General features: G+C 42.9%; 50 protein-coding genes, 1 tRNA gene and 1 pseudogene (1 of these 52 running past the window's edge). 21 read left to right on the top strand and 31 right to left on the bottom strand.

What is annotated here, in order from left to right; all coding sequences use genetic code 11:
* The 4 genes in view from BMX50_RS31755 to BMX50_RS31740 are tightly spaced (at most 12 nt apart) and all read right to left on the bottom strand, a layout consistent with a single transcriptional unit that may run on beyond the window.
* Positions 1-380, bottom strand: the beginning of a protein-coding gene (locus tag BMX50_RS31755) for an ATP-binding protein (protein WP_091221047.1). It extends 631 nt beyond the left edge of the window; the window shows 380 of its 1,011 coding nt (coding positions 1-380); its start codon is at positions 378-380; the stop codon falls past the left edge of the window.
* Entirely contained in the window at positions 373-786 is a 414-nt protein-coding gene (locus tag BMX50_RS31750) for an anti-sigma regulatory factor (RefSeq protein WP_091221043.1), read from the bottom strand. Before BMX50_RS31750 ends, BMX50_RS31755 begins: the two co-directional genes overlap by 8 nt.
* A complete protein-coding gene (locus BMX50_RS31745; protein ID WP_091221041.1) occupies positions 767-1,177 on the bottom strand; it encodes an STAS domain-containing protein in 411 nt (136 codons plus the stop codon). The genes BMX50_RS31750 and BMX50_RS31745 overlap by 20 nt, the downstream gene beginning before the upstream one ends.
* A gap of 12 nt (positions 1,178-1,189) precedes the next feature.
* Positions 1,190-2,053, bottom strand: coding sequence for an STAS domain-containing protein (locus tag BMX50_RS31740; RefSeq protein ID WP_091221037.1), 864 nt, complete (start codon positions 2,051-2,053; stop codon positions 1,190-1,192).
* A gap of 709 nt (positions 2,054-2,762) precedes the next feature.
* Here BMX50_RS31740 and BMX50_RS31735 point away from each other — a divergent pair.
* Positions 2,763-5,720 carry a lantibiotic dehydratase gene (locus tag BMX50_RS31735; protein ID WP_167668161.1) on the top strand — a complete coding sequence of 986 codons (2,958 nt, stop codon included), beginning with the start codon at positions 2,763-2,765 and terminating at the stop codon, positions 5,718-5,720.
* 42 nt (positions 5,721-5,762) lie between these two features.
* On the opposite strand, the pseudogene BMX50_RS35235 reads toward BMX50_RS31735, so the two are convergent.
* From BMX50_RS35235 to BMX50_RS31720, 3 genes and pseudogenes are all read right to left on the bottom strand, one after another.
* Positions 5,763-5,969 (bottom strand): annotated as a pseudogene (locus BMX50_RS35235) (LytTR family transcriptional regulator DNA-binding domain-containing protein); the annotation flags it as partial.
* Positions 5,970-6,046: 77 nt separating this feature from the next.
* Positions 6,047-6,304, bottom strand: a complete 258-nt coding sequence (locus BMX50_RS31725) for a hypothetical protein (RefSeq protein WP_143065315.1) — start codon at positions 6,302-6,304, stop codon at positions 6,047-6,049.
* Between the two features lie 201 nt (positions 6,305-6,505).
* Complete coding sequence (locus tag BMX50_RS31720) at positions 6,506-7,111, bottom strand: ParA family protein (protein WP_091221023.1); 606 nt, start codon at positions 7,109-7,111, stop codon at positions 6,506-6,508.
* A 330-nt stretch (positions 7,112-7,441) separates the two neighbouring features.
* Between BMX50_RS31720 and BMX50_RS31715 the strand changes: the two genes are divergently transcribed.
* A complete protein-coding gene (locus tag BMX50_RS31715; RefSeq protein ID WP_091221020.1) occupies positions 7,442-7,972 on the top strand; it encodes a hypothetical protein in 531 nt (176 codons plus the stop codon).
* 366 nt (positions 7,973-8,338) lie between these two features.
* Here the strand turns inward: BMX50_RS31715 and BMX50_RS31710 are convergent, their stop codons facing one another.
* Complete coding sequence (locus tag BMX50_RS31710; RefSeq protein ID WP_091221016.1) at positions 8,339-8,797, bottom strand: DUF1003 domain-containing protein; 459 nt, start codon at positions 8,795-8,797, stop codon at positions 8,339-8,341.
* A 352-nt stretch (positions 8,798-9,149) separates the two neighbouring features.
* Here BMX50_RS31710 and BMX50_RS31705 point away from each other — a divergent pair, with 352 nt between their 5' ends.
* Positions 9,150-10,793 (top strand): PAS domain-containing protein, encoded by a 1,644-nt coding sequence (locus BMX50_RS31705; RefSeq protein ID WP_091221011.1) that lies wholly within the window; start codon positions 9,150-9,152, stop codon positions 10,791-10,793.
* 315 nt (positions 10,794-11,108) lie between these two features.
* Here BMX50_RS31705 and BMX50_RS31700 read toward each other — a convergent pair whose 3' ends face one another.
* Complete coding sequence (locus tag BMX50_RS31700; RefSeq protein WP_091221007.1) at positions 11,109-11,288, bottom strand: histone H1; 180 nt, start codon at positions 11,286-11,288, stop codon at positions 11,109-11,111.
* 284 nt (positions 11,289-11,572) lie between these two features.
* Between BMX50_RS31700 and BMX50_RS31695 the strand changes: the two genes are divergently transcribed.
* The 4 genes from BMX50_RS31695 to BMX50_RS31680 all read left to right on the top strand — a co-directional run bounded on the left by BMX50_RS31695 (position 11,573) and on the right by BMX50_RS31680 (position 14,256).
* Entirely contained in the window at positions 11,573-11,887 is a 315-nt protein-coding gene (locus tag BMX50_RS31695) for a hypothetical protein (protein ID WP_091221002.1), read from the top strand.
* A gap of 254 nt (positions 11,888-12,141) precedes the next feature.
* Complete coding sequence (locus tag BMX50_RS31690; RefSeq protein WP_143065314.1) at positions 12,142-12,534, top strand: hypothetical protein; 393 nt, start codon at positions 12,142-12,144, stop codon at positions 12,532-12,534.
* Positions 12,535-12,541: 7 nt separating this feature from the next.
* Entirely contained in the window at positions 12,542-13,528 is a 987-nt protein-coding gene (locus tag BMX50_RS31685) for a cytochrome-c peroxidase (protein ID WP_091220995.1), read from the top strand.
* 149 nt (positions 13,529-13,677) lie between these two features.
* Positions 13,678-14,256: a cupin domain-containing protein gene (locus BMX50_RS31680; RefSeq protein WP_091220990.1), complete on the top strand. Its 579-nt coding sequence runs from the start codon at positions 13,678-13,680 to the stop codon at positions 14,254-14,256.
* Between the two features lie 30 nt (positions 14,257-14,286).
* Here the strand turns inward: BMX50_RS31680 and BMX50_RS31675 are convergent, their stop codons facing one another.
* A complete protein-coding gene (locus BMX50_RS31675; RefSeq protein ID WP_091220987.1) occupies positions 14,287-14,787 on the bottom strand; it encodes a hypothetical protein in 501 nt (166 codons plus the stop codon).
* Between the two features lie 92 nt (positions 14,788-14,879).
* On the opposite strand from BMX50_RS31675, the gene BMX50_RS31670 reads away from it, so the two are divergent.
* Together BMX50_RS31670 and BMX50_RS31665 are read left to right on the top strand one after the other, a co-directional pair.
* A complete protein-coding gene (locus BMX50_RS31670; RefSeq protein WP_091220984.1) occupies positions 14,880-15,359 on the top strand; it encodes a YybH family protein in 480 nt (159 codons plus the stop codon).
* A 486-nt stretch (positions 15,360-15,845) separates the two neighbouring features.
* The gene (locus BMX50_RS31665) at positions 15,846-16,112 is read left to right on the top strand and encodes a hypothetical protein (protein WP_091220981.1); all 267 of its coding nucleotides are present in this window, start codon (positions 15,846-15,848) and stop codon (positions 16,110-16,112) included.
* Positions 16,113-16,322: 210 nt separating this feature from the next.
* On the opposite strand, the gene BMX50_RS34375 is transcribed toward BMX50_RS31665, so the two are convergent.
* From BMX50_RS34375 to glgX, 4 genes are all read right to left on the bottom strand, one after another.
* A complete protein-coding gene (locus tag BMX50_RS34375; RefSeq protein WP_143065313.1) occupies positions 16,323-16,526 on the bottom strand; it encodes a hypothetical protein in 204 nt (67 codons plus the stop codon).
* A gap of 270 nt (positions 16,527-16,796) precedes the next feature.
* Positions 16,797-20,930, bottom strand: a complete 4,134-nt coding sequence (treY, locus tag BMX50_RS31660) for a malto-oligosyltrehalose synthase (protein WP_091220976.1) — start codon at positions 20,928-20,930, stop codon at positions 16,797-16,799.
* Positions 20,923-22,746 carry a malto-oligosyltrehalose trehalohydrolase gene (treZ, locus tag BMX50_RS31655; protein ID WP_091220974.1) on the bottom strand — a complete coding sequence of 608 codons (1,824 nt, stop codon included), beginning with the start codon at positions 22,744-22,746 and terminating at the stop codon, positions 20,923-20,925. The genes treY and treZ overlap by 8 nt, the downstream gene beginning before the upstream one ends.
* Entirely contained in the window at positions 22,736-24,880 is a 2,145-nt protein-coding gene (glgX, locus tag BMX50_RS31650; protein ID WP_091220971.1) for a glycogen debranching protein GlgX, read from the bottom strand. The genes treZ and glgX overlap by 11 nt, the downstream gene beginning before the upstream one ends.
* Before the next feature lie 896 nt (positions 24,881-25,776).
* Here glgX and BMX50_RS31645 point away from each other — a divergent pair.
* Positions 25,777-26,715, top strand: a complete 939-nt coding sequence (locus BMX50_RS31645; RefSeq protein WP_091220968.1) for a DUF6624 domain-containing protein — start codon at positions 25,777-25,779, stop codon at positions 26,713-26,715.
* Positions 26,716-26,721: 6 nt separating this feature from the next.
* Positions 26,722-27,141, top strand: a complete 420-nt coding sequence (locus BMX50_RS31640; protein ID WP_143065312.1) for a hypothetical protein — start codon at positions 26,722-26,724, stop codon at positions 27,139-27,141.
* Between the two features lie 626 nt (positions 27,142-27,767).
* On the opposite strand, the gene BMX50_RS31630 is transcribed toward BMX50_RS31640, so the two are convergent.
* From BMX50_RS31630 to BMX50_RS31615, 4 genes are all read right to left on the bottom strand, one after another.
* A complete protein-coding gene (locus BMX50_RS31630) occupies positions 27,768-28,031 on the bottom strand; it encodes a helix-turn-helix domain-containing protein (RefSeq protein ID WP_091220957.1) in 264 nt (87 codons plus the stop codon).
* Positions 28,032-28,188: 157 nt separating this feature from the next.
* Entirely contained in the window at positions 28,189-29,196 is a 1,008-nt protein-coding gene (locus tag BMX50_RS31625; RefSeq protein ID WP_091221309.1) for a PDDEXK nuclease domain-containing protein, read from the bottom strand.
* A 45-nt stretch (positions 29,197-29,241) separates the two neighbouring features.
* Positions 29,242-30,456 carry a site-specific integrase gene (locus tag BMX50_RS31620; RefSeq protein ID WP_091220953.1) on the bottom strand — a complete coding sequence of 405 codons (1,215 nt, stop codon included), beginning with the start codon at positions 30,454-30,456 and terminating at the stop codon, positions 29,242-29,244.
* A gap of 250 nt (positions 30,457-30,706) precedes the next feature.
* A tRNA-Ser gene (locus tag BMX50_RS31615) sits at positions 30,707-30,794 on the bottom strand.
* Positions 30,795-31,056: 262 nt separating this feature from the next.
* On the opposite strand from BMX50_RS31615, the gene BMX50_RS31610 reads away from it, so the two are divergent.
* From BMX50_RS31610 to cdaA, 3 genes are all read left to right on the top strand, one after another.
* Positions 31,057-32,028, top strand: coding sequence for a polyprenyl synthetase family protein (locus BMX50_RS31610; RefSeq protein WP_091220950.1), 972 nt, complete (start codon positions 31,057-31,059; stop codon positions 32,026-32,028).
* Between the two features lie 78 nt (positions 32,029-32,106).
* Positions 32,107-32,577 (top strand): group II truncated hemoglobin, encoded by a 471-nt coding sequence (locus BMX50_RS31605; RefSeq protein ID WP_091220946.1) that lies wholly within the window; start codon positions 32,107-32,109, stop codon positions 32,575-32,577.
* 104 nt (positions 32,578-32,681) lie between these two features.
* On the top strand, positions 32,682-33,473 hold the full coding sequence (gene cdaA / locus BMX50_RS31600) for a diadenylate cyclase CdaA (RefSeq protein ID WP_091220942.1): 792 nt from the start codon (positions 32,682-32,684) through the stop codon (positions 33,471-33,473).
* A 526-nt stretch (positions 33,474-33,999) separates the two neighbouring features.
* On the opposite strand, the gene BMX50_RS31590 is transcribed toward cdaA, so the two are convergent.
* Positions 34,000-34,386, bottom strand: a complete 387-nt coding sequence (locus BMX50_RS31590) for a hypothetical protein (RefSeq protein WP_091220934.1) — start codon at positions 34,384-34,386, stop codon at positions 34,000-34,002.
* Between the two features lie 151 nt (positions 34,387-34,537).
* Between BMX50_RS31590 and frr the strand changes: the two genes are divergently transcribed.
* The gene (gene frr, locus BMX50_RS31585; RefSeq protein WP_091220929.1) at positions 34,538-35,101 is read left to right on the top strand and encodes a ribosome recycling factor; all 564 of its coding nucleotides are present in this window, start codon (positions 34,538-34,540) and stop codon (positions 35,099-35,101) included.
* A 73-nt stretch (positions 35,102-35,174) separates the two neighbouring features.
* The gene (locus tag BMX50_RS31580) at positions 35,175-36,935 is read left to right on the top strand and encodes an ABC transporter ATP-binding protein (protein ID WP_091220924.1); all 1,761 of its coding nucleotides are present in this window, start codon (positions 35,175-35,177) and stop codon (positions 36,933-36,935) included.
* A gap of 152 nt (positions 36,936-37,087) precedes the next feature.
* Here the strand turns inward: BMX50_RS31580 and BMX50_RS31575 are convergent, their stop codons facing one another.
* From BMX50_RS31575 to BMX50_RS31545, 7 genes are all read right to left on the bottom strand, one after another.
* Entirely contained in the window at positions 37,088-37,693 is a 606-nt protein-coding gene (locus tag BMX50_RS31575) for a biliverdin-producing heme oxygenase (protein WP_091220919.1), read from the bottom strand.
* A gap of 12 nt (positions 37,694-37,705) precedes the next feature.
* On the bottom strand, positions 37,706-38,077 hold the full coding sequence (locus tag BMX50_RS31570; RefSeq protein ID WP_091220915.1) for a response regulator: 372 nt from the start codon (positions 38,075-38,077) through the stop codon (positions 37,706-37,708).
* Positions 38,067-38,486, bottom strand: coding sequence for a response regulator (locus BMX50_RS31565; RefSeq protein WP_091220910.1), 420 nt, complete (start codon positions 38,484-38,486; stop codon positions 38,067-38,069). Before BMX50_RS31565 ends, BMX50_RS31570 begins: the two co-directional genes overlap by 11 nt.
* 2 nt (positions 38,487-38,488) lie before the next feature.
* A complete protein-coding gene (locus tag BMX50_RS31560; protein WP_091220906.1) occupies positions 38,489-40,711 on the bottom strand; it encodes an ATP-binding protein in 2,223 nt (740 codons plus the stop codon).
* Positions 40,712-41,504: 793 nt separating this feature from the next.
* A complete protein-coding gene (locus tag BMX50_RS31555; protein WP_091220902.1) occupies positions 41,505-42,242 on the bottom strand; it encodes a LytR/AlgR family response regulator transcription factor in 738 nt (245 codons plus the stop codon).
* A 54-nt stretch (positions 42,243-42,296) separates the two neighbouring features.
* A complete protein-coding gene (locus tag BMX50_RS34675) occupies positions 42,297-43,631 on the bottom strand; it encodes a 3-keto-disaccharide hydrolase (protein ID WP_167668160.1) in 1,335 nt (444 codons plus the stop codon).
* A gap of 18 nt (positions 43,632-43,649) precedes the next feature.
* Positions 43,650-44,705 carry a sensor histidine kinase gene (locus tag BMX50_RS31545; RefSeq protein ID WP_091220899.1) on the bottom strand — a complete coding sequence of 352 codons (1,056 nt, stop codon included), beginning with the start codon at positions 44,703-44,705 and terminating at the stop codon, positions 43,650-43,652.
* A 241-nt stretch (positions 44,706-44,946) separates the two neighbouring features.
* Between BMX50_RS31545 and BMX50_RS31540 the strand changes: the two genes are divergently transcribed.
* The 3 genes from BMX50_RS31540 to BMX50_RS31530 are packed head-to-tail and all read left to right on the top strand — an operon-like array spanning position 44,947 to position 46,853.
* Positions 44,947-45,156: a hypothetical protein gene (locus BMX50_RS31540; RefSeq protein WP_091220896.1), complete on the top strand. Its 210-nt coding sequence runs from the start codon at positions 44,947-44,949 to the stop codon at positions 45,154-45,156.
* Positions 45,150-46,049, top strand: a complete 900-nt coding sequence (locus BMX50_RS31535; RefSeq protein WP_091220892.1) for an ABC transporter ATP-binding protein — start codon at positions 45,150-45,152, stop codon at positions 46,047-46,049. The genes BMX50_RS31540 and BMX50_RS31535 overlap by 7 nt, the downstream gene beginning before the upstream one ends.
* A gap of 3 nt (positions 46,050-46,052) precedes the next feature.
* Positions 46,053-46,853, top strand: coding sequence for an ABC transporter permease (locus tag BMX50_RS31530; RefSeq protein WP_091220889.1), 801 nt, complete (start codon positions 46,053-46,055; stop codon positions 46,851-46,853).
* A 24-nt stretch (positions 46,854-46,877) separates the two neighbouring features.
* On the opposite strand, the gene BMX50_RS31525 is transcribed toward BMX50_RS31530, so the two are convergent.
* The 3 genes from BMX50_RS31525 to BMX50_RS31515 all read right to left on the bottom strand — a co-directional run bounded on the left by BMX50_RS31525 (position 46,878) and on the right by BMX50_RS31515 (position 52,453).
* Entirely contained in the window at positions 46,878-47,441 is a 564-nt protein-coding gene (locus BMX50_RS31525; protein ID WP_143065311.1) for a hypothetical protein, read from the bottom strand.
* Positions 47,442-47,452: 11 nt separating this feature from the next.
* Positions 47,453-48,799, bottom strand: coding sequence for a M28 family peptidase (locus BMX50_RS31520; protein WP_091220882.1), 1,347 nt, complete (start codon positions 48,797-48,799; stop codon positions 47,453-47,455).
* A gap of 483 nt (positions 48,800-49,282) precedes the next feature.
* Positions 49,283-52,453 (bottom strand): ATP-dependent DNA helicase, encoded by a 3,171-nt coding sequence (locus BMX50_RS31515; protein ID WP_091221304.1) that lies wholly within the window; start codon positions 52,451-52,453, stop codon positions 49,283-49,285.
* Positions 52,454-52,536: 83 nt separating this feature from the next.
* Here BMX50_RS31515 and BMX50_RS31510 point away from each other — a divergent pair, with 83 nt between their 5' ends.
* The gene (locus BMX50_RS31510) at positions 52,537-53,103 is read left to right on the top strand and encodes a hypothetical protein (RefSeq protein WP_091220877.1); all 567 of its coding nucleotides are present in this window, start codon (positions 52,537-52,539) and stop codon (positions 53,101-53,103) included.
* 71 nt (positions 53,104-53,174) lie between these two features.
* Here BMX50_RS31510 and BMX50_RS31505 read toward each other — a convergent pair whose 3' ends face one another.
* Positions 53,175-54,887, bottom strand: a complete 1,713-nt coding sequence (locus tag BMX50_RS31505) for a glycoside hydrolase family 3 protein (RefSeq protein ID WP_091220873.1) — start codon at positions 54,885-54,887, stop codon at positions 53,175-53,177.
* 198 nt (positions 54,888-55,085) lie between these two features.
* Here BMX50_RS31505 and BMX50_RS31500 point away from each other — a divergent pair, with 198 nt between their 5' ends.
* On the top strand, positions 55,086-55,769 hold the full coding sequence (locus tag BMX50_RS31500) for a porin family protein (RefSeq protein WP_091220870.1): 684 nt from the start codon (positions 55,086-55,088) through the stop codon (positions 55,767-55,769).
* A 113-nt stretch (positions 55,770-55,882) separates the two neighbouring features.
* Here the strand turns inward: BMX50_RS31500 and BMX50_RS31495 are convergent, their stop codons facing one another.
* Positions 55,883-57,268 (bottom strand): methyltransferase RsmF C-terminal domain-like protein, encoded by a 1,386-nt coding sequence (locus BMX50_RS31495; protein ID WP_091220867.1) that lies wholly within the window; start codon positions 57,266-57,268, stop codon positions 55,883-55,885.
* Positions 57,269-57,671: the final 403 nt, after the last annotated feature.

Genomic DNA, 57,671 nt, shown 5'->3' with positions numbered 1-57,671 from the left:
ATGGTCCCCCAGCCTGGTTGCGAATAAAGCTCAAAAGTATCCGAAAGGCGTTTCATGCTACCTAAACCATGGCCTAAAGTATTTGTTGTTGAAACCCCGTCAACCATCATCCGGGCCGGGTTAACCATTCCGGGCCCATTATCAATGCTGATCAGTTCAATGTAAGGCGAGCCTGCGTTGGCAAAAGTACCCATCAATATTTCGCCATCGTCACTGTACTTATACAGGTTAGATGTCATTTCGGCTACAATGAGGTCAAGCTCATTGATGCGGCCCGCATTCATCCCGGCCTCAGTTGCCAGCCGGTGGATTTCTTTTTTGATCAGCGAGAAATAACTGCGGTCGTCCGCTGCAAAACTGATATGCGTAGCGTCAACCATTGGCCCATTTTATGATGGTAACAGTCGTGCCTTCGCCAACTTTACTCTTGATTTCAAACTCGTTCACCAGTCGTTTGGTACCGGGCAATCCCAATCCAAGGCTTTTACCTGTAGAAAAACCATCGCGCATGGCGGCTTCAATATCAGGGATTCCCGGTCCTTTATCAGAAAATACCAGCCTGACACCATTATTACGGCCGCTAGAAACAACCTCGATCTGGCAGACGCCGCCATTGGCATAGCGCATCATATTGCGTACCAGTTCGCTGGCTGCTGTAAGCAGACGGGTCTGATTAACCAAGCCCATTTTAATTCTTACGGCGACTTCTTTCACCCGGTTTTTTAAAAAAACAACATCCTGCTCTTTTAGTACCTGCACGGTGTCTTTACTGAGTGATAATATCATCGTCGGTCGATTCTTGATCTATGTCTTCTTCATCTATATCAATCATCGATTTTAGCAAGCTCATGCCACGCTCCATGTCCAAAGCAGTATGCACACCTTTTAATGGTAGGCCCAGTTCTATCAACGTAATGGCAACCGCGGGCTGCATGCCTACAACTACCGTTTCTGCATCCAGTATTTTCGACATGCTGGCGATATTTCCAATAATACGTCCCATAAATGAATCAACAATCGTTACTGCCGATATATCTATCAAAACTCCCCTGGCATTCGTCTTATTTACCATCTGGACAAGGTCGGCCTCCAGGTTAAGTGCAAGGCGGTCATAAAGATCAACCTGGATCGTAACCAGTAAAAAATTGCCCAGCCGCAGAATAGGAATTTTATCCATTATAAAGCGATATTAAGATTTAGCGATAATGTTTGATTTTCTAACTTCCAGTTTCATCAGCTTAAAAGAGTGTGATAAAGCGCTTGCTAAAGTTGCCTTGGTAATGATATTGGAAAGATCGATACCGAGATGCACGACGGTCTGGGCAATCTCGGGTCGGATACCGCTTATAATACATTCAGCTCCCATCAGCCGGGTGGCGCTAACCGTTTTAATCAAATGCTGGGCAACAAGAGAATCTACCGCGGGCACGCCTGAAATATCTAATATGGCTATGCTTGATCCGGTCTCCACTATTTCCTGTAGCAGGTTTTCCATTACTATTTGTGTGCGCGCGCTATCCAGGGTACCGATGATAGGCAGGGCAAGGATACCATCCCATACACGGATCACCGGTGTCGATATCTCGGCTATCTCGTCAGTTTGCCTTAAGATCACCTCCTCGCGGCCTTTTATAAAGGTCTCGAAGGTAACAACGCTGAGGTTATCCATCAGGCGGTTTATTTTGAGGCTTTCAGTAAATAATTGCTGCGGATCGTTGCCTATTTCTTCCTTGAGTACTTCGAGTAAGGCCTCCTTCAGTGAAAATACGAAGTTGCCCGTTTCGCGGGGGCTGAATCCCTGGCGCGCACGCGTTATGGCAATGCCACCTAAAATTTCAATGACCGGGCTCCATTCGTCAGAATTAAGGTTGGTAAAATTTTCGCTTGATAAATTGCTCACCAAGGCGTCAACTAACTCTTCAGACTGGCTTCTCAGTTCATCGTTACTGATCAGATCTTCCCGCAGGCCTTCATCGGCCAGTTGGTTCTTCATCCAGAGTTCAAGGATGTTTTTTTTCTTTTTTTGTAGCAATTGATGTGTTTTAAGTGACATGGATGAAGAATAGGGTAAATGATTAGTTGACCTTACAACCCAAACTTGGCAAAGTTGAATTAATGCGGAAAGTTAGATAACCCTTTTCAAATTAAGAAATTTATGTAAAAGAATCGATATGTTTTGTTCAGATAACTTGCGCATAATATTTGAGGACCTTCTGTAAGTAAACCAGAACAAGAAAGTGGCAAATGTCAGGTGAACGCGCAATAAATGGACTTGTTTGTGAATGGCCCAGCGTGTTTATGCCGCGAAAGTTACTTTACTGGTTTCAATTCGATGGTTAACTTTCCTGTGACAGATAACCGAAAAAATTCATAGGCAGATTGATTGTCCCCACAAGGTCTTTTGCGGACGATGACCGACTTTTTTCGCCGCGCGTCAGCCCTTCGCTGGCCTTTTTATCCGCATCTCGCGAAAAAGCAGATCAATCCCCGACAGCCATTCTCCACTCAATAAGATACAAATGCAGCAGTAACATGATGCCTTTGCCTCTGATTCGCCTGCAGGACATTGCTGACGCCATGGCCCTATATTCTCCGCATTTGGAAATGCGTATGCTCCATCCCTGCAACGATGTTCCCAGCAAATGAGAAGGTAAAGCAGGTATGAAAAATAGGTATTGATTGTCAAGGCGACATTTAATATTTTATGATTGATTTAGCTATTACTTATGAAATATCATTTTGCCAGTGCTTTGCTGCTGCGGATGCCCAGGAGGAGCGGGGCCGATTATACTACCGACCTGGCGGTTATCCTTACAGACCCTCTTTTCCGAACAGCGGTTTTACTGGCCTCGCCGGTTTTCTATAGCCGGATTCAGCAATCCCGTTTTCGTCCGGATCTTTTGTCGGATAAACAGCAGTTAACCTTGCTGAAATATTACAACCGCTTTTGTTTCCGGCCGACACCATTTGGCCTTTTTTCTTCGGTTACGCTTGCGCGATGGGATGATCAGCCTGTTTCCGGGGATACCGTGATCAGGTATCATCCCGTTATCCGTGCTGACCAGCACTATCAGGCAGCGCTTGTAGGAGCAGCCATAAAGGAACAAAGAGCTGCGGTGGGTACTCTCGATCCGAATCCCAGCATCTACAGGGTTCTGCATGAATTCCGGTTCCTGAGGAGTAGTCTTAATGAAAATTTCACCATCCGCAATTACAGTCTGCAAGCTATAGCCTTTTCAAAGCTGCTCAGCGACCTGTTAAGTTTCTGCCAGGGCGGTAAAAGCGGGAACGAACTTGTTACTTATATCGGTATGGAAGCCGGATGCCCGCCTGATGAAGCCGATGCTTACCTGGAGTTTCTCATCGACGCCCAGTTCTTGCTGGACAGGAACCGCAGCAATATCACGGGTGCTGATTTTCTCGAACGGCAACCCAATCAACGGATTCAGGCTGCTTCCCGAAAACTTTTGCGTGCGCACGTTATTGAAGAACAATACTTCAGTTCGTTGAAAGCAGCGTTAAGGGCCGATCTTCCGCAGGCCTCCCGGGAGCATGTGAAGGACGAATTGAGCGTCATTCTTCACCGTTTTTCGACCGGGGAAGTCCTGAACAGTTCAATTCAATCCCAACTTGCGTCCGCTATCGATGCGCTTACCGTTCTTGTGCCGGATGTAAAAAACACCGCGATGCAGGCATTCGCCAGGCGATTCAATAACGATTTTGAAGGGCAATGTATTCCCTTGCTTGCCGCGCTTGATCCGGAAGCAGGTATTGGCTATCATGTGCCTGAATCCGACCCGCATCTCCCTTTACTGGAAACTTTACACCTTCCGCTCAATACCCCTGTTGAAGATTCGGTGGTTTGGACGGCCGCACAAAGCCTTCTGCTGGAGCACTGGCACGGCGAGCGTTACCGGCAAACCGGTGTCATTCACCTGGAAGCGGATGACCTGTCAGGGTTGCAAAGCGGACAAAAGCCATCTGCGGCGCTCGGGATGTCGGTACTTTTCAGGCTGGCGGGTGAACAGGTTGTGATCGAAAGTGCGGGCGGAAATAACGCACCTGCGCTTTTGGGCCGTTTTACGATCGGCGCTCCGGAAATCGCGAATGCGGCAAAGGCGATGGCAAAGGAACAGGAAGCACAGAACCCCGGAGTGATCTTTGCCGAGATCCTCCATCTTTCTGACCCACATACGGATAACATCAACAGGCGGGAGCAGATCTGGCAGTTTGAACTACCGGTAACCGCGGTTTCGCTGCTGTCGTTAGAGCGGCAATTGGAATTATCCGACCTGTACGTGGCAGTTTATGCCCAGCAGGTTTTTCTATACTCCAAAAAGCATCAAAAGGTGGTGGTGCCGCGGCTGACCTCCGCCTATAACCATAGCATTAACAAGTTACCCTTATTTCGTTTTTTGGCTGATATTCCTTATCAATACGGAAAAAGTAGTTTACTGCTCGATCTGCGCCAGCTTTTCCCCGGACTCGGATTTTACCCGAGGGTCGAGTTCGGCGGAACGATCCTTTTTTCAGCGACCTGGGTCATCAGGGAAGCGCAGCTACATAAGCTGGGCACAAATTCTATGGAGAAAAACCTGCAACAATTGCACATTTTGCGGGAGGAACTGCGCATACCCGATGTCATTGCAATTGCAGAAGGAGATCAGCACCTGCATTTCGATTTGGGTAACCAGCCGGAAGCAATTTTTTTTCTCCATTGCAGCCAAAATAAAAGTGAGGTCGTTTTAAAGGAGGTTATTGGTGACGAGCCGGCCCGGCAATATAATGCGTACCTGCTGCCCGATGATGGTTTCAAACTTCCGCCATCAGCAATCTTTAAACACCATCCAGGAGAACGGCGAGGAACCCGCCGTAAATATATCCCGGGTTCCGAATGGCTTTATCTTAAGATATATGCCCCTAAAATCAGCGCTTCACGGCTTTTGTTGAAATTGCGGCCGATCCTCCGAAAAAAGTTCAGCCATGGAAGGATCCGGCGATGGTTTTTTGTTCGGTATGAAGACCATGCACCGCATATCCGGGTACGCATGCTGGTCGATCAAATGGATATCAACGAAATTTTAGGCGCATTTAAAGTTAAACTGGAAGACCGCGTCAGGCAGCATGTGGTCCGGGAATACCAGGTCGATGTTTACAGCAGGGAGCTTGAACGCTATCATTATGCAGGTATCGAGAAAACTGAGATATTTTTCTGGGCAAGCAGCGAACTGGTGCTGCAGGCGATCGATTCGATTACTGAACCTGGTGCTCTGTTTCTGTTTGCATTAAGATCTACCCTCGAAATACTGCTTAATTTCATCCGCGAGGAGGAAGACCTGTTGGTTTTTTGTTATCAAAGCTATACGCTCTTTTTAACCGAGTTTAAGGTGACGAAGCTCCATGTGGAACTGGACCGGAAATACCGTAAACTTCAACAAGAAATCGAAGCGGCACTTGACGAAAGCAATGTAAAGTACCTGAGCGCACAATGGAAATCGACCAGGTATTTTCTCCGCACCGTCCGCGACCTCGCACAAAACCCTGCCGGCGACGCAACGGAAAGAAATCAATTTCTGAGCAGTATCGTGCATATGCATGTCAACCGGATATTTACGGATGAGCCGAGGAAGCAGGAAATGATCACCTACTACCTCCTTTATAAATTTCTGCTGGCTAAGAAAGGAAAGGCAAAGCATACCGGCGAAAGACCCGCTTCTTAGCTGTTAGGAGGACCTGTTCACCGCATCGCCCCGCAGCAAAAGTCAGGATGCCCGCCCGGTTTTGATCAGTCTGGCATCCATCATTTCCAGGAAAGATTCCTTGTAATTATTCCCCATGACCAACACCCGGCCATTTTCCAGTCTGACCCGCGCTCTTTCCGTTATTCTGATGTAATTGATATTAACGATAAATGAGCGGTGTATCCTGGCGAAATATGACGGCAGATGAGGTATGATCTCTTTAATCGTGAGGTAGGTCTTGCTAACCGCAAAAAGACAGCGGTTTCATTCCAATGATCCTCGTTTTGAAGGCATTTCATTTTCCACTATCGGCTTCGTTTTTCTTCCAGGAATTTCTCCAGGGCCTGTATCGTGATTTCCTTTTGAGATAGATCGTGCTGCACGCCATAAGCCTTGATTTTCCTCTTCAGCTCCCTGGGAATCCAGTTGTTAAACCGCGCCTCTTCTGCTTTTGCCGGCTGTGTTATTGGCTTTACAGGCAGTACCTGTTGGATCGGTGTCTGTGGTTTTTCGTTTTTGATCTTATCGGCCAGGGAACCCAGCTTTTTTTTGTAGTCATCCATCGCTTTGTTTTTAGTAACCGCCCAGCGAGCTATCAACCTTTATGAACAATGGAACATTTGAACAATGCGATATTTTTTCATTCGAACAAAGGGAGGTTTGCATAAATGCATCCATGTACAAATGAATATTTCGGCAAAGCTTCAATGCCGCATTTGCAGCATTATTCATCGATAGCATTGTTCCTTTATTCAATTCTACATCTATTCACTCAGCAGATTGATGATTTCCTCCGCTAGAAAAGTCACCTCTTCAATTGCTTTTTGGTCGGCGCTTTTGAGAATCCCGGAAGTCATCGACGACCTTGCCAGGCTTACCCGGTCAAAGACTCGGGTTTTCAAGAGAGGAGTTCCCAATGAACTGAGTAAGCTGACGACCTCGATTGTTATTCCTGATCTTGGCTTGATCATGTTGAGGACAATGCCAGCCTTCAATTTTTGATTTTGGGCCTGGGCAAACTTCACTAAGGCCAGGGTAGATTTGACCGCCATGACGTCAAAAAAGCCAGCCTTGGTAGGGACCAGAATGAAATCTGAATAGCTGAACAATTCATTCAGCCGATTAGATAAGTAAGGCGGCGTATCAACAAAGATGAGGTCATAATCCAGGTCGGGAAGCTCTGCTAATTTTTCGGGTGCCAGGATCGCAAGTTCGGGGAAATCTTCTTTCAAATGGTAAATGCTCCCCTGAAGATCCGAATCTATAAGAGCGACCCTTAACTGGTCTTTAAAACACAGTGCCAGGTTTAGCGCCAGTGTACTTTTGCCTACGCCACCTTTCTGGTGTGCCAATGTGATGATCTTTGCCATAATCTTTCAGTTTTGCTGCAAATGGACAATTGTTCAAATGCAGTTATCAATATTTGTTCAGCAAAAGTCGTCAGACCGTGATCAGGAAAAGTCCGAGTTGCTCCGACTCGGAGGAAGCTTTTTTCCCAGGCATAAGACTATCAGATAGCATTAAACAACATTGCGGGCTATCGGTGAGTTGGCTTGAAAGCGAAAAAAAGTAAGGGAAATAAATCAACTGCATCGTAATCATAAACCAATACTTAGTAAAAAAAATTTCTACCGGCGTTCTGGTTTAATTATTGTATTTGACAGGTGCAAGCCAAATATCTAAATTTGTCAGTAAGCCTTATGAATGACCTGCCAACAATCAGCTTTAATAGATTTACAAGCAAGCATTATTTTTACTTGTCACCGGAAATTTGTGATACCCTTTCGATACCACACCACGAAGGCCGCGGCTTAACAATATGTCATGAGCAAATTCAAAAACTCAATGAGATACGATATTCAGTGTGTAAAATGAATAAATCCATTCAGGTGGTCAGGAAAGGAAGGACTCTAAAGCGCTGGGTACACGCGTCGATTGCCGTGACCCTGCTCTTATTAGCTGTCGCAATGGTTGTTGCCAATGCATTTGTTTTGCAATACTTTCTCTTTCTTGACGCGTATTATGATATGACTGTTATAACCTTCGGTATAACGTCCGGCATTTTTCTTTTCATGACATCATTTTCATCAGCGCAGGACGTCGATGTGCTAAGAAATGCGCTTACCATTATGGAGGTCAGAAACCACATAGAAACGGAATTTCTATGTTTTGAATCCGTGGGAGTTCGTCAACAAGGGGCTGATATATCTGAGTCAGAAAGGTTCGCCTGAATCGGAAGCGGTCCATGCACCACATTTCGAAACCAGCAAATGATCGTCAAAACATTAATTTTCAATGATGAATAAAGCATTTAAAGCCGCATTATCAGCAACAACCGGCACCTCCTTTTATGACAGCAGACAGTTATATCTTGTCAATGATTTTTAAGGAGGAGTTTCGCGAGCCAAGCACCTCGCTACTATGATTGCCAGGTCGTCATCCGGGCTTTCAGACCGAGCGAAGCAGGTTACAGGTAGGGGAGCCTTTACGCATGGGATTCGTGTTTACAGCGATATATGTTGAATTATCGGAATGCTCGATAGCCTGCAAAATTATTCTGGCTCTGATTAGCAGCTTGAACGGTTCGGTTGCACGCTTTAGTCGCTTTTTTTGATACGTTCGTGCAATTTGCGAATGTCAAGTTTTTTCTTCATCTGTTCCAGGTCTTCGTCGGCAGTGTTGATTCCCAGTTTCTGCTGTACCTGTTCAAGCATCTCCAATATTTTGGTAATTTCAGTTTCCGCTCTGACATTGACTTCAAATTCCACTTGTTCCCGGACTTTTTCCATTTGCCGCTGTCGTTTTTGACTGATCAGCACAGTTATTGACAATATGATGGCGAATACCGATAGGATGGTGTCCAATATATTAAACGGTGACGGATCAAAAGGATGCAGCCACGGGATGAATCCGGCATTCCAGATGATATAAAGAATGATCAATATCAGGATTATGCAAAGGAACCAGACGCTGCCAAGAAAGTCCGATACGAACGGTGTTTCTAAATTTCCACGTTCAACCTGGTTATTGGATTTTATTTTTGCTTTTCGCGGCATATGGTCTAAAGTCAACAATAGCAGGTTATAATGGTTTGCCCTTGAAGTACATTATGTAAATAGATTAGTACAGCAGTCGCTTTTATTCTAAATGTGCGATGCTAAGATAAATTTGAGCACTGCAAAATCAACAGCGGAATTCAAGAGCCTGATCGAGTAACCTATGAATTGAGCAAATGCGACTGAAACAAGGTGGTCAACGATTACGGAATCTTTGCCATATTCAGACAGTGAGAAGCTGCGGGCATTGAAAACTGCGCGATCTTTTTATTTTTAATAACCATTGTGTAACTTATAAAAAAGTTTTTACCTTTCTAGGAAACTCCCTTTTATAAAAATTAAGCCTAATTTTATGGACGCCGGCCAATACATTTTAAAAAAATGGCTTATCAAATATGAACAGTTTGTTAAAAGCAGACTGACGCCCCTTGCGGCCGAAGATGAATCGTCCATCGAGTATTGGAAAACGCAGCTTTTTTTTACCTTATTGCTCTATGGCCTGCCAATCAGCCTCATTGCGGCATTTCCAGGCATTTATCTTTCAATCACAAACCGTGATATAACCATGGGTGTTGTCGATATCACCACATTTCTTGGCTTCGCAATAATTACGTTTTCCGGCAGGTTAGCCCTGTTCGCCCGTAAACTATTGTTGATCGGATTATTTTACCCGCTGGCGATATACCTGATCATCGCCTTCGGCTATATTGGACCAGGCATATTTTACCTTTTCGGTTTAACTGTAATCACGACGCTGATCCTTCCTGTTTATTTCGCCTATTGGTCGGTTTTGTTGAGCTCGGCGATCTTAATATCTATTGCTGTTCTGCTTCCGCAAGGTGCCGGCCAATACGGCCCTCAGCAAGTCACTGGTTCAGGAAGCTGGGTTGCTTTTACTTCCAACCTCCTTTTCCTAAGCGGAATTGCGGTTATACTGATCCATCGCATTATTGACCGGCTCGGGGAAACCTTGCTTAACAAGCAGCAATTGACACAGCGCTATCAGATGTTATTTGAAAAGAGTCCATTGCCCATGTGGCTTTTTGATACTGAAACACTTCAATTTAAAGATGTCAACGAAGCCGCGACAAGGCATTACGGATATTCTCATAGAGAATTTCTCAATAAAAAGATAACTGATATTCGACCTGCTGCTGATAATTTCGCGTTGGCAGAAACGGTACAGGCGAATCGCAAATCTGGCATACCTTATGAGCAATACGCCCGTCATTATAAAAAAAACGGGGAATTGATAGATGTGCGAATAGAAAGCAGTTTATTGGAAGTGGAAGGCAAGCTGCTAAGGTTGGTTCTTGCTACGGACATAACCGAGATAATTAGGAATGAAAAGGAAATGGCCGCTGCTAATGAGCGTACCCGAAGATCTGAGTCTGACTTAAGAGCGATCTTTGAAAGCACGGTCGACGGGATCGTATTAATTGACGAACACAACCGCGTTAAGCAATTTAACACCAAAGCGGCAGATTATATCCGATTTCAGCAAATGCCCAAACAATTTGAAATTGGTCGGGATATTTTCAGCTATGTATCAAGTTTGCTGCACGATGATTTTGCACAGTTGCTATTAAGATCACAGTCCGGTGAAACCGTACAATATGACCGGCAGTACCGGCTATCAAAGTCTATGATGTGGGTACATTATTCTTTAAGTCCCGTATACACCGATGATAAAGTTACGGGCGTTTGCATCACAGGTCGCGATATTACTCCGGTAAAAACTTATGTTACAAAGATCGAACAACAGAATGACCTTTTCCGTGAGATTGCCTGGACACAATCTCACGTTGTCCGGGCTCCGATCGCACGATTACTAGGTTTATTGCCATTAATCCGAAACCCTGACACTGATGAGGATTACCAGGCCTCGCTTAAATACCTGGAGGAATCGATTACAGAACTTGACAAAATCGTTAGTGCAGTCATACATCAATCTCACCAAGCGGGGCAAATGCCAAAAATTGTTGAGAAAGATTGACAATCGGTGCAGTCATTAATTTCCAAGCATTGAGCTGCAGCATCAAACAAATCATATTGCCAGAGATATTAATAAGATTAAACAGGTGAATGGCAACCAATAACTGCTTCTCCGGATCTACAATTGCCCAACAATCGTAAATTTCCCTGTGTTTGCTGGTTATTTACAGTAGAAGAGCAAACCTAAATGTGGAGCCTTTTTTTTTAAGATTCTACTCAAACTCTGCCTTCATACCACTTACAATCTCAGCGCTGAGGTAAAACCAATTAACTGAATAATGACTAATAAAAAAAGCGCGCCTATGCGGGCCTATTGCTAATGTGCGGCGTTTTTCTTGTCGGTAACATCTTTACGCAAATCCGTTGCAATGACCTTGATTTGCTGTAACGCGTTGCGAAGGCGTGTTCCTGCTGCTTTGTTGTTTTTCTCATAAAACGCAGTTCCTTCTTTTTCCGCGGTCTCTATGAATGCTTTCAGTTCAGCTAATTTTTCCATTTCTATGTTTTAATTGGTGAAGCGCAGTGCGCAGGCTTCAAATATAGTATTTTGTTTAAACCCAGCATTCTTAGCAAAAACATATTCGCTGTTACAGGATTTCTAAAGTTCTCTTTGAAAATGCCAATACTCCGTTGCTCAAGCAATTTTACTGAAGTCTTATTTCGTTTAATGGTTATTTTATTGCCAATATGTATAACTGAGTCGAATAATTATCTGGTGATAGGTATTGGCTTGTTTTTCTGATAGTTAATGTCGAAATTTAATAAGTAAAGCCATTTGCTATGAAAACGATCCTCCGCTTTGAGTTTGATTTCCAATTCTTCTATCCCGAATATAATGGGCCTCGGAATATTATTATGGAAAATCCATTACATATTCCCCAAACAGGCGATCCCGTTAATTTTAAAATCAAAGATTATTTTGAGGATAAAAAGGTGATCAGGAAGTTTGAAGACCTGGAGGACGGCAATGTTTTCTATGCGCAACGCCTGCAAACAACATATGGTGAAGAGACCATTGAGGTTATTGTGGTAATTTATGAAGAGAAAATATTCAAAGAAATTTTTCCGCAATATATCCGGGATAGCCTTTTTTGATTTGAAAGCAATTTTCTTATATGGGCTAATCGCTATTGCCAACGTGTTTAAATTATAAGAAAGCTTACAAATTTTGCATCCACGATGAACGCCTGGCTTTCTCAAACCGAGTTTCAACACGATGTACATATTATCCTGCGTAAGTACCTGAAAGATCAAATGTTACAAACTCTAAAGTATTTGCAACATTCCCGAAAGTATTATAAAATAAAAAATGTTTGTTTTGTGAGAAACTGACTATCTAAACCATGATTATGAAAAAAATTCAATGCCTTAGCATATTTGTTGCTGTACTACTGCCCGTTACGGCCTTTACCATTGATGATAATCCGCTTCTGGGAAAATGGGAGCATTCCGGCAAATCTCAGGGACAGCCTTTTAATTTAATGGCAATTTTCAGGGCTAACGGAACGTATGATGGTTTTATCAATAAAAAAGAATTTGTAAGTGGTGTTTATCATATGAACCATGATACGTTATATATTGCCGATGCCACCTGTAATGACAAATATAATGGGACTTATAAAATGGAGTTTTTCGGCAAGCTTGATTCCCTCAAATTCCATGTTATTCAGGACACGTGCGTAGGCCGCCGGCAGGCTACAGGCGGAAAGGTGTTTAAAAAACTGGTTACATCAGGTAAATGATCATCAAATGAAAAAGCTTTGCATGATTATCCTGGCGCTTGGCGTTGTCCTCATTATCTCGCAAAGCGCATTTAAATCCCCCGAGACTTTAACGCCTGTAACACTTGGCCAAAAATTGTTTTCTGATCCGATCTTGTCCCGTACTAAAAAGATCAGCTGCGCATCATGCCATAAAGAAGAGTTCGCCTTTGCTGATACCTCTGCCGTTAGTTTAGGAGTGCACAGGCGGAAAGGTGTGCGCAATACCCCATCAGCCATGAATATGAGCTTACAGGTCGCATTTTTTTGGGATGGGCGCGCTACCTCGCTGGAACAGCAAGCCCTGATCCCGCTTCAAAATCCTATCGAAATGGATTTGCCGGTAGCGACAGCCGTATGGCGGTTGCAACACAATGCTTTTTATAAGGCAGCTTTTCAAACTGTTTTCCATGAGGCAGCCAATAGTGCTAATTTAGCCAAAGCATTATCCGCATTTGAAAGAACGTTAGAAACCGGTGATTCTCCATTTGATGACTGGCGCTTAAATGATAATGAGGCGGCCGTCAGCGAATCGGCAAAACGTGGTTTTGCTATCTTCAATACCAAAGGACGTTGTATCCAATGTCATTTTGGCCCCGACTTCAACGATGTAGAATTTCGTTCCATTGGCCTCTATGATGGCAAGGCATTACGAGATAGCGGCCGCGCCTGTGTAACTAAAAAAGAGAGTGACGTAGGCAGGTTTAAGATAGGGGCTTTGCGTAACGTGGCGATTACAGCGCCCTATATGCATAACGGTATGTTCAAAACATTACGGCAGGTGATTGACTACTATAATGATCCGGATAAAATAGTTTCCCGCTCCATTAACCGTGATACGCTGCTCAATACGCCAATGGGTTTAACAGAGCAGGAGAAAACCGACCTGGAAAATTTCCTGGTTTCCTTAACAGATAAACGTTTCGCAGGGAAATTGAAAAAAAAGGGAGTGTCAAACCATTTAAATAGATTATGAGAGTTTCTGTCTTTTAGGCGGGCCTGATCCGGCAGCATATCAAAAAGTTCGCTATCTGGCCCGCTTTGAAATGCATTTACTATTGTCATATAGGCAATGCGCTAAGCATTGCGACCAGTTTTGAAACTATTTATGCTTAAATAACAACAATGAAACGAGATGCCTTTTTACGGATTTTATCCCTAAGCGGTGCTGTTTTGGCCAGCCCTCTTAGTTTAACTGCCAAGATCTATTCCAATTTCAGGGACAAAACAGGTTTTAAAACCGATGCGGGGGCAGACCGATTTGAAAACCCGATCAGCTTATTTGATGGCGACACTTTTTATACCAAGGTATCAACAAACGATACGGACGGCGACTTGTATGTATACGAATCGTCGCGGGTAAAAAAAGGTGGCCCCAACCTGCACGTACACCATGCCCAAGACGAATGGTGGTACATTTTGGAAGGTGAGTTCATAATTAAAGTAGGCGACAAAATGCACCACGTTAAAACAGGTGATAGTGTTTTCGGTCCGCGGGGCGTACCACACGCGTTCTCAAAAATAGGCGAAGGCGTTGGCCGGATGCTCACAACGTTTCAGCCTGCCGGCAAAATGGAAGAGTGTTTTATAGCGATAAGTAAAGGGGAAATGAAAGGTAAACCCGATGCGGAGCAGGATGAGTTTAGAAAACAACATGGTTTTGAACGCGTGGGGCCGCCAATCGATATATTAAAGGCCTTTTAAATACAATAGTGGTAGTGTCTCAGTTTGAGTTTATTTAACTTTTACTTTAACGAGCAGGTTTTCGATTAAAATATCAATTTCGATAAACTTGTCGGCAATCTTTAAAATATCTTCTACGGGAAAATCTAAATTAACTATTTTCCATCCCTGCATTAAAGTTTGCGGCCCGAATTTAGTACTAACGTTTGGCCAATTGTGTTCAACACTTTTAAACTGTTCTCTAAAGTCGTCAGCAAATCTTCTGCTGGTTAAAGCATAGCCAGTAAGCTTTCTTAATTTTAGTGCATGGATGTTGTAAAATAATTTATGCTCTTTGATATCAGCATTATTAATCCAGATAGAAAAAAAAATCGCAGGGCCTGTTTGTGGTTTTGCATCCGGGTTATTTGCCCAATGCTGTTTGTGTAATCTTAAAACGACAGAATCTAACCAAACGCCCGTTTCCACTTGCAGTTGCTTTTGACTCAATAGTCTTTTGTCAAGTTTATCAGCAGCTTGCCGAAATAAGGATAAATAAAATGTGGTATCCATACCGTGCTAAACTGAAATGTTATAATGCATCAAAAATAAATTAAATTCAAACTTAGACACTACCCAATAGTTAGTTCATTGAACAGGAAGTCATGAAAATTACTAATATTATATTTATAGTTGGTCTGAGCATACTGTGTGCTTTTGATGCCCAAAGCCAGCAAGCAGATACCAGTAAAGAAAATGCGGCAATAAGGCAACTCATTAAAAATTACGAAGATGCCTGGAACAGGCATGACCCTGTGGGTCTGGCCAATAATTATGCCACTGACGCCACTTGGGTGAATTGGTTTGGTGCGTACTACAAGGGTCGGGACGACATCAGGTTTCATTACAAACAGGTACATACGACCTATTTTAAAAACACACATTATTATACCCGTTCGGTTGAAGACATAACTTATCCTGATTCCAATGTTGCCATATCGCATGTTCGTACTGGATTAGATGGCGATGAACGATTTCCCGGCCAAACCTTTGAGTTTAGGCGGCTGATTGTACTAATAAAACTCGATGGCATATGGAAAATTCTTGCAGGGCAAAATGCCAAACTGGAAAAAGGTATCAAATGAGTAGATGTACGACAACCTAACTGAGTTTCGAGGACCGTAAAGAGCAACTGCTGATGAAATCCCCGCCAGCGATAGAAAATATCATTAATTCTTTTATGATCGGAATACCTAGTGTCGCGTATGAATGCAACTCACTAATATCCTGCCAAGTCCGTTGGTCGTTGTAGTTGATACTTTAATTTTTGAAAAAGATCTACTGTCGAAATCAATATAATTACGCTCGATGATGTGATTATTTCCGCGTATAATTGTAGAGCATCGTACCCAGCCTGGGTAATTTGAGCACATGGAGCGTTTTTGAACTTTACCTAATCACTAAATAACAACCTCGGTATTGATTTTGTTACGCGTAGTCTGTTTTGTGACTACATCCGGCGAGGAATTAGGACTTTCGATCGTAATTAAGCTTTTTTTAATGCTTGAAGAAAACCGCGTGCCGATACAATCAATATTTTACTGATTAATTCTAAACATATGCTTTGCGAGATGAATATACATCATCATTCAACGCCGGAGGCCATCAAGGATTTGCTGTTATTTGCATTGCCTCCTCCATTTAACCATTCTGTGACCGTTGAGGATATGGATATCATGATAACTATAAACCCGGAAGTTAACGACATCTTTGTTATTTTCGATAAATTACAAAGGATCATTTCGGACATGCTCATTGAAGCAACTGATATTTACGGCTCGTTTACAATATTCCTTTTAACTGAAAAGGCGAGCCGCAGTTTCCATGTCGACATTTAACAATAGAAAAAAACGACATTATTTAAGTATTTGATAGCTCAATTTTGAAATATTAGACACCTCATCCAGCAAACCTGGAAAAAGTTAGTGACGTAATCTTTAGCTGAAGTTACTTGGCAGACTCCGCAATTTGCTTTTTCGCCTATATTATACTGGTAATTAACGGCCGAAGGTAATTGGTACAAGCAAAAAAAGTGTGGACACGATAAGTCAAACACCCGTTTGTGCGAATTGTTTTAATTGATTGATTACGGTTTCGTCTCCCCATAGGAAAACGCTTTCGGCATTGTAGGAATAACCTACTTTGAAGGATCTGTTACTGATCATTGATTTAAGGCGATCTTCGTATTGCTGCCGTTTGACTTGTATTCGTTTTTGAAGTTCCATCTGTAAACCACTTTTGTTATCAGACACTTATGGGGATGATATTGTTTTGTAATCATATAAATATTTGTTTATCAGGTTAATTTAAAAAAAATTAAAGAAAATTTATTGGGATAATACCAGCGTTTTAGATTTGCAAAAAAAGTTTTCATAGGAGCAAGTGGTCTGCAGATTGACCGGCTAAAACGGAAATTTCCACAGTCTATGCTTAAAAATTTATCAGTTCTGTGTACAGACTTGTATGAATGCACTCTAAATGCCGTTTCCTCCGGCAACATCTTGATTGATCGCGATAGCTAACTACCGGTTATACTTTTTGGCCAGCAATCTAAGTAATGCTGCCGTTTGATCAGACAGCATATCACTAGCTACCCTCCACCGCCAGTTACCGGTTTTTGACGCAGGAACGTTGATCCGGCTTTTTTCGTCAAGGCCCAGGATGTCCTGTAAAGGGCTAATGGCTACGGCTGCCACAGAGGCATAACAGGTTTCCAGCATCAGCCGTTTGATATTTCTCCTAGTTACCTTGGTCCTGAAATAATCGTTGAGGTGCCGGCGTTCCTCTGCCGTAGCGTCGTTTTTTAACCAGCCAAGTAATGTATTATTATCATGGGTGCCGGTATAGGTGATGCTGTTTAACACGTGATTGTGGGGCGCGTGTACGGAGACCGGCATATCTCTTCCGAAAGCGTACTGTAAAATATTCATTCCCGGAAAAGCATATTCGTCACGAAGCTCATAAACGTGTTGGTCGATATCTCCGAGATCTTCGGCAATAAAGGGGATATCTCCGAGTGCTTTCTTCAAAGCCTGAAAGATCTTTGCCCCGGGACCGAATTTCCAAGTACCGTGAATGGCATTTTTTTCGCCAGCCGGAACTTCCCAAAAACGCTGGAATCCCCGGAAATGATCTAACCTGATCAAATCGAAGAATTCCATATTCTTTTTTATTCTTGCGAGCCACCAGGCATATCCGGTTGCCCGGTGTTCCGGCCATTTATAAACCGGCATATTCCACAATTGCCCGCCTGCATTAAAATAGTCGGGAGGTACGCCGGCTACGCCGGCCAGGTTTTCATCCTGATCCAGTTTAAACAGTTCAGGATGAGACCACACATCGACGGAATCATAACTAACATAAAAGGGAAGGTCACCTATAAACTTTAGCCCGGTTTGATGTCCCAATAATTTCAATGCCTGCCATTGGCGAAAAAAAATAAATTGCCGCCACTTCGAATGATCGATCTCGTGCACATGCTGGCCTTGAAATAATTCAATAGCCTTCTTTTTACGATATTTAAGCTCATCAGGCCATTCATACCATGGGCTATCGTTATAACGCTGTTTGATGGATTCAAACAATGCGAAGTCATGTAGCCAGGCCCGTTCCCTAACCTTAAAATCTTCAAATTGCTTTTGCAAAGGATTGTCTTTGGTCCGGTTAAAACGTGTATAAGCTAAGTTGAGCAATTCGTTTTTTATCATAGCAGCCCGATCGTAATTAACCATGGAATTACCCGATCGCCTGAACTTTGCTGTCTCCTCTGCAGTTAACCAGCCATCGTTCACCAAATCGTCCGGGCTGATCAGCAAAGTGTTGCCAGCCATACTCGCTATCGAACTATAGGGAGAATTGCCGGAAGCTTGACTCGTAGCGTTTACCGGAAGCAACTGCCAGTAACGTTGATGCGAATGCCCAAGGAATTTTACAAATCTTCGTGCTTCAGGGCCCATGTCTCCGATACTGTAAGGAGATGGGAGTGAGGTGATATGCAGGATAATGCCCGCACCTCGTTTTTCTGAAGCAGGCTCTGATCTTAATAAAAGCAAAGGCAAGGTTTGCAAATTTTCATTCAGAGCAATCGCAGTGTCCAACAATACCTTTTCATTTGTCAAGACAGAAGTCCACTGTAAAGGCGCATCGGGCGGCAGCATGACTTTGGTATCTGCCCAACCTTCATCCTCCCAACTTATCGCCGCGGTATGGAGGGCTGAAATGCTGATAATCCATTGCCGCTGATAAACCCGTGCAAATGCGACGAAATGGGATTTAAATCTACCCTCCACTTGGAGTGGAATGTAACTGCCGAGGTTAAATAGCGATGGGTTACGCTTCCGCTCTGCTAAAAGCTTTTGTGTCAGCCATAATTTCAGTAAGCCATTTTCTTTGTTTTGGCAAAGTGCTTCGTATTTAAAGCTTTTGATCTTGCGGAGTGAAGATGAGCGCAGCTCATAGTCAACGGGCCTCCGGTTATCGGGGTCAACGAGGCTGAAATCCCAAAGTTCACAGCCCTGGTAAGTGTCCGGGACACCCGGTGATGTGAATTTTAATAATACCTGTGTGAGTGAATTGTTGATGAATGCGTCGGATATCGTGTGCTGGAACTTCCTCAGGCTTTTCAAAAATTCCGCGCTGCCAAGTAATTTGCGTGCAAATAGCAGAGTCCCTTGTTCATATTGTTCGTCCGGTTCTGCCCACTGGGTGTGCAATTTGGCTTCCCTAAGTGCCTTCGTAAGATATTCCTCGAGCCTGGTGACCGTCTGATCATCCGGCTCATTGTTGAGGCCGATAAAACCGACCAGGGTTTGATAGATCAGATATTCATCGTTGCTATCTGGAATGTTCCCTGTTTTATACTGCTGGTTTGCAATCTGCCAGGCATTAACCTGTTCAACCCATTTTTCGGGAATATCGGTTAAAACGTTCAGCCTGGCCCGTACATCTTCGCCTCGTTTAGTGTCGTGTGTGGCAGTTCCATTCATCGAAAGTGGCCAACCCCCCTGTCTCTCGATCATGCAGGCATGAAATTGCTTAATGTTTATTCCAAACTCCTCCGGGGAATCGCCGACCTCGTTATGCCCGATAAATCTGTCATAAGTGTACATCAGCGTATCTTCAACACCCTTAGCCATCAAAGGCCCAGTAAACTGCATGCAACGCTGGAAGAAGAACGAGATATCAGCCTGTGCCTTGATGGGATGAACGGCCGTAAACAGTTCGTTCAGGTAAAACGCTGGTTTTTCAAGTTCCGGGTTGGCCGCCGCTACCTGCCGAAATATTCCCTTCAAAAGTTCAGCCTCTGCAAAATGGAGTGGAAATTGGTTGCTGTAGTAACGATATACCGGACAGTGGATCAGAAAAGCTCCGATTGTCGCTTTCCACTTTTCCTCTTTAATATTTTGCAGGTTTTGGTGCGTTATTGGGATTTTACTGAATAGCCGGTACAGGTTGTCGAGTTCTCCTGCCATGTGGCGGTAAAGTATATCGCTTTTCTTTTCGATTATCGACCGGCTGACCGGTTTTCTGTCGGTCGCGAAGCTCTTGTAAAAATCGGTAAACAATTTTTTACTTCGGGTCTCGGTGAGGAGATTATTGACAACACCCAGGAAGTCATAACCCGTATTGCCCTGTACTGGCCAGTGCTGCGGAAACTGTTCACCCTGTTCAAGGATCTTTTCTACCACGATATATACCTGATCGCCTGCCAGTGCCCTCAGCCTTTCCAGATAAGTTGTCGGATCGAACAAGCCGTCAATATGATCGACGCGCAAACCCTGGATCAGGTCGTGTTCAAGCAAAGTTTTCAAAAAACTATGATAGGTATCGAAAACATTTTCATCCTGTATATTAAGGCATATCAAACCGTTAACCGTAAAAAAGCGTCTGTAGTTAATTTTGTGGTCAGTATCCTGCCAGAAGCTTAGCAAATAATGCTGTTGTTCAATGACTTTTCTCAGCTTTTCAGGATCGAGATTGATCTTTGCTGCAACGGATTCAACATATGCTTGCAAGTCATTATTTAATTCCCGTAATGCATTTCCCAATGGCTTGACCGAATCTCTGCTGTTAATATCGGACAGCAATCGTACCAATTCAACGGGTTTAGCATTTTCCGATTCCAGTATTTTTAGAACCGATTCCTGATTCAACGGATAGCCTTGCCCGAGATAATCGATCGTAAAATTCCCGGCTGCGTATTTAATTTGGATCGTATTGCTATTAATCGCCTCATCAAGCGGTTCGCCCAGAAAAGGCACCATCAGTTTACCGTCAAAAGCGGGGTTTTCCCAGTCAATATCAAAAAAGCTAACGTAATCGGAGGATTGACCTTTTTCCAATACGTCCGCAAGCCAGGGGTTACCGGGATCAAAAGCCATATGATTAGGTACTATGTCCTGCAGCCAATTCATGCCGAAACTTTTCAGCTTCGAGCGTATTGCCTGAAGTTCTTCCAATGTTCCTATTTCCGGATTGATCCGGTGAGGATTAATTACATCATAGCCGTGCATACTGCCTTTTGTCGCCTCAAAAATCGGCGAGGCGTAAATGGTCACCACACCTAACTCATGTAAGTAGGGGATGATCTCCATGAAATTTTTAAAGTTGAAATCCTTGTGGAATTGTATGCGGTATGTGGAAACAGGATTAAACATATTCTTCAAATATTAAAATGCTTTGAGCTGGAATGACAATCAGGGAAGATGATAGAAACGCATCATTGTTAATGACTGGCCCGCCCCATTCTGCAGAAGCTGAATTAAAAATGATCGAGACGTTCTCCTTGAATGCAGGCAGCATACATTCCCTGTCCCGTGTTGAGAAGTTGAGCAGACAGTGGATTTTTTTTTCGTTGCTCCACCTGGTTAAAAGCAGCGTATTGTTGATTTTATTGGAGATAACCTCCATATTTCGCCTGTCCGGAACACGCAAAACAGGATGGGATTTCCGAAGGTTGAGGAGTGCCTGGTAATAGTTAAACATGGTCCGATGGGTTCCTGAACCGATTTTTTCCCATTGCAGCTTAGATCGATGGAAGGTGTTTTCATCTTGCGGATCGGGCGCATCGCCTTCCGTATGGAAAGCTTCAAATTCAGCTTTTCGCCCCTTTTGTACTGCTGTGATCAGTTCCGAATCCGTGTGACTCACAAAATATAGAAAGGGATTGGATTCAGCATATTCTTCGCCCATGAACAGCATCGGCAAAAAAGGGCTGACCATGACCGACGCGGCCATTAGTTTCTGCATTTCAAAGTTGAATAAAGCGGATGACCTTTCCCCAAGCATGCGGTTACCCACCTGGTCGTGATTTTGCGAGAATACCACGAATTGCTGACCTTGATTTTCAACAGGATCGGTGCCAAAAGTTTTTTGGCGATGTTCAGAATAGCGGCCGTGGTATACGTAAGCATGTTCAAATGCGGCGCCGAGATCTTCAATGCCATGAAAGTCACCATAATAGCCCTCTCGCTTACCTCCTGCACTAATCCGCAACGCGTGATGGAACTCATCGATCCATTGACTGTCCAGTCCGTACCCCCCCTCTTTGAGCGGATCGATAAAACGGTGATCGTTCAAGTCGCATTCCGCGATCAGGTAATGTGACTTCCCGGTACATTGCTTCAAATCATTGAGCGCAAGTGTTAATTCTTTCAGCACGTGTACAGGGCTGAAATCTTTAATGGCATGAACAGCATCCAATCTCAAGGCATCGACATGGAAATCACGGCACCACATCAGTGCGTTTTCAATGAAATAGCGCCTAACCTCGTCACAGCCTGCATCATCGAAATTGATGGCATTTCCCCAGGGCGTTTTGTATTTTTCTGTAAAAAAGGGACCATATTTTCCGAAGTAATTGCCCTCAGGACCTATATGGTTATAGACTACATCCAAAATCACGGCAAGGCCTTTCCTGTGACATTGATCAACGAGTTGCTGCAGCGCAGCCGGGCCGCCATAGGAATTATGTACGGCATAAGGAAAAACGCCATCATAACCCCAGTTGCGATCACCGGGAAACTGTGCGACAGGCATGAGCTCGATGGCTGTGATACCCAGGGCAGCCAAATAATCTAATTTTTTCGCGATGCCATCAAATGTGCCCTCAGGTGTAAATGTCCCGGTATGCAGCTCATAGATCAGGTAGTTTTGTAGCGGGATATTCTCCCAGCGCTGATCCGTCCATTTCATACCCGATACATCGAACGCGGACGAGGCTCCGTGTACACCGTCCGGCTGGTACAGAGAATGAATGTCAGGCCATGTTTCACCGTCGATGACCACGTGATAATTCATTCCGGGGCGAAGTTCTCCGGTACGCATTTGCCAATAGCCGCGCGTTTTTTGCTCAAGTAACAGATCGTTGCCGGTATCCGGGCGAATTGATACCTGCTCTGCCTGCGGCACCCATAGCAAAATCTCGGCTATGCCGGCTTCAAAATTTACGCCTAAAGTCCTTCTATTCATCATCACCCTGATTTTGTCTTATTGTATCGTCTTTTAACAATACCACAGACCGGCCTTCAACATGAACCGTTTCCTGCGGTTTATAAATCCGGTCCGGGGCTGTATCGGAAGTGCTCGTGTCGAGGACGACTTTCCATTGCCTGCCATAAGTTTCATGAGGAAGTTTATAATCTAATCCCAGGTCATGCGCGTTAAAGACCAGGTAAAAAGTATCGTCCACAACCTGTTTGCCATCTGAACCGACGCCATGAATTCCATTGCCGTTGAGATATATGGCCACAGACTTTGCGTAGTTCTGTTGCCAGTGGCTTTCTTCCATCTGTGTTCCGTCCGGAAGGAACCAGGCTATATCTTCTATGTTCGATTCATTAACAGCAACGCCTTTGAACCATTCTTTTCTGGAAAAGACGGAGTGGCTGTTCCGTAAGCTGATCAGTTTTCTGGTGAATTCCAGGAGTTCATGATCTGCAGATTCCCAGTTGATCCAGGAAATTTCGTTGTCTTGGCAATAAGCATTGTTATTGCCTTGCTGGGTACGGCTGATTTCGTCACCCGCGACGAGCATGGGCACGCCCTGGGACAGGAAGAGCGTAGTCAAGAGATTTCTTTTTTGACGCTGCCTTAAACTGATAATGTCCGGATCGTCAGTTGGTCCCTCGGCGCCGCAATTCCAGGACCTGTTGTGGCTTTCCCCATCTTTATTACCTTCCCCGTTAGCCTCGTTGTGTTTTTCATTATAGGATACAAGGTCGTTAAGCGTAAAGCCATCATGCGCGGTGATGAAATTGATACTGGCCGTAGGGCGGCGGTAATCTTTATAAAGGTCAGCGCTGCCTGTTACGCGGTCCGCGAACTCTGGTAGGGTATTCTCCGAGCCGCTCCAGTAGTCCCTTATGCAATCGCGGTACTTTCCGTTCCATTCCGCCCAGCCCGGAGGAAACTTACCTACCTGGTAACCGCCTTCACCAACGTCCCATGGCTCGGCTATCAGTTTGACTTGTGATATTACCGGATCCTGGTGAATGATGTCGAAAAATGCGCCCAGGCGGTTTACTTCATGTAGCTCGCGTGCGAGGGTGGCCGCCAGATCGAACCTGAAACCGTCGACGTGCATTTCTGTAATCCAATAGCGCAGGCTATCCATCATCAGGCGCAGAACGTTTGGCAGGTAGGCATTCAAGGTATTGCCCGTTCCTGTATAATCATTGTAATAACGTTTATCATCAGTGAGCCGGTAATAGGAAGCATTGTCAATACCTTTAAAAGATAAAGTTGGGCCTAACTGGTTGCCTTCTGCAGTATGGTTGTATACCACATCCAGGATGACCTGGATGCCTGCCTTATGTAATTCCTTTACCATCGTTTTGAACTCAGTAACCTGCTCGCCTTTGGTGCCCGAGCCTGAATATCTCGAGTCAGGAGCGAAAAAACCAATGGTGTTATATCCCCAGTAATTACTCAATCCATTCTCTTTCAGATGCCGATCGGAAATGAACTGATGTACAGGCATCAGTTCGATCGCCGTAATTCCCAGATCTTGTAAATATTTGATACTCGCAGGGTGGGCGATTCCGGCATAGGTCCCACGTAAGTTTTCCGGTATTTCAGGATTAAGCTGCGTAAACCCTTTGACGTGGGCTTCATAAATGACTGTATTATAATATTGGTAACTTGGAGAAGTGTCACCCTCCCAGTCGAAGTGCTGATCGATGACTACAGATTTTGGAATAAACGGCGCACTGTCGCTATCACTGAAACTCAGGTCTTGCGCCTCATCTCCCACTTTATAGCTGTATAAGGCATCATTCCATTTTATACTACCTGAAATTGCCTTGGCGTAGGGATCAATCAGCAGTTTATTGGGGTTGAAACGATGGCCGTTTTCAGGTTCGTACGGCCCGTGCACGCGAAAACCGTATAGCTGGCCGGGAGCAATTCCTTCAATATAGATGTGCCAGATGAAATTTGTTTTTTCCGTTACGGAAATTTTGGCTGTTTCATGCTGATCATTCTCCGAATCAAACAGGCATAGTTCTACTGCAGTTGCGTTTTCTGAGTATAGGGTAAAGTTAACTCCGTTGCCGTCCCAGGTGGGACCGAGTGGGAAAGGTTTTCCGGGTAGTATATTAGATTCCATTAATTGTTATTCAAATTGTTGAATACTAAATTAATTAGAGGGAAAAAAGTTTTTATTTGAAGAACAATTATTCTACAAAACTTACGGGCTGCGAGCTGTGACATCGCCGTAAATAAGATTAGCGTGAAACAGGTAGAAATGCTATTGATGCCGCAGGAATATTTTTCAAAATTGATTTTCTATAAATTTTCCCCATTTAGAGGAGTGGTCATTGACAGTTAGCAGTGAGAGCAAGTTATGCAAAGGGTTTGTGGACATTCCGGAGTCACTGATCACCCCGTTACGGACTAGCAAACAGCTAATTCCGTAACACTCTGACCATAATACTTTATTAATTACTAATTTCAATTTTCTTAATTGCTTATAAAACCCGGTTCTCAAAGTCGCACTGAATAGCCTGATCCAGAATATCGACATAATAGATTTGTGAGACAGCCTCTTGTACTAATTTGCGGCGTTTTTCTTTTAGGTAACATCTTGACGAAGATCCTCTCAGGTCGTATAAATTTCCCTAAAGATCAGAGTCAATAAGGGTAATCTTTAACTTATCCTCGAAGCACAAGGCCAGGTTCAAAGCTAACTTGCTTTTCACACCGCCACTTTTCTGATGTGCTAACGTGACGATGTTTCCCATCATACATTTCAGTTTGCTGCACGTGAATATTTGTTCAAATGCAGAAGTGAAAATTTGTTCAGGAAAAGTGGTCTGAGCGCGCGCAAAACATCTCCGAGTTGGACTCGTCTTTACGATATGTTTTGCATTTCATGGCTAAAAAGAATTGTTAAAAAATGTTAAAACTGTTGACATGAATTTCTATTGAAATATTTTTGACTTATTAATTTTTCGTCGATAAAAAATAATATTCTTTATTTAGTTAAATTTTAGGGTTTGTCATATGAAGTATAAATTATATCTCATTGGCCTGGCTTTATTAATTTCCGGCGATATTTTCGCTCAGACCGGCCCTCCGCCAGCATATTTTCAATTGGTAAAAAAAGCAAACACCTTATTTCAAAAAAAGGAATATCAACAATCAGCATCAGCTTACAGTGCAGCTTTCAATACATTTAACGGACGCGCGATCCTGAATGACCGTTATAATGCAGCCTGCGCCTGGGCGAGATCCGGTAAGGCGGACAGCGCGTTTTTTCATTTATTTAAAGTTGCCAATGCCGGAAAATATGCCGATGACCAGCACCTCGCTATCGATTCTGATCTGGCATCCATTCATAAGGATTCCCGATGGGCAGATTTAATGACTATCGTTCGTAATAATAAAACTGCATTGGAAGCACAATACAACCTACCGGTCAAAAAACAATTAGAAGATATTTTCGCGTCCGATCAGTATTACCGTCGGAAAGCGGACAGCATGCAGAACAGATTCGGTTTCAAATCACCTCAAATGCAGTCGTTGTTAGACAGCATGAAAACGCAAGACAAGATCAACCTGCAGAAAACAACAGCAATCCTGGACAAATATGGCTGGCTGGGCCCCGATAAAGTGGGAAACATCGCCAACCTGGCACTTTTTGCGGTGATCGTCCATGCAGATCTTCCTACCATGGAGAAATATTTCCCTTTGCTTAAAGATGCGGCAGATAAGAACGCAACATCAAAAGGTAACCTCGCTTTGTTACAGGACAAGATCGAATCTGCCAGATACCACTATCAAACCTACGGTACACAGTTAGATAAGGATGAAAAGACTAACAAATTTTCATTCGTACCGATAAAAGATAAGGAGCATGTGAATGAGCGCCGTGATGCCGTTGGCCTGCCGCCGATCGAGGCGTATGCTAAGCAGTGGGGTATAACGAGTTTATTAAATTAATTTATTATGAAAACGATATTGATGTTTTGCTTTTTGGCAATTTCAGGCATGTCTTTATACGGCAACGATTATAACAACAAGGATGGTGTAATGAATAAGGTTAATTCAATATATGGGGAATGGAGGGAAAAGAAAAATGAAACCGATTCCGCCGGGACATTTAGAATGATTTTCTTTCCGGGCGGAAAAGTTAATGTAATCCGTAAATTAAATAATTATATCGGTTTTTTTAAAATTCATAATGATAAAATTGATTATGTAGACGGCTCCATCACTATTGCTGATAAATACCCGTTTACCGCCACCTTCATTGAGCCAAATGAAATAAAGTTAGTCATCAACTACCGGGACAAATCTGAAACCAAATACTTAATCAAAACCAAGGACATTAAATCAGGATTTCAACTAATAGATAAGAACTTGTAAAGGGGAGCCGAAAAGCTGTAAGAGCAAGCATAATTTTAATTCATATTTATTCATGGAAGCATTAAATTCTAAAAAGTTTAATACTTTAGAAAAGCAGAATTAAAAAATGTTATGAGGAGCCTTGAGCAACCAACAAACCAGTCCATCTGGACATATGGTTACGATGAAGTACCTTCACATTGGGACTACTCCGTGTCGGAAGACGCGCCTCCCGGTCCTATCTACACTTAAAAAGAAGGTACTGCTTTCTTTATTTCAAAGATTTAAATATAACATTATCAAAAGTACCAACACTCGCTAAAAAGGTATCCCTCGAAATTGTATTTCAATTTGGTTGCACCGTTAGAGCAGCAGGCGGATTTCAGAGCCTTTATAAGAATTGAAAGAAGGGCGATATTCGAAGTATCCGAAGTCAGTTAAATCTTTTATGCATTTATGATACGTTACAATTGAGTTGATATGTGAAAGTACCATGAGTTCCTTCCTTGCTATCTTTAATTTTGGTGAAAATTCATTGATGCTCCAAAGCCATATCAGTCCGAAATATAAACTGATATGGCTTGGCAGAAGGCGACTGTCCCGGTTGGCCCTGTCATAAAAACGCTGCAATTGCCTGAATGCTTGACTCAATTCTCGCCCTCCAATAATTTCAGAATATCGTCATTTTTATAATACATGATCTTGCCGACACGTGAAAACCGGATAGTTCCGTTAATGCGAAGGGTTTGCAATGTGCTTGAAGATATACTGAGCAATTTACGGACTTCCGCGCTTTTAAGCCATTGCTTTGCTTGTACTTTTGGTGCCGAGATGATGGATTTAATATCCTCTAACAATTGCAGCCGAAATTGCTGCAAGTCGTCTCTGGTAAGTAACTCGATTGCCGCCATAATATTTAATTAAGAATTATGAAGCAAAAATCGCAGCAGTGACCGTTCCTGTTATCCGATGTTATCCGAGTCGGATGTGATTTCTTTAAAGTATATTTTAGGTTTAAACATTTGATGCCGCAAACAACCACATCAAATTCGAGGGATTACATAGCATTTATTGATCATTTAATCTTTGCTGCTTCTTCAATTCCTTTTGAACTTCTGTCAGTAACTGATCCGCAGTAGGCAGATATAATTGATAACGGGTCGCGAAAATGTTGCTGTTTTCCGGCAAAGAAAATTTGACGACAGTATCGTTTTTTTCCAGGCATAAAAGTATACCGACCGTAGGCGTTTCATGTGCCAGCTTTTCAACCCGGTCAAAATAATTTACATACATCTGTAGCTGCCCTATGTCCTGATGTGTAATTTTATGTGTCTTCAGTTCAACGATCACGAAACATTGAAGCAGCCTGTTGTAAAAAACCAGATCGATAAAAAAATCATCACCGTCCAGATGTATCCGTTTTTGACGCGCTACAAAAGAATATCCATTTCCGAGTTCAAGCATAAATTCCTGAAGATGCGTGATCAGCGCGGACTCGATGTCCCTTTCAAAGTAAGCTGCTTCCTGTTTGAGGCCCAGGAACTCTAAAACCATCGGGTCTTTGATGATCTCCTGTGGGGCTTCGGATTGCTTTTCATTTCGGGCTACCGAGAGGACTCTGTCTTGATCCATGCTTAATAGCAGACGTTCATACAACTGGCTATTGATCTGACGCTCCATTTGCCTTGATGTCCAGTTGTTCTTAACTGTTTCACCTATGTAGAAATCTCTTTTTTCCGCTGTTTCCATACTTAAAAGGGAGCGGTAATGCGTCCATGTCAATTGTGTACGCAGTGCGTTCACAATTGGAAAGCTCCTGTAAAATTGCCTGAAGTGATTAAGGTTCCTCGCAGAGAACGCCGTCCCGAATTGAGGCATGAGTTTTTCGGAAAGGTATGGGATCAGGCGTTCGCCATAAATGGCGCGTTCCTGACCATCTTGCTCTTCTTCGAAGATACGTCGGCCAATGTACCAGTACATCCTGACACGTTCAAAATCTACAGAGCGAACTGCCGATTCTCTCGCCGTACTTATTATCGATTGTATATCACCGATGATCGATTTCGATGCTTCCATATAATATTTTGTATTTTTAAGTTGTTGGTAGACAGGCATCAATTTTTATGAGCCAATTTTTGATCGAAGGGCGCTCATGTCCCTGCTTAGTTTCAGATTTAGCACTTTAGCATACTCCTGTGTGGTTTTGATACTCGCATGGCCCAGCATAACAGACACGCTTTCTATAGGCACATCGTTGGCCAGCGTTATCGTAGTAGCAAAAGTATGTCGTGCGATATGAAAGGTCAGGGTCTGCTTGATCTTACAGAGTTCAGCGATCTCCTTCAGGTAGTCGTTGACCTTTTGATTGGAGGGTACCGGGAAGAGCAGCCCAGTATTGGCGCACTTCGGATGATACTCATATTTTCGTATGAGCTCAATTGCTTGCGGTAAAAGCGGGACCCGGGTTGGGATATCGGTTTTTTGGCGATTGGTCATGATCCATATTTCGCCGTCGTAGCGGTTAGTCAGGTGCTCACGGTGCAGATTCTTAATGTCAATGTACGCCAGGCCTGTGTAGCAGCTGAACAGGAAAATATCCCTGATCTGTTCAAGTCGTGCAGACGAAAAGTTCTTTTCGGCAATACGTTTCAGGTCGTCTTGTTCCAGGCATATCCGGTTAACCCGTTTCGTTTTGCCTTTGTATTTCAGGAATGGGTTGCGGTCAATCCAGCCGTTATCCAGGCAGATGGTGATGATCTTTTTAAAGTTCCTCATGTACTTAACGGCCGAATTATTGCCGCAGTTGCGCTCTGATCTTAGCCAGAAATCATAATCCGTAATGAATTGGTGATCTACTTTTTTGACAGGAATATCTGAAAGATTAAAACGCCACTTGAGAAAGCGCTGTGTATGGCTCAACGATATTTTATACCGGCTTAGTGTACCTTTTGAATTTTCTTTGCCGACGAGCTTACCGAATTTCTCGTTGTGATTTTCAAAGATTTCGATGAGCATTTTTGGGTTCTCTTCTTTGCCCAGGAAACGACATTTCAAACTCTCTGAGGTAATGTCATCTCCCGCTTTGATCATTGCTGAATGCGCGTCATCGATCTTCGCGCGTAGGGTGTCGAGGTAATTATTGAGCGATTTTACGGTTTCTTTCGTTCCCTTCATTCGCCCTGCTGATGGTATCCACTGCGAAGGTTCGCATTCACGGCCGGTGGTGATTTCTGTGCGCTTACTGTCAATCGTAATACGCATGTAGATAGGCATAGGACCTGTCTGATAGCTCTTTGGTCTCTTCAAATAAAAGAGCACACTGAAAATTGTCTTCATAATGACTCACTAAATGGTTAAACAAATATCGGTTTGCGGCCATTTTCTGACAAGATGTTCATTTTTTGAACGGGCTGTCAATCAGTGTTTTAAACCCTTTCTGGTGAGTTAATCAATTGATTAACTTTACTCACCGAATTACTCACCAGAATCATACGAAACGGCGTATAAAACAGCTTGTCGGTTTAAAGCAAAAAACCTGTTTTCGTGCGAAAAACAGGCTTTCAGTCATTTTTGGTTTGAAAATCAGCGGAGAGGGAGGGATTCGAACCCTCGATACCCTTTTGGAGTATACACACTTTCCAGGCGTGCTCTTTCGACCACTCAGACACCTCTCCGTGTAAATAGTGGAGTGCAAAGGTAAAATATTTGCCCTTACAATCAATAAAAAAGCGAAGCCTGTTTAAACCGGGCTCCGCTTTCACAAAAACTAAACTCTACTTACAAAAATTGCACTCGCATCTGTATGACTATTATTACATGCTTTGGTTTAATTTGAGTAAAAAATAGTAGGCTGCAATGCAGATACATAATTTTAGCTTATGTTTGCTTCGCACTGTCACAAGGCGGTGGTTAACATAAAATACTGTTTTGGTTGCAATGCTGAGCATCAACGACATTAAAAAACCTATTGCTGCTGATATTGATGCGTTTGAGGAGAAATTCAGGAACTCGATGAAGAGTTCTGTTCCGCTGCTTGACCGCATTACACATTATATTGTAAAGCGTAAAGGCAAGCAAATCCGCCCTATGTTCGTGTTCTTTTCGGCCAGCATTTGCGGGGGCATCAATGAGGCTACGCATCGCGGGGCGGCACTGGTTGAACTATTACATACGGCATCACTTGTGCATGATGATGTGGTTGATAATTCCTATCAGCGTCGTGGCTTTTTCTCTATCAATGCTTTATGGAAAAACAAGATCGCCGTTTTGGTAGGCGATTACCTGCTTTCAAAAGGTTTGCTGCTTTCTATCGATAATAACGATTTTCAGTTGTTGCGCATAGTATCTGACGCGGTTAAGCAAATGAGTGAGGGCGAACTGATGCAGATTGAAAAGGTGCGCCGCATGGATATTGGCGAACCGGTTTATTACGATGTGATCAGGCAGAAAACTGCTTCACTTATTGCTTCATGTTGTGCTTGTGGAGCTGCATCTGCCGGTGCAAGTGATGAGGTTATCGAAAAAATGCGCCTCTTTGGCGAAAAGATCGGCATCGCATTCCAGATCAAGGATGATATGTTTGATTTTGGTACCGATGATGTGGGAAAACCATTAGGTATCGATATCAAAGAGAAAAAAGTTACCCTGCCGCTTATTTATGCGCTGGCTAATTGCAGCAGCTCAGAAAAGAAACGGGTTATTAACCTGGTAAAAAACCATAATGAAGACCCTAAAAAGATAGCTGAGATCATCAAATTTGTAAAAGATACCGGCGGCCTACAGTATGCCGAAACGCAGATGAAACGTTTCCAGGATGAGGCTTTCGAGATCCTGAACACCTTCCCGGATAGTGATTCGCACCGTGGGTTGGAGCAACTGGTGAGGTTTACTACCGAGCGAAATAAGTAATTCGATTTATTGCTGCGGGTAATTACTGGCTTTTTAAAAATAGGCTGCCTATCTTTATCATAACCGGTTTTTACAATTATGACAGCTACCATCCCTACACTGTTTGAATGGGCGGGCGGGACGCCTGCTTTTGAACAGCTTTTCAACAAGTTTTATGATAAGGTTTTGGCCGATGAGCTGCTGGAACCTATATTTAAACATATGTCGCCGCAGCATCGGATGCATGTGGCTCATTTTGTAAGCGAAGTATTTGGCGGCCCCAAAACCTATAGCGAAACCGAGGGCAATCACTACGCCATGATCAGTAAGCATTTGCAAAAGCATTTAACCGAAGCACACCGCAAACGCTGGATTGAACTGTTGCTGCAAACTGCCGATGAACTTTCCCTGCCCGATGACCCTGAGTTTCGTTCGGCTTTTATGGCTTACCTGGAATGGGGTACACGGATAGCAGTCTTGAACTCGCAAACAGATACCACGACAGAAAGCTCCGATACGCCCATGCCTGTATGGGGGTGGGGCGTGCCGGGAGGCCCTTACAATCCCTGAAAAGATAAACACGGGTAAGTAAAATGGTTATTGCTGCTAACAGGTTGTATCATATTTACCCGCTTTCCGGCGTTTATGTTCGGGTAAACTTATTAACTTCGTAAATGCAGTCCTTACAATCCCTCTTCCCCAAAATAAGCTTCTTCTCCATCCTTGATGTGCTGCTGGTGGCATTAATCATCTACCAGTTGTATAATCTGATCAGGGGCACCATTGCGGCTAATATCTTTATTGGCTTCGCGGTGATCTTTGCTCTCAATTTTGTGGTGAAGGCTTTGGATATGAAGCTGCTTACCATTATATTGGGCAAGTTTGTTGATGTGGGGATCATCGCTATTATTGTTGTATTTCAGCAGGAGGTGAGGCGGTTTTTATTATTGGTAGGCAAGAATGCTTCACTACAGCGTAATAAAGCCTGGTGGCAGTATTTCTTCGGAAAATCAGAAGTGGAGAAAAATAACTATGCCCGAATCAAGCCTATAATAGATGCCTGCAAAAGCCTGAAGCAAACCCGTACCGGTGCGCTTATTGTTTTTGCCAAGTATTATGACGAGCAGTTTTACCAAAACAGCTGCGAGGTGGTGGAGGCTAAAATTTCAAAACGTTTATTGGAAAGTATTTTTCAGAAAACCAGTCCACTGCATGACGGGGCGGTGGTAATTTCGGAGAACAAGATTAAATCAGCAAGCTGTATTTTGCCGCTTACCGAAAAGACCGATCTACCGGCACAATTCGGTCTGCGCCACAGGGCAGGTATCGGCGTAACGGAAGCTAATGAGGCCACGGCTATTATTGTATCCGAAGAAACCGGTGAGATATCTTATGCTAAACAGGGACGTGTTAAAATGAATATCAGCTTCGCAGAGTTGGAAAAGGTTTTGAATAAGGATTTTTAAGTATTTACAAAGGTACGTAACTGGTGCAAGTCTTGTGTGTTCGAATGTGCAGGGGCTGATTTGTGGCGCCGCAATTAATGTATCCTCAATGAACTATATATGAAACCTGTAAGGTCTTATTGTTTAAGGATCTGGTTTACCTCCATCTTAATTGCTCCTGTTATTATATTGGTAGCGCAGTTGCCGTCGGGCGTTGAGATCAACTTTTTTTCTGCTCCCCTTTGGTCGATGTTGCAGCTAATATCATATATGTTTTATATGATATTCTTTGGATTATTGCTATTGGTGCCTGTGTTTATATTGTTTTATTTAATAACAAGCGTGCTTAGCAAGCTTATCTTGAATAGAAATTTGGTCAAGATAACGTTATCTGTAATTAGTATTGCACTTTTTGTACTCTTATTTTTCTTATTGTTCCACCCAATGTCGCTTTTAAACAAAAGGAGCTTTATTCCTTACTTGGCGTATCCTCTTCTTATTTTGTCTGGAATATGGTTTTATAAGTTGAATGCGGACAAAAGCATTATCACGGAGTAACTTTTTCCTTTTTTATTCCAACGCTATCCGGATTAACTACGTCTATTCTTTTAATCAGCATATGATATTTCATCCCTGGTTCGCCAGTTTTAACAACAGGCATATTGTCGCGTGGATAAGTTTTAACAACCGGCATCCGGCTGTATACGGTTACATTGTCTACAAGCTCGCTCGTATTCAGCAATGTGCTATTATTTAAAAGTCCGTTTTGAGGGAGCACCGGGATTAGCTTTGATAGATTGCTATCAGCTTTTAATGGCTTCAGGTTAAAAAATTTATCGACAGGGCTATTGTTGTTTGGTGCCTTATTGAGGCTTTGTGCTTTAAGCTGGCCTGCACAGGCTATAATTGCAATAAAGATTAAGGTTTTTTTCATGGCGATAATATTTTATACTAATATACCTATCATTCAATAATATTTAAATGTTAAATAATGTTATTAAATGTTAAATGCTTTTGAATTGGCGCCAAATACCCAAGCCGTAAAATGATAGTTTTTATTACTTTTGTGGAAAATTTAAAAACCGATGAGCGAACTCATTAAAAAACAAGTGAACGATGCAAAGGCCCTAATGGATAAGGCCATTGACCATGCAGATAGCGAATTAAATAAAATACGTGCAGGTAAGGCAAGCCCTTCATTACTTGACGATATCAGGGTTGATTACTATGGCACCCCAACACCATTAAGCCAGATAGGCAGTGTTAACACCCCTGATGCCCGTACTATTGTTGTTCAGCCATGGGAAAAATCATTGTTAAACCCTATTGAAAAGGCCATCAAAGAAGCCAACTTAGGTGTTAACCCACAAAACGACGGTATCATTATCCGTATCAATGTACCACCACTTACCGAAGAGCGTCGTCGTGATTTGGTTAAGAAAGCTAAATCAGAAGCTGAAACCGGTAAGGTAGCTGTTCGCAACATCCGTAAAGATGCTAACGAAAAGATCAAAAAATTAAAATCAGAAGGTGTTTCTGAAGACGAAATAAAAACAGGCGAAGCTGAAGTTCAAAAACTTACTGATGCATACATCGCTAAAGTCGACCAGCTTTCAGAAGCTAAAGAGAAAGATATCATGACGGTTTAATATTAACCTTGTGTCAAATTAAAAGGGAATGAGCTACTTAGCCATTCCCTTTTTTTATGTTTGCCACTGAAACATGAATGTATTAATCTCTTACTTAAAAAAACACCGCTGGATTGTAGTATTTGCACTATTCCTGGCGGCCATGAATATAGGTTTTTCACTGTTAGATCCATGGATAACCGGCCGTATTGTTGACCGTGTTATTGAGCAGCGCACATCTCTTCACTATGACGAGTATCTAAACAAAGTATTATTACTTGTGGGAGCGGCTATCGGCGTTGCGATGGTATCGCGGATAGCAAAAAACTTCCAGGATTATTTTACCAATATCATTACCCAAAAGGTAGGTGCCGAAATGTATGCCGATGGCTTAAAGCACTCGCTTGAATTGCCTTACCAGGTATTTGAAGACCAGCGCAGCGGTGAAACTTTGGGTATATTACAAAAGGTACGGCTGGATTGCGAAAAGTTTATCACCTCTTTTATCAGCATACTGTTTGTTTCGCTCATCGGGATGGTGTTTGTAATTGTTTACTCTATCAATGTGAGTTATAAGGTAACGCTGGTTTATTTTGCAGCAATACCTATCATAGCTTTTGTGAGCATGGCCATGAGCCGGAGGATCAAAAAAATCCAAAAGACAATCGTGGCCGAAACAACCGCCCTTGCCGGTTCAACTACCGAGTCGTTAAGAAATATCGAATTGGTAAAAAGCCTGGGTTTGGCAAAGCAGGAAATAGCAAGGTTAAACAATACCACCTATAAGATCCTCGACCTCGAACTGAAAAAAGTGAAGTACGTGCGCAGTATGAGTTTTGTACAAGGTACCACGGTAAACTTTGTGCGGAGTGTAATGGTGGTGGTTCTGCTGATGCTCATTTTTAAAGATACTATCACTGCTGGTGAATATTTCAGCTTTTTATTTTACTCGTTCTTTTTATTTAATCCCTTACAGGAGTTAGGTAATGTGATCCTTTCATGGCGTGAGGCTGAAGTTTCGCTTGGTAACTTCAACAGGATATTGAATATTCCTATAGATAAAAAACCGGAGAAACCGGTACTGCTTGAAAAGGTGAACACTTTGACCTTTAATGATGTTAGTTTTAAACACCTGACAGCAAACCGTAATGCACTTAACCATATCAGCTTTGAAACCAATTCGGGTGAAACGATAGCGTTTGTTGGTCCATCCGGTTCGGGTAAAACTACGCTGGTGAAATTATTGGTAGGTTTATATCAGCCCTTGCAGGGAGATATTTTATATAACGGCACGGTAAGTAAAGAAATCGATCTTGATCAGCTTCGCGAAAAAATTGGTTTTGTAACCCAGGATACGCAGTTGTTTTCGGGTACCATTCGCGAAAACCTGCAATTTGTTCGCCCTGGCGCTACCGATGAGGAATGCATGGATGTGTTACAGCGTGCAGCTTGCCAAACCCTGTTGGCCCGTGCCGACAAAGGTTTAAGCACTGTAATTGGCGAAGGCGGCGTAAAAGTATCGGGCGGCGAAAAACAACGCCTTTCTATAGCCCGTGCTTTATTACGCCGGCCGGATATTTTGGTATTTGACGAAGCTACATCGTCGCTTGATTCTATCACCGAGGAAGAGATTACAGAAACCATCCGTAACGTATCGGAAAAAGAAAATCATATTACCATTCTGATTGCCCACCGCTTATCAACCATTATGCACGCCGATAGTATTTATGTACTGGAAAAGGGCCGTATTATTGAAGGCGGTAAACACGCCGACCTGATTGCCCAAAAAGGATTATATTACGCTATGTGGAGGCAGCAGATAGGGGAGAAGGATACAGCGGATGCACTGGATTAAGATATTATTCTAACAAGAAAGGCGATGCTGCAAGCATCGCCTTTCTTGTTTCCTTCCGTCATTGCGAGGAACGAAGCAATCCCCGATGAGCAGAGCCGCTCTGTATAGTTCGCGATTGCTTCGTTCCTCGCAATGACGGGGGGGAATATTTTTTATACCTCCGGCGGCACAAGCGTTACCGTAGTAGTTGCTACTTTGGTATTTGCCATGTACTCAAATAGGCTTACTGCATTTTGTATCGCGGCTTCATGCTCCGCTTCGGGTAGCGCGTTCAACACATCCAAAAACTGTTTCCATTTTAAACCAAGCTGATCACCATAAACCTGGTAATAGTGGTAATTTAGGTTGTAAGGCAGTAGGTGCCCGTTGGTTTTAAGGCGTTTCACGATCACATTGCCGCCAAGTGTTGCCCCTTCCAATACATACATTGCACCGAGGATTGCCGCATCACTGTCAAGGTCGATAAAATCGGGAGTATTTTGTGGAGAACCGCCTGTTGCTGAGTTGATCCCCTCCAAATCGCGGATAAGTGCCGGTAATTTTATCCTGCTCTCTATATCCAGTTTTTGACGCAGATCGTCGCTAAGAGCGGAAAACAAAAAATCTTCTACAGCGAAGTGGGTAACGTAGTTGACGTTTAATAGGGTTAAGTACTGCTCAAAAGTAAGCGAGCCATCCATAATCTGGCCTACAAACATTTTTTGTTCAAGCTGATCATGCAGATGTGCTGTAGCTTGTTTTATTTTTTCATGAAGCATAGGTGTGCGTTTTTACGCCGCTAAAATACCGTCAATACACTTGTAAAGTTCGTCAAGTGCAAAGGGTTTTGCGAGGTAAGATGTAGCGTTTAGATTTTCAGCCAGTTGAATAATATTTTCGTGGCCTGAAAATAATACAAAAGGTATAGTTCTGTGGTCATCAACCTCATGAATCTCTTTAATGATCTCCCGGGCCTGCCGCTGACCAATATAGTTATCAAGCAGGATCAAATCGGGGGCGAAGCGTTCAATTTGGGCTACAACCTCGTAACCGTCACGTTTAACTTCAACCTCGTACTTATCGCACAAGGCGATGCCCATAATGTCGGCGATATCCCCATCATCCTCGATGACTAATATTTTTTTCAGTGGTTTAATTGACATTCAGATTTTTAGTGAACCAAAAATTATAAAGTGATTCAACGCAATTTACCAGGTTTAAATAGCCTGCAGGCTTGGTTAAATAGGCATTAGCGCCAAATTCAAGTGATGCTTTAACATCTTTCGGATTATCCGACGTTGAAAAGAATACCACGGGAGTATACTTCAAAAAAGGAATTTCACGAATTCGTTTTACCAGGTCGAGGCCCGAAAGTCCCGGTAGGTTAAGATCAAGCAGTATAAGCTTCGGTTTTACCCTTGCTTCGGTAAGCTGTTTTAACTGCTCAAGCGCATCTTTCCCGTTATCAATAATCTTAACGGTAAGTCCGTCTTTCACTTCGCGTACGGCATGCTGCATTATGAATGCAAAATCCTCGTCATCTTCAACATAAAATATATCGGGCGAACTCACAATTAACTAATTTTAAAAGATATATAAAAAACTGTGCCAAATCCTAACTTACTCTCAAACCAAATGCGAGCCTTGTGTTTTTCAACAATGCGCTTTACTATGGCAAGACCAACGCCGGTACCTTCAAACTCAAGCGCGTTATCCATGCGTTTAAATAGTTCAAACACACGGTTATAATAATTAACATCAATACCAACACCGTTGTCAGATACCGAATAAACAATTTCATTGTTTCTGACTATCCCCTCAATCTTTACTTTTGATGGTGTTGATTTTGAAGAATATTTCACCGCGTTATTGATCAGGTTGGTGAAAACCTGGGTTATCATTACACTGTCGCCCTCAATACCTGGGGTATCGCCAATGGTAAATTCAATATTTTCGGGATTTAGGGCCGATAGTACTTCCCTTTTAATTTCATTGAGTAACAAGCCCATGTCAATTGGCGCTGCCTCAATTTCAGTGCGCCCCACGCGCGAGTAATGCAGAATCTCTTTAATGAGCATGTGCATTTTATCGGTTCCCTTGATGATCCTGTCGAGCATTTTTTTGGCACTATCATCCAGGCTTTTATTGCTTGCCAACAACAACTCTGAGTAGTTTTTTATGGATGAAAGTGGGGTACGCAAATCATGCGAAATGGTATAACTAAAAGTATCCAGCTCGTCATAAGCCAGTTGCAAACGTTCGTTCAGGATCCTGATTTCGTTGGCTTTGCGGTTGATAGCGTAAATGATATCTTCCCGCACCTTCAAAACTGCGGTGATTTCATCATGTTTCCACTTTTCGGATGTGTTTTTAACAATTTGTGTCCAGCTTTCAAATGATTTACGGGGCGATAGCTGCAACAGGCCGTCGGCGGTTACTTCAACCGGCTTTTCTGGATTGCCTGCCCAGTTGATGGATTTTATTTGCTCCGGTTTAAACCAGATGATCATCTCGCCAAGCTCACGTGATAAGCTGCAGGCCAAAATGCCGCTGGCGGCATCAGCATATTGTTGTGCTGCCGGAAATATGCCGGGAAAACGGTGGGTACTATAAACAGTATCAACCATGTTTACCTTGAGCCACTCAACTATATCAGTAATTTGCTCATCAGTTGGTGTTTGGCCGATGGTTGTTATTTCACCATCATATATTAAAGCTACCCCCGTGGCGGTAGTAACATCCTTCAGTGTAACTTTATTGCGGGTTAATGCAAAAGTAAAATCGGTATCCTTTTTTATGTAATCGGCTATAGCATTGGCTGCTTCGCCCAACTCATGAAGTTTGGCCGAATCTTCTTCGTCCTGGCGATATTCCAATGCCGATGAAAGGATCTGGCCAATCAGCTTAGATGCATCGCGCGATTTATAATGTATAAACCGGGGCGAATAATTATGACAGGCGATAAGTCCCCAAAGCTCTCCATGTGCAATAAGTGAGATACTAAAGCTCGACCCAACGCCCATGTTTTTTAGATACTGGATGTGGATAGGCGACACTGCCCTCAATACCGAATGGGTAAGATCGAGTGGCGCCGCGCCCTCTTCATATGTAATGATAGCCGAGCTTTCAGAATTTACATCGGCTATAATGCGGGTAAGGTTGATCTTATAAAGCTCGCGGGCTTGTTTAGGAATATCCGATGCCGGGTAATGCAGACCTAAAAACGGCTCCAGGTCATCGTTCTTCACTTCGGCAGTTACCTCGCCATGGCCATCTTCGTTAAATTTATAGATCATCACCCTGTCATAGTTAATGATCTTTTTTATCTCGAAAGCCGCATTTTGCAACAGTATAGATAAATTTTTGCCGCTCAGGATCTCGGCCACCGAACGACCGATGGTTTTCTGAATATCGTAACCAAGATCTGATTTGGTTGGCTCAAATTCCAGTACAAGGTCATTAACCGAATGGCTGATGATGAGGTTGTAATTAGTACCCTTTACATCAATAGCCAATGGGTTAATGGTGTCTGAACTTTTTGAGCCTTTTGCCAGGTTTAGTAGTTGCTGTAAGGATGCGGTATCGCTTGCTATGGCTAATTGCTCTTCAAGCTCGATAATGTTTTTCCCCAACAGCCCTACTGCGTTAACACCGGTATAGCTTTCAATATTTTGGCTGATATAGGAGATGTCGTACGACTTGCTGTTTACAGCGATCAAAAAACCGTGCGATTGGATCTTTCCGGGAATGTGGATGGGTTCTCTGTCGCAATTGGTCAGGTCTACCTGGTAACTCATAGTGTGTTTTATAGGATGAATGACCGCGTAAAATACAAAAAATACACTTCTATGAAATATATTTTTAAAATAGGTAAGTTGTAAAGGTTTCTTTAAACTTAGTAAACTATCACTCAGCTTATGGTCGGTGTTATCACCATAGGTGTTCGGAAGAAATAAAAAAAAGCTGGGGATTGTGCGATTCCCTCCCTTGGGAGGGCGTAGGGAGGGGTTTCACCGATAGGATTACCCGTTTGAAATGGCGCATAAACCCCTCCCTGCCACTACACAACTCTGCCGCACCCCTCCCCAAGGAGGGAATTAAAAATCTTCCGAACACCTGTGGTGTTGCCACTAACAACTTCCTATCTATATTAACAGGTGTTCAACTTTTTAAAGTGTGAACACTTGCGGTTTTTCCCAAAACAAACCTAACTGATAATCAGTAATTTAATTTTATAGCTTATTGCCCATTCAAACAAAATGAACACATATCTGCTGATAATCAGTTGCTTATATTTTGCAATTTTAAAAGCTGAACACCCGTTTTTAAAAAACTGAACACCTAAATTTCGATTCAAAAAACATGTTGTTGGTGACAACACCAACAACGGCGGGGAAGCAGGATGCTTCCATAATTTTAGAACGAAGTTACGCTATCACTAAACTTCGACCAGTAAAGCGGGATTAAAAAAGTGTCATCGCAAGGAACAAAGCAATTCCAGACTTGCAGAGTGGCTATGCAAGTGCCCCTGTACAGTTCGCGATTGCTTCGTTCCTCGCAATGACGGATCGGTGGATAAAGCTGCTTAGTTTAAATATTCTTATTTTCAATCATCCTGAAAAACTCGTCTCGATAGGTATCGCCTACGGGGATGATCTTGTCGCCTATCTGGATGCGGCTCCTTTCAATGCTGTCTATTTTATTGAGGGCAACAATGTATGATTTATGTACCCGAACAAAATGTTTCTCGGGGAGGGCATCTTCCATCTTCTTCATGCCCTGCAGGGTAATGATGCGTTCGGCGGAGGTGAAAATGCTGATGTAATCTTTCAAGCCCTCAATAAACATGATATCGTGCAGGTAAACCTTCTGGATTTTATGCTCGGTTTTTACAAAGATAAAATCAGTCGAAAAATCGTCCTGTTGCACGGGTTCGGCCTGTACAACTACCTGCTGTGGTTTGGCTGCCACCGGCTGGATAATACTTTGAGCTTTTTGAACAGATTTAAAGAAACGGTCAAACGCGATGGGCTTTAACAGGTAATCAACCACATCAAGTTCATAACCTTCAAGCGCGTATTGCGGGTAGGCCGTGGTTAAAATAACTTTAGCCTTGCCGTTGGCAATTTTCAAAAATTGGATGCCGGTTAGCTCTGGCATCTGCACATCTAAAAATACCAGGTCGGCTTCGGCCGCCTGAACCATGGTGAGCGCCTCGATAGGGTTGGTTGTAGCTTTAACCAATTGCAAAAAAGGCATCTTGGAGATATAGTCTTCCAAAATATGCAGCGCCAAAGGCTCATCGTCAACTACCAAACATCTGATCATAGCGTAAAAATAATGTAATAATGGTTATTCTAAATTTTTTAATGTGCTGTTTTGTTATAACGGTGTCAATTCAACAGATTTATACCAGATTTCGGCCCCTTCCGACTGTAACAGGATGCGGCCATGCGATAAAGAGGCTACTCCCCAGTTTACCCGGTGCCCGTTAACATAATGCTCAATCTGATTACCGTTGCAAATAATTTCAATAGTATTCCATTCGCCGCGCGGGTTTTCAAAATTGGCGGTTCGGTAAACACGCTGCTGATCCCACTCAATAGCCGATTTATTGGGTGTAACAACGCTGGTATGCTGTACGCACCAGATATCGCCGCAATCGCCTTCCTGGATCTGGCATTCAATTGACCTCGGCCATACCACATCTTTATCACCTTCGCCAAAATGACATAAAATGCCTGCGTCGCGTGCTCCCTTTTCGCGTGGGTGATATTGTTTGGTTCCCCACTTAAATACCACTTTCAGGTAATAATTATCGTATGACTTTTTGGTGGCCATATAACCAAAGTATTTACCCATTACGTGTACCATACCGTTTTCGATGGCGAAGTTATTATGCACATCATTATCCTTACCCAAAGTATCCAGGTAAGTATACCAGCCTTTTTTATCCTTGCCGTTCAACAGCTTTTGAACACCAAGCTCCCTGATCCAGATATTGCGGAACGATACCGGGAATTCATGCTCCTGTAATAACAGCGGTAGTGCAAAGGCATGTTTTTGATATTTAGGCTGACCAACGTGGGCTACTGTACCTTTTACAGCTACATGGTTTTGAACCAGTACACCATTATGCAATACCGTAATATAAGCAGGTGTTTTAACTGAACTATCTATATTAAAGCGTGGGGCGGTATAAATGATATCATACTTTTGCCACTCGCCCGGTTTAAGCGAGGCGTTTACCTGCGGAACATATTGTTTGTAAATGGATCCGGCCTGTCCGTTTGAGTAGGTGCGGTTTTTATAACTATCAAGAATCTGTAGTTCGTAACGGCTTTGCATAATCACACCGCTGTTGCCGCGTTCCTGGCCTTCGCCTTTAACAATAGCAGGTGTGCGCCATTCGATATGGAGTTGGCAATCGGCAAAGTTTTGTTTGGTGATGATGGAGCCGCTGCCCGGCTTAACTGTTACAATGCCATCCTTTACTATCCAGCCCGGTTTGTTCCCTTTCTGATCTGTCCACTTATCCAGGTTTTTGCCATCAAACAAAATAATAGCGTCAGATGGAGCTTTATTGCCAACACCCGGTAAAACCACTTCAGGTTCCGGATCCCAAACTTCAGTTGCTTTAGGATCGGTTTGCGCAGATGCTGCAATAGCCGAAGCTGCAAAAAACAAGACTGGGAGTAAATTTTTCAGATAGGTCATGGTTATAATGGGTTATAACTATAAATCTATTGATAATTCGCAGGTATAGGTATATTCTTCATCCCTAATGTTTAAAGAATATCTGTTGGGGTAGAGGAGGTCGAGCCGCCGCTGTACGTTGATCAACCCAATGCCCCCAACCGCATCACGGTTATTGTTATGCTTTTTGTTTTGGATGTAGAAATGCAGTTTGCCATCCGCTACGTTAATAAGCAGTTTTATAGGCGAGTTGATATCATTGGCAACGCCATGCTTAAAAGCGTTTTCAATAAAAGCAATCAGCAGCAATGGCTCTATTTTTTGATCGGTAATATTGCCATCTACCTTAAAATCAATAAACGCTTTACTGCCGAAACGGATCTTTTGCAGGTCGATATAGTTTTGCAGGTATTGGAGCTCTTTACTCAAATCAACCTTGCTATCATTACACTCGTAAAGCATGTAGCGCATAATTTCCGAAAGCTTCAAGATAGCCTCGGGAGTAGTTTCAGAACGCTGATAGGCCAGCGAATAGATACTGTTTAAGGAATTGAACAAGAAATGCGGATTGATCTGTGATTTCAGGAAAGCAAGCTCGGCAATCAGGCGCTGGTTTTCCAGGTCGCGCTGGATCCGTTCGTTCAGGAACCAGTCGGTACTGAATTTTAGCGCAGTGCTTAAAAATACAAATATCAGGCTGGTGAAAATACTACTGTAGAAATAGGTGGCGAAACCGGTAACATGACCTTTTTGGTGCACCAATACTATCTCCTTAAATAAAAGGCCTACACCGTATTTGGCTACGCCGTAAATGATGATGCTTGTGAGCACAAAAGTAGCGTATTGCCAATAGCGTTTTTTATTAAGGAATTTTGGTATGAAAACCAGGTAGTTAAGATAAAACAGGCTGATGTTGATAGTAGGATAAAGCAAAAATATTACCAGTAACTCCTTGGTACTGAGCATTGCATCGTTAAGCCTCGCCAAAAAAACAAAAAAGGATATAATGGCCGTCCAGAAAAACAGGTGCCAAAAAATTATCCATGCAGTTTTGATGCCTGTTCTGGATTTCGGTAATGGTAATGAAGCCTCCATTCGCTGTTTTTATATCCCTTTTTTATGTATGGGTGTGGCATCTAATTTAATATTTTGATAATGATATCAGCCTGTTATTTATATATAGCGCCCCTTTTTTTCGATGAACTGGCTTTTATTATCGATGAACAGGTTAAAAGAGGCAGAAAACCGTTCATCTATAAACAAAGTGTGTTGGTCTAAATGATTTTAGCAGGTTATTTTTTTGATATTCCTTTGTTGTATAAAATCACCACTCACAATGAAAACGCTTATCAAAAATTCAAATCCTTTTATCATGTTATTGATCCCGGTAATGTTTGCCCTTATTTTGGGAGTAAGCTACCAGTTCGAGCAAAAAAAGGAAACAGCAATAATTGGCCGCACAGCAGTACATGCTACCTCATTGTTTCATAAAGGTTTTGTAATGGTTAAAACCGTTTGCTCAGTAGCAAAAAATAATATATGGTAATTAAAACCGAAGGGCTTTCCTTCACCTTTGGTAAGCAGCAGGTAGTTAAATCGCTGGCGCTGCAAGTTCCTGAAGGAAGCATATATGGTTTTCTCGGCCCCAATGGTGCCGGGAAAACCACTACCATCAAACTCCTGCTTAACCTGCTAAAACCTGATGCAGGCAACATCCACATCTTTGAGCAGGATATCAAAACAAACCGTATCAACATACTTTCGCAAATAGGCTCGCTTATTGAGCAACCTGCATTATATCAACATTTAACCGGGAAAGAAAATTTATTAAACAGGGCCTTATTGTTACAGGTGCCTGCTAAGCGCGTTGAAGACATGCTTGACCTTGTGCAGCTAACTAATGCTGCCAATAAAAAAGCCGGGCAGTATTCATTAGGGATGAAGCAACGCCTTGGTATTGCACTGGCCCTGCTGGCCGATCCTAAATTGTTAATTTTAGATGAGCCTACCAACGGGTTGGACCCCAATGGCATTATTGAGATCCGCGAGTTGCTGAAGAAACTGGTTGCCCAACACGGTAAAACCGTTTTCATATCAAGCCATCTATTGGGTGAAATTGAACGGATGGCTACCCATGTGGGTATCATCAACAATGGCGCTATGCTTTTTCAGGGCAGTATAGCCGATCTGCAGGCCATCAGTAAACCGCTGGTACGCGTTGAATCAGAAAATACGGTTGATGCTGCCAATTTATTAAGGCGCAATCATTTCAACGTAACCGACGTAACTGATGAACATTTACTGGTACCCTACATCTCCAAACAACAAATGGGCGAAATCAATGCGTTGCTCAACCAAAACGGACAAACGGTTTACAGCATCAGCAAACAACAAAAAGACCTCGAAAAACTATTTTTAGATATTACCCAACGCGCCTAAACCATGAAAGGATTTATACTATCGTTCCGTTCGGAGTTTTATAAAAGCCGTAAAACACTTGGCTTTTGGGCCTCTGTTATACTGCCTTTGCTGATAGGTGTTTTGCTGTTTGCCGGGTTTTATACCAAAAGTGAAAAGTTGCTATCATTGCCGCCAATGATGCTTTGGCTACAGTTTGCGGGTGCTATTTTGGCTGTCATGGGTTCGTTAATATTGCCAATTTATATCATCTTTATTGCCTACTCCGTAAATAGCATCGAACACAGAGCCGACACATGGAAAACGTTGTTTAACCTGCCAATCCCACGCTGGTCGGTTTATGCGGCAAAGTTTTTTTACGCAGTTTTCCTGGTATTTATTTGCCTTGCCTTATTTGTGTTGTTCACTATTGGTTTTGGAAACCTGCTAAGCATAGTAAAGCCTGAGTTGCGGTTCGATAATTTCCACATGGAAAAGGAACTGGCGCAGATTTATTTTAAGCTGTTTTTATCGTCGTTGGGGATCCTTTCTATCCAGTTTTTGCTTAGCCTTTTCTGGGCCGATTTTTTGAAGCCGATGGGTATCGGTTTTATATGTACTATAGCTGGTGTTGTGGCAGCTACAAAAGGTTGGGAGTATAGTTATTTATTTCCATATGCACACCCCATGGCAGCTATCAGCAGTATGCTAAAAAACAATCATGGCGATCCATCTAACCCATTACAAATTGACGTTTTTACCAAAGATGTTTTTGTAAGCATGGCTGTAGCCCTGGTGGTATTTATTGCCGGATATTTTATTGTGCAGCGTAAGAGTGTGAAGTAGCTGTTAGTGATTAGAGGCTGGAGGTTAGAGATTAGTTGAGTTGGCCTGTTGTTTTGGAATAATGCGGCTTCTTTGCTTTAAAAGCACAAAATATACAGCTGTCAGTAACGATAAAAAAATGATCAGCGATTTTAAATAGGCGAGTAAATTTATGGTCGGTTCAAAGCCAGTCATGTAACCAGAGTGTTCGGAATAATATATTATCGCCATTAACAGATAAGCCGGCCCAGCCCAAACTATTGTTGATACGATCGATGTCCGCGCTTTTTTAATCCACATCATTTGCGGAAGCAAGAAATAAATAAAAGCCTGAATTGCAGGTGCAAACCAATATGGGCCAAAAATACGGTTAGCCACCGCTATTTGTTCATAGTTGTTTTGTGAGTAGTATGCCGCAAATATTTCCGAAACAAAAAATATCAGATTGCTCGTTGCCGCCAGAAGTAGCAGTAAGTTTGTTGCGGTGGTCAGCGTGTTGGTATCTATCTTGTTGTTAAGAAGCTTTGAGAATTTAAATAAGACGAGGAAAGGAATAAAAATCCTTAGGCCCATAAAAAAGGCATCAATGAACGAGTAAATATTTGACATGAGTTTCGGGCTTATTTAACAGGCTTCGGAATTACAGGTAAACTTTCATGCCCATCCGCATCAACCGACTGTACCGCGAAAAAGTAATTATCCTTTGAATAATTCAACGTAGCCGAAGTATCGGGCACATAAAACTTCTTTCCCCAATAAGGGCTGATGGTTTCACGCATTAACACATAATAACCGGCTGGTTTTTTACCTGTTGCAGGAGCTTCCCATTTTAGCCTGGTTTTGTTGGTCAGATCGCTTGTTATTATACCCACACTTTGAGGCTCGGCAGGTGCTGAAGCAAGATTTGCTAATACCGAAAGGTTCATGCGGGCCACCTTTTGTACATAAGTAAAATCGACAAAATCGGGAAGGTCGCCGTATTCAATGCCGTTTTCAGTGCGGATGTTTTGATGCTGGCGATTGAAGTTCTCGTTCATTTCAGTAAACCTTACGGCAGTAAAGCCCTGTTCTAAAAATGGCAGGTGATCACCGCCGCGCAGGTAACGGTCGCGCCGGTAAATAAGCTTTACATCCAATTGATCAACATAGCGCTCCCCAATTTCTTTGGTATATCGTGCCAGCTGCCTCGACGGACTATCGTTTTCGCCACCTAACGATTTTAGCGCTGCCACTTGTTTGTCCGTAGCAGCGGTAGGCACACCATCACTAAAAACCCTTACACTGCGGTTGTCCTTCAGGTCGGTTTCCATGCCGTAGGTATTGCCTACGATGTCATTATTCAGCATGGCATCCACATTCCAGTTTTCGGCTTTGGCCCGTCTGGCAACATTGGCCGATCCGTAAAGCCCTTGTTCTTCGCCAACCACCGTCATGAAAATAATAGTAGCCGGGAACGACCGTTTAGCCATCACCTTGGCCAATTCCATCGAAAGTGCCGTGCCCGAAGCATCATCATTGGCTCCGGGTTCAACACCGTTGGCATCCATCACATCGTTAATCCGCGAATCGTAATGCCCTGAAACCAGGTATACCCGGTTGTCATTAGCATCTGTACCTTTTAATATGGCCAGTACATTTTTTAATTTGATAGGTTTATCAACGCGCTGACTTTTGGGCTGTGTGAAAGTATCAAACTGAACGGTCATCCTCCCACTGGATTCCGCAGCATATTTCTCCATTTCAGCTTTGATCCAGTTGCGGGCCGCGCCGCTGCCCGTGGTTTTACTGGTGGTATCGCTCAGCGTATGCCTGCTTTTAAAGCTCACCAGCTTGCGAATGGTTGCCTCAATGTTTTTGGCTGATACCTCATCAACCATTTGTTTAATACCAGCATCCTGTTTTACGATGGTTTGCGCGGTGGCCGGGAGGGTTAGGATGAGGAGGATAAATGGGAGAATGTGTTTCATAAAATGATGTCTGAACCCGAATTTATGGAATTAATGAATTGACAGAATGAAAAGCATTGTAATAATCCCGTGATGGTGTTTTTTTTAATTACGTCGCACGTTCAAGAGTTCACGCAATAGCCGTTAACTCAAGGAAGCAAAAGCGCGGGATTGTGCGCTTCCCCTCTTGAGAGGGGCGGAGGGGTGTGTTTCTGCTTTGATAAACTTATAACAGAAACACACCCCTGCTATCACTCGTTCCTACGCGCCCCTCTCGAGAGCAGTGCTGTTGCATTCTAATATTGAGTTCTTAAAAACTCGCACGATTAAGCGTCTACGCTTGATCGTTAGCCTTAATTGAGCGTCCACGCTCCCGTGATACGTTATAAACGTAAGCGTGGACGCTTACTTTGGTTATAATTCAAGCGAAAGATGCTTGAACTTGCGTTATATATTATAGAATGCAACAGCCCCCTCTCGAGAAGGGTTTTGAAAATATTCTTTTTATTCCTCTTCCTCCTCCGCAACAATCCCTAAAATCTCATCGGCCTGTTTAAAATTGCTTTTTACAAAATGGCACCAGTCGCATTCTTTTTTACCGCAGCCGGTGCTAAAGTTGTGGGCCATGATCTGTTCATAGGTTTCTTTGATCTGCCCGGTTACTATCTCTACATCTTCAGGGGTTATCACAAATTTTTCGCTGTAATATTCACCATCGCTTATCGGTTCAACAAAATCAAAAATGGTGCTGATCACTTGCCAGTCGGTAGTGCGGTCATGATCTATTAATATTTTATAAAAAACAGCCTGTCGCCAGTAATCGCCCCCGTTTGGTGCATCGTTGGTTGGGCGCAGTAGTTTATCTTTTGCATTTTTGGGTTTACCGGTTTTGTAGTCAACAACGGTAGCCTGTTTGCCATCAAATTCAATTTTATCCAGGTTACCTTTAATAGGTACACCTGCTACTTCGATGTTTTTTATTGATCGCTCGGTTACCGCTATTTTATTCCAGTGCGGTACGTTTTGTTCGTAATACGGAGGCAGTATCTTTTCGCCGTAAGCTGAACGCAGCTTAAATTCATCTTTGGTGAACGAATCGCGGTTACGGGCCATGTACCATTTAAACTCGCGCATGAAATTTTCTGTACTCAAAAACTCGTTATCATTATCCTTCAACTGCCTGTAAGTTTTATTAAGCGCCCAATGCACAGCCTGCCCAAAGGTAGCTGCGGGACTTTTACCTGCCGGTACCCGAATAAGGCATTGAAAATAAAACCTTAGCGGGCAATCCAGGTAATTGCTCAGATGGGTTACCGATAGCGTATAGTTTTGCAACAACTGATTAATATAGTTTTTGTCCAGCAGTTCAACTTTGGGTTTATCGGTTTCGCTGAACTGGGTTGCCTGAAAGTCGATCATATCATCGGCGTTCACTTTTGGATATTGTACCTGCAGGTTGGTACTGGCCAGTATCTCACCTACAAACTGGCTTGCTTCCTGGTCTTTGTCTTTTTTATCTTTAGCAGCGTATGAGATTACAAGATGCTGCTTGGCGCGGGTTACGGCCACGTAAAACAACCGGCGGGCTTCCTCTTTTTGAGCTATATCGTCGGCCGCGGCACGGGTAAGGGTATCGGGGTAACTGAAACCGCTGTTACGGCCTTTGCTGTCCCAGGTACGTTTATCGCAACCTATAAAAAACACGTATTCAAACTCAAGGCCTTTGGAGCCGTGTGCGGTAAGGAAGTTAATGCCGTTTTCAGAAAAGATACTTTGGTTGAGCTCCAGGCGAATCTGGTGCTTCTTCATCATCTCAATGGTCTGGATCAGGTCATTCAGACTGATATCGGGTCTTTTGCGGCTTTCATCCTTCAGAAAATCAAAAAAGCTGGTGAGCATTTGCATGTAGCTGCCCTTATCCTGTTGTTGCATGATGTATTTCAGGATGCCCATTTTGGAGATAACACTTTGGAAAAGCTGCTGCAGCGTAACGCTCACAGCTTCTTTCAACAGGTAATCCACATTGCTTACAAGATATCGCATCTCCTGTTGCTGATCGGGGTGAAAAAGATCTGCCTGTTTTGGTGGCCTCATTTCGCTCACATATCTGCGGATGGATGTTTTAGGCTGATTGTAGGCCAGCGTACCAAAGTTTTCCTTAAATACCGCTACACTTGCTTTGGCAATTTCAATAGGAGGGATATTGAAAAAGTCATAGTGCATGATCTCGAACAGCAGTTCATCACCACTGTATGGTGAGTCGAGCTCCATGGCAAGGTATTGCAAAATATTAATGATCTTCTCGCCAAAAGGTTGGGTGAGTACATCAATTTTACGTTTGGTGTTTACCTGGATCTTTTGCACATCCAGAAACTTGATCATTTCCTCAACCTGGTTGTGGTTGCGATAAATCACGGCTATTTCGCCGGGTGGTGTTCCTTCATCTACCAATTTCTTGATCTTTAAGGATACGTCAACCAGTTCTTTATCGGGATTTTCATACTCGCGGATTATAGGCTCAACCAGCAAGTCATTAAAACGAGGATGTGAGGATTTTAAAGCCTTATCTAAATTAAGCTGACTGGTCAATCGTTCAAAGTTATTGTCGATAAGGGCTTTTGAAATATCGAGGATCTGCTGGTTGGAGCGATAGTTATGTTTTAATACTACAGTATACAGCGTGTCCACATAATCATTAGCAAAATCAAGGATGTTTTTCATATTAGCACCCTGAAATTTGAAGATCGACTGATCATCATCGCCCACCACAAAAACGTTTGGTGTATCCCAGTAATTAAGCAGAAAACGCAGCAGCTCATTTTGCGAACCGCTGGTGTCCTGAAATTCATCTACCAAAATGTATTGGTAACGCTCCTGGTAACGGCGTAATATTTCTTCATTATCGCGGAAAGCACGCAACACCCAGATGATCATGTCGTCATAATCATAGCGCTTTTTGGCGTCCATTTTAAGCTTGTAGTTTTCAAACTCAGCAACGGCAGCCAATAGCTTTTTCATCACCTCGTGCGCGGCGTCGATATCTTTTTGTTTAGGATCACCAACCTTGATGCCTGCTTTGGCGTTGGCCCGTTTATAAATAAACTCCTCGCGGTTGGGCAAGTCTTCCAGGTATTCATTTACCGCCTGTTCAATCATAGCGGCATCCCAGTTTTCCCGTTTCATGGTGCTGAACAGGCTTTTGAGGCGGGGCACATCGTAATAAATATCGCCGGTAAAACGCTTCAACAAATGATCGTTCGGGAACTCATCAACCAACTCGCGAAAAAGCATGGCCGATTCCAGGTCGGATAGTGATTCCAAATTCAGCTTGCCGAAATACTCCAGGTTTTCCTGGATTATCTCGTTACAAAAAGCGTGGAAGGTATATATATTAATACGGTAAGCATCCGGGCCAATAAATTCAAACAGTCGTTTGCGCATAGCCACTGCACCAGCGTCGGTATAGGTTAAGCACAATATCTCGCTGGGCGAAGCATCAGTATCAGTCAGGATTTTGCCTATCCGGGCCGCCAGGATCTGGGTTTTACCCGTGCCGGGGCCTGCTACTACAAGCACCGGGCCATCCATTTTATTAACTGCCGCCAATTGCTCGGGGTTTAATCCGGCTAAAGCTTCTTTAAACTTGTTATTATATTTATTGAATGTAGATTGCATAATATTTAGTAAAGATAAAAAAGGTTGCGGCGCATTTGCAGCCATCATAATAAATCTGATATTTATGCCTGTATTATCAGATCATGGAAAAACCTTATCAAGGCAGGGCGATAGTTGAGGATAATTTCGACTATCTCAAAATCACTATTCCTGCAAAACGTAGTTATTTCTTTTTAGTATACATATGTTTTTCGCTGGTTGTATGGGGATATATCGGATCGGCCGCTATTGATGAACTTTTGCATCCCTCGAGCGATTTTGGTCGTGGTTTTATGATCTTTTGGATAATCGGCTGGGCTCTTGGTGGAATTATGACTGTAAAAGCAATTGTCTGGCTGTTTTGGGGTAGGGAGATTATTGAAATTGGTATGGGCACTTTCAGCATCAGCCGGAAAAACGACCTGTTTAACCGTGAAAAAGTATACGATCTTAACGAATGCAGAGAGTTCAGGATCAGAGAAGTGGATTCGGAGTCTGACCGAAAATACTGGTTCATATTTTATTACCGAAATAAAGAAAGAGGAACTATTGCATTTGACTATGGCATGCGGAACTATTGCTTTGGCGAAGATCTTTATGAGCCGGAGGCACAGTACTTGCTTAACATTATGAAGAATAAAAAAGTATTAACAGAAAGTCAATTTAAATAGTGGTTACGGGCTGTTTGATTATGTACAACTGCGACACGCTTAATTTCTAACCTCCGACCTCCAATCTCTGACTACAACCCCATCCCCGTCGTAAAAAACGCATTCACACTTACCGGCAACTTCCCGGTAGGTTTTAACCGGCCGTTCAATACTTTGGCTGCCGATTGTTGCAACTCGGGCGACATCTGGTAGCAAACCACTAAGTTGCCTGCTTTTTCAAGTCCCGGTAACCCGGCAATAGTATAGGCATTAGCAAACACACTAAAGGCCGTGTTTTTGCGCGATGCCAGATCGGCAATCATCAATTTTACATCACTGCTGTAATCAAGTTTGCTTTGTGGGCGCAGGCGGGTATCATGTATACCCACAATAATCTGCTGGTATTGTTTAAGCCAGTTAAGGATGTTGGTAACCTCAAGCGCCGGAGCATCTTTGTTAACTATGAATATCCGGCTGTTCGGGAAGCTTTTTGCCACTTCCATCTGAAAAACGGTTGGAGAGCTAACCCCTATACTCACTATGGCCGTTTTTAAAAAAGGATTAAGCTTTGGGCCATTATTTTTTAATTGTGTTACCGAGGCATCGCTTAATTGCTGAACTAAGGTTTTAGCGGCATCACTGTTAATGTCCTGGCTTAAATTGGTTAATGCGGTTGGCTTATATTGGTTAAGCCCCGCCCAAAATTTAGCGAGCAAAATCTTTTTGATCCGGGCTTCAAACTCTGCGGCGCTAACACTACCGTGTCTCAGGGCTTTACGGATCAGGCCAATGGCGCGGTCGGAGTTTTCAGATAGCTCAATGATATCATTGCCGGCAATAAAAGCCCTTACATCGGCTTCTCCGTTTGGAAAATATTTGGTAACGCCTTTCATTTCCATGGCGTCGGATACCACAAGCCCTTTAAATTTTAACGAATCTTTCAAGATACCGGTGATGATAGGGCGCGAAAGGGTAGAAGGGAGTTTGGGTGTATTATCCAACGAGGGAATATTCATATGGGCTATCATAACACCACTAATACCGGCATTGATAGCTTCCCGAAACGGATACATCTCCAATGAATCTAACCTTGCACGGCTGTAAGGCAGCAAGGGTAAATCAAAATGCGAATCAACATTGGTATCGCCATGACCCGGAAAATGCTTGGCCGAAGTAAGCAGGCCGGCATCCTGCATGCCTTTAAAATAGGCAATTCCTTTTTTAGCCACGTTGTACATATTGTCGCCAAAAGAGCGATAATTGATAACCGGGTTATTAGGGTTGTTATTTACATCCATATCCGGCCCCAGGTTCATTTGCATGCCCAGGCGCTTAAAATCATAAGCCACCTGTTGCCCCATTTTGTAAATCAGGCTATTATCTTGTATAGCGCCAAGCGTCATTTGATATGGATATGATATGGTAGAGTCAAGGCGCATGCCCAGGCCCCATTCGCCGTCCATCGTGATAATTAAAGGTACTTTGGCCAGCTTCTGATATTTGTTAATAAGGGTGGCCTGGCGCACCGGTCCGCCCTGGAAGAAAACTACACCGCCTAACTGCTGCTCTTTAATAACCTGCCCCACCGAATCTTCGTACATTTTCCCTTTGTTGGTGTGCGCTCTTACAAATAGCAATTGCGCAATCCGCTGTTTGCGGCTCATTTTATTATACACCGAATCCACCCAGCGATTTTGTTTGCCTAATAACTGGATATAGCTTTCTTTTTGAGCAAAAGCATTGGCCGTAAAAAATGTGAAGATGATAATTAACGGATAAAAAATGCGGGTTTTAGAAGCTTGCATAGGTCAAATGTAGCGTTATTCTGAATTTTTGATGAAAATGATGTTGCAACTATTACAAAAATCAAACTCATAATAAACCTTTGTGTTTTTTATTAATCTATCACGTTATTAACATACATACAAGGAAAAGCTGTTGATAACCGGTAAACTAACGGGACAACTGCTTTTTCCTCCACTTATTTAAAACAGAGAAAGACGATGAAAAAATTACTTTTTTTGGCGATTTGCCTTTTTACCGTAGGGACAGTTAGCGCGCAGGGATATTACTACGGCCCGCGTCACCGCCGTCCACCCCGCCGGGTTGTTGAAAGGCCCCAGCCCCAACGCCGTTATGATGATTTCTACACCCCAAAAGTTGGCATAGCAGTAGGTTTAAATGTTTCAAACACGGTTGATGCTTATAACAGTAATTACAGCTCAAGCTCACTTGCCGGATGGCACGCAGGTTTAACTTTCGAGGTGCCTATCATTTATCCGCTATCATTTGCCCCCGAGGTATTGTTTTCGCAAAAGGGATATGAGGTAAACGACAGAGATGGGAAATTTACGCAGCGCACTAATTATGTTGATGTACCCTTGCTGGCTAAGTTTAGGGTAGTGCGTGGCTTTAACATCTTGGTTGGGCCGCAGCTTACTTTCTTAACTTCAACCAAAAATACCTACGAAACCGCTGTGGGCACCAGTGTAGATCATATCGACAATGATGCCGATCATAGTTACGTAGCCGGTGTGGTGGGTGTAAGCTTTGACATTAACCGGAATGTGGAGATCCGCGGCCGTTACAACATCGACCTTGGCGAAAACCGTCCTTACGCCGATCAGAATCTGCCTAACTATCGCAACCAGGTTTGGCAGATTGGCTTAGGGTTTAAGTTTCAATAGTTATATAACTATTTTTCGTGTAAAGGCGCTAAGGCACAAAGAGAGAATATTTCAAACTTTGTGGCTTAGCGCCTTTGTGCGAGATTAAACCTCAACTCAGTATTCTTATTATATTACCATTCCCTCGGAGGGTGCGTTGACAAGATCCTTATTTCTTTAGGATAATAATTATTGATGCGGTTAGGTAATAATTTAGCCCAGCCAAGTGCATGCCCTTCAAAGGTCATCAATGTCCACCCTTTATTCGTTGTAGTTAGTTCTATATTGTCCCGACGCAGGTATTGGATAGCTTGATCCTTATTAAGGGGCGTTTCTAAAACTGCATCTTTATTAACTATAAGGCTTAGCGCCAGTTCATGATCAGGGATCAGGTCTTTCCCGACAAGCTTACCTATAATTACGCCCGATTTTTTAATATACAAATGTCGCTGTAATATATTAAGACTTTCCTTATGCGCACGGTTAATAGCCATCCAGTCGTCATTTACTTTGAAGTAGTAAAAGTGGTCTGGGTTATTAATGTATGAGCGTATCTGGTCAAGTTCTTTTCCTGGTAATTTTTGCTGGGTGTTATTTTTAAATGATACCAGTTCGCCGCTGTTTTCCTTTTTACGCAGGCAGGAGGCAAATAAGCCTTCGCCTTTAACTTTGCCAGGATAAAAACGGTAACCCCAGGCTTTTTTCTCAGGCGATTGTGTTTCAACAATCCCCCAGTCGTTATTAATTGGTATGCGGATACTTTCCATTTCAAATTCGGTACAAAGCCAGTCCAGGATATCCTCGTTTTCCTGATGCGAGTAGGAGCATGTACTATATATAAGATATCCATCTTCTTTTAAGGTCGGGTAAATATCAGCCAGTATGCGTTCCTGCCGCTGATGGCAAAGGTTCACATTTCCTTCCGACCATTCGTTCATGGCATCCGGATCTTTGCGGAACATGCCCGAACCCGAGCAGGGAGCATCAACCAGTATAATATCGAAAAAGCTTTTTAATCTCCCAAAATCTTTGGGATCGTTATTGGTGACTATGGTATTGGCCGTACCCCAGCGATTTAAATTATTTGTTAATATAGGTACGCGGGTTTTAATGATCTCGTTTGCCACCAACAGATCAGTAGCCTGCAATGCCGAGTTAAGCAGGGTACTTTTGCCTCCGGGAGCGGCACAAAGGTCAAGCACTTTTATCGTTTCGTCATTATTTTGGTTGATCGTTTTAAAAATATGATCAATAAACATGGACGATGCTTCCTGTACATAGTAGCATCCGGCATGAAAAAGCGGATCAAACGTGAACGATGGACGGCTCTCCAGGTAGTATCCATTGGCGCACCAGGGCACATTTTGCGTGCTTTTTGAGGTAGATGGCTTAAAAGGGTTCACTCTTATTGAGGTTGGAGCATCCTCAAATTGGTGCGCTTTTACAAAATTTTCTTCGTCAAAACCGTTTTCTGCACCTAATGACGCGATGAAATGCAGTGGGAAATTAAGCTCGTTCATATGCATTTCAAATATACGTATTAGGTAAATGTCCTTCCTTACCTAATTATAACAGTAATTTCATGATTATTTAACCTTAATTCACAGCGGGTTGCAAAATATGAGGTTGTTATTTGAAAATATGTCTTGCTTTGAAGCTGATTTTCTGTGTACATTTGTGGCCGCCTTTGAGAAAAAGGTGTTGTTTTTTGAAACGTAAAGGCGAATAAAAAAGATTTAAAAAAGTGAAGTTTTTGCTTGTTAAATCAAAGTAGAATTCGCACCTTTGCAGCCCGCAAATGAGGAAGCGGGGATTTGTTCTTTAAAGGTTGAAAGTGAATTAGGAAGTAAGAAAAAAGATTATCAAAAATCTTTTGTGAGAATGGGAAATAATTCACACCTTTGCAGCCCGCAAACGAGGAGA

Source organism: Mucilaginibacter gossypiicola, from assembly GCF_900110105.1.
In the GTDB taxonomy this organism is placed as follows: domain Bacteria; phylum Bacteroidota; class Bacteroidia; order Sphingobacteriales; family Sphingobacteriaceae; genus Mucilaginibacter; species Mucilaginibacter gossypiicola.
Note: the sequence above shows the minus strand (reverse complement) of the source record. Positions and strands in the feature narration are given on the sequence as shown.

What these genes read in the sequence shown, in the direction of transcription:
- BMX50_RS31500 (WP_091220870.1), top strand. Translation starts at nt 55,086, where the DNA reads ATGAAAAAATTACTTTTTTTGGCGATTTGCCTTTTTACCGTAGGGACA.
- BMX50_RS31750 (WP_091221043.1), bottom strand. Translation starts at nt 786, where the DNA reads ATGATATTATCACTCAGTAAAGACACCGTGCAGGTACTAAAAGAGCAG.
- BMX50_RS31700 (WP_091221007.1), bottom strand. Translation starts at nt 11,288, where the DNA reads ATGGAAAAATTAGCTGAACTGAAAGCATTCATAGAGACCGCGGAAAAA.
- BMX50_RS34675 (WP_167668160.1), bottom strand. Translation starts at nt 43,631, where the DNA reads ATGACCTATCTGAAAAATTTACTCCCAGTCTTGTTTTTTGCAGCTTCG.
- BMX50_RS31610 (WP_091220950.1), top strand. Translation starts at nt 31,057, where the DNA reads ATGCTGAGCATCAACGACATTAAAAAACCTATTGCTGCTGATATTGAT.
- BMX50_RS31495 (WP_091220867.1), bottom strand. Translation starts at nt 57,268, where the DNA reads ATGAACGAGCTTAATTTCCCACTGCATTTCATCGCGTCATTAGGTGCA.
- BMX50_RS31645 (WP_091220968.1), top strand. Translation starts at nt 25,777, where the DNA reads ATGAAGTATAAATTATATCTCATTGGCCTGGCTTTATTAATTTCCGGC.
- treY (WP_091220976.1), bottom strand. Translation starts at nt 20,930, where the DNA reads ATGTTTAATCCTGTTTCCACATACCGCATACAATTCCACAAGGATTTC.
- BMX50_RS31665 (WP_091220981.1), top strand. Translation starts at nt 15,846, where the DNA reads ATGAATATACATCATCATTCAACGCCGGAGGCCATCAAGGATTTGCTG.
- BMX50_RS31575 (WP_091220919.1), bottom strand. Translation starts at nt 37,693, where the DNA reads ATGCTTCATGAAAAAATAAAACAAGCTACAGCACATCTGCATGATCAG.
- BMX50_RS31680 (WP_091220990.1), top strand. Translation starts at nt 13,678, where the DNA reads ATGAAACGAGATGCCTTTTTACGGATTTTATCCCTAAGCGGTGCTGTT.
- BMX50_RS31525 (WP_143065311.1), bottom strand. Translation starts at nt 47,441, where the DNA reads ATGTCAAATATTTACTCGTTCATTGATGCCTTTTTTATGGGCCTAAGG.
- BMX50_RS31640 (WP_143065312.1), top strand. Translation starts at nt 26,722, where the DNA reads ATGAAAACGATATTGATGTTTTGCTTTTTGGCAATTTCAGGCATGTCT.
- BMX50_RS31555 (WP_091220902.1), bottom strand. Translation starts at nt 42,242, where the DNA reads ATGATCAGATGTTTGGTAGTTGACGATGAGCCTTTGGCGCTGCATATT.
- BMX50_RS31560 (WP_091220906.1), bottom strand. Translation starts at nt 40,711, where the DNA reads ATGAGTTACCAGGTAGACCTGACCAATTGCGACAGAGAACCCATCCAC.
- BMX50_RS31720 (WP_091221023.1), bottom strand. Translation starts at nt 7,111, where the DNA reads ATGGCAAAGATCATCACATTGGCACACCAGAAAGGTGGCGTAGGCAAA.
- BMX50_RS31735 (WP_167668161.1), top strand. Translation starts at nt 2,763, where the DNA reads ATGCCCAGGAGGAGCGGGGCCGATTATACTACCGACCTGGCGGTTATC.
- BMX50_RS31625 (WP_091221309.1), bottom strand. Translation starts at nt 29,196, where the DNA reads ATGGAAGCATCGAAATCGATCATCGGTGATATACAATCGATAATAAGT.
- cdaA (WP_091220942.1), top strand. Translation starts at nt 32,682, where the DNA reads ATGCAGTCCTTACAATCCCTCTTCCCCAAAATAAGCTTCTTCTCCATC.
- BMX50_RS31590 (WP_091220934.1), bottom strand. Translation starts at nt 34,386, where the DNA reads ATGAAAAAAACCTTAATCTTTATTGCAATTATAGCCTGTGCAGGCCAG.
- BMX50_RS31545 (WP_091220899.1), bottom strand. Translation starts at nt 44,705, where the DNA reads ATGGAGGCTTCATTACCATTACCGAAATCCAGAACAGGCATCAAAACT.
- BMX50_RS31670 (WP_091220984.1), top strand. Translation starts at nt 14,880, where the DNA reads ATGAAAATTACTAATATTATATTTATAGTTGGTCTGAGCATACTGTGT.
- BMX50_RS31690 (WP_143065314.1), top strand. Translation starts at nt 12,142, where the DNA reads ATGAAAAAAATTCAATGCCTTAGCATATTTGTTGCTGTACTACTGCCC.
- treZ (WP_091220974.1), bottom strand. Translation starts at nt 22,746, where the DNA reads ATGATGAATAGAAGGACTTTAGGCGTAAATTTTGAAGCCGGCATAGCC.
- BMX50_RS31570 (WP_091220915.1), bottom strand. Translation starts at nt 38,077, where the DNA reads ATGTCAATTAAACCACTGAAAAAAATATTAGTCATCGAGGATGATGGG.
- BMX50_RS31520 (WP_091220882.1), bottom strand. Translation starts at nt 48,799, where the DNA reads ATGAAACACATTCTCCCATTTATCCTCCTCATCCTAACCCTCCCGGCC.
- BMX50_RS31535 (WP_091220892.1), top strand. Translation starts at nt 45,150, where the DNA reads ATGGTAATTAAAACCGAAGGGCTTTCCTTCACCTTTGGTAAGCAGCAG.
- BMX50_RS31510 (WP_091220877.1), top strand. Translation starts at nt 52,537, where the DNA reads ATGGAAAAACCTTATCAAGGCAGGGCGATAGTTGAGGATAATTTCGAC.
- BMX50_RS31515 (WP_091221304.1), bottom strand. Translation starts at nt 52,453, where the DNA reads ATGCAATCTACATTCAATAAATATAATAACAAGTTTAAAGAAGCTTTA.
- BMX50_RS31530 (WP_091220889.1), top strand. Translation starts at nt 46,053, where the DNA reads ATGAAAGGATTTATACTATCGTTCCGTTCGGAGTTTTATAAAAGCCGT.
- BMX50_RS31715 (WP_091221020.1), top strand. Translation starts at nt 7,442, where the DNA reads ATGAATGACCTGCCAACAATCAGCTTTAATAGATTTACAAGCAAGCAT.
- BMX50_RS31630 (WP_091220957.1), bottom strand. Translation starts at nt 28,031, where the DNA reads ATGGCGGCAATCGAGTTACTTACCAGAGACGACTTGCAGCAATTTCGG.
- BMX50_RS31725 (WP_143065315.1), bottom strand. Translation starts at nt 6,304, where the DNA reads ATGGATGACTACAAAAAAAAGCTGGGTTCCCTGGCCGATAAGATCAAA.
- BMX50_RS31710 (WP_091221016.1), bottom strand. Translation starts at nt 8,797, where the DNA reads ATGCCGCGAAAAGCAAAAATAAAATCCAATAACCAGGTTGAACGTGGA.
- BMX50_RS31695 (WP_091221002.1), top strand. Translation starts at nt 11,573, where the DNA reads ATGAAAACGATCCTCCGCTTTGAGTTTGATTTCCAATTCTTCTATCCC.
- BMX50_RS31620 (WP_091220953.1), bottom strand. Translation starts at nt 30,456, where the DNA reads ATGAAGACAATTTTCAGTGTGCTCTTTTATTTGAAGAGACCAAAGAGC.
- BMX50_RS31580 (WP_091220924.1), top strand. Translation starts at nt 35,175, where the DNA reads ATGAATGTATTAATCTCTTACTTAAAAAAACACCGCTGGATTGTAGTA.
- BMX50_RS31540 (WP_091220896.1), top strand. Translation starts at nt 44,947, where the DNA reads ATGAAAACGCTTATCAAAAATTCAAATCCTTTTATCATGTTATTGATC.
- BMX50_RS31605 (WP_091220946.1), top strand. Translation starts at nt 32,107, where the DNA reads ATGACAGCTACCATCCCTACACTGTTTGAATGGGCGGGCGGGACGCCT.
- frr (WP_091220929.1), top strand. Translation starts at nt 34,538, where the DNA reads ATGAGCGAACTCATTAAAAAACAAGTGAACGATGCAAAGGCCCTAATG.
- BMX50_RS31740 (WP_091221037.1), bottom strand. Translation starts at nt 2,053, where the DNA reads ATGTCACTTAAAACACATCAATTGCTACAAAAAAAGAAAAAAAACATC.
- glgX (WP_091220971.1), bottom strand. Translation starts at nt 24,880, where the DNA reads ATGGAATCTAATATACTACCCGGAAAACCTTTCCCACTCGGTCCCACC.
- BMX50_RS31705 (WP_091221011.1), top strand. Translation starts at nt 9,150, where the DNA reads ATGGACGCCGGCCAATACATTTTAAAAAAATGGCTTATCAAATATGAA.
- BMX50_RS31745 (WP_091221041.1), bottom strand. Translation starts at nt 1,177, where the DNA reads ATGGATAAAATTCCTATTCTGCGGCTGGGCAATTTTTTACTGGTTACG.
- BMX50_RS31685 (WP_091220995.1), top strand. Translation starts at nt 12,542, where the DNA reads ATGAAAAAGCTTTGCATGATTATCCTGGCGCTTGGCGTTGTCCTCATT.
- BMX50_RS31505 (WP_091220873.1), bottom strand. Translation starts at nt 54,887, where the DNA reads ATGCAAGCTTCTAAAACCCGCATTTTTTATCCGTTAATTATCATCTTC.
- BMX50_RS31675 (WP_091220987.1), bottom strand. Translation starts at nt 14,787, where the DNA reads ATGGATACCACATTTTATTTATCCTTATTTCGGCAAGCTGCTGATAAA.